Source organism: Glycomyces sp. TRM65418 (assembly GCF_019710475.1).
In the GTDB taxonomy this organism is placed as follows: Bacteria; Actinomycetota; Actinomycetes; order Mycobacteriales; family Micromonosporaceae; genus Glycomyces.
Genome location: NZ_JAJFAX010000002.1, coordinates 113850 through 171520 on the forward strand (window position 1 = coordinate 113850; position 57671 = coordinate 171520).

The following is a 57671-nucleotide window of genomic DNA, read 5'->3' on the forward strand; positions in this document are numbered from 1 at the left end:
TGCGCATCCTCAAGGACATCGACTCGGACGTGGCGGGGAAGCACATCCTCGTGGTCGAGGACATCATCGACTCCGGGCTGACGCTGTCGTGGCTGCTGAAGTACCTCGACGGCCTGCATCCGGCCTCGGTGTCGGTGGTCTCGATGCTGCGCAAGCCGGGCGTGCAGCGGGTGGACATCCCCGTGACGTACCTGGGCTTCGACATCCCGAACGAGTTCGTCGTGGGCTACGGCCTCGACTACGCCGAGCGCTACCGCGAGCTCCCGTTCGTCGGCGTGCTCAAGCCCGAGGTCTACCAGAAGTAAGGCCCCGGCCCTCCCGCCCCCATCGACCCCGACGGCCCGCGCGGTGCGCGGGTCGTCCGCTCTCCCCGGACGCCGCAGGCCGCTCGTCGCTGCTCCCAGAACGCCGCAGGGTCGCTCGTCGCTCGTCGCTCGTCGCTCGTCGCTCGTCGCTCGTCGCTCGTCGCTCGTCGTTCGGCGCCGGCGGCGAGGCGGAGCGCGACGGCCTGTCCTTGTATTTCGCTATAAGCGGAACCGCTGAGGCCCCGCCATCGGATTGTCGGACCCCGGAGGCGCACTTCGACATCGGGGGGGTCGGATCCGGCGGCGCGAGACGCGCCGCGCCGCCCGCATCCCGCCTGCCCGGCAAGGTCGCACCCCGCGGGCACACTGGAAAACCGGGGACCCGGAACCCAGCGGCCCAGCCGTATTCGGGCTGCCCCCAGAACCGCCGCTTCGCTTCGGCCGGGCCGCCGTCAACCGCCGCTCCGCTACAACGTGACCGCGGTCAGCCGCCCGCCTTCGCGGCGCACTTCGATCCCGCCCGGCAGGAACGTCGGTCCCTGCCCGCGCCACCGGGCGACGAGCGCGTCCACCGCGTCGAGATGCCGATGGTTCAACTCGGCGCCGCTCACGCCCGACTCCAGGGCCCAGGCCCGCAGCGCCCGCTGCCGGATCGGCGCGGCCAGCGCCGCCAGCCGCTGGGCGTCCAACCCGCCCGCGACGCGGCACGCCTCCAGCGCCTCCCCGGCGAGCCCGTCCAGATAGTCGGTGTCGGCGGCGATCAGCGCCGCCGTGCGCGCCAGGTTCGCCACCAGGCCCTCGCCGAGCGTCTCGACCAGCACGTCGATCGCCGGCCGCAGCGCCGACCGCAGGTAGCGCGGGTCGGTGTTGTGCGGGTCGGCCCACGGTTTGAGCCCGCGTTCAGCGCAGGCCGCGTGCGTGTCCGTCCGCGCGATCCCCAGCAGCGGCCGCCGGTAGATCCCGCGCACCGCCCGCATCCCGGCCACACCGCGCGGCCCGCCACCGCGCGCGAGCGCGAGCAGCGCGGTCTCCGCCTGGTCGTCTCTGGTGTGCCCCAACAGGATCGCGCTCGCGCCGTACCGTTGCGCGGCCTCGTCCAGCGCCGCGTACCGCGCGGTCCGGGCCGCGGCCTCCGGTCCGCCGTCGAGGCCGACCTCGACCGTGAGCGCCGCCGCGGGTTCGAATCCCGCGCTCGCGGCCCACGACGCGACCTCCGCGGCCCGCTCGGCCGAATCGTCCTGGAGGCCGTGGTCGACGGTGACGAGCCCGGCGCGCAGCCCCATGCGCGGGGCGCAGAACGCGAGCGTGTCGGCGAGCGCGAGCGAGTCGGGCCCGCCCGAGCAGGCGACGAGGACGAGTGCGCCCGGCGGCAGATCGGCGAGGCCGCTCTGGACGGCGACGCGCAGCCGCGCCACCGGAGGCGGCAGCTTAGCCATGCGCGGTGCCGAGGGCCCGCGGTCCGTCCTGCCGCACCACTCGGGCGATCCACTGCTCGGGGTGGTCGATCTCGGTCTCGGTGGGCAGGTTCGCGGGGCGTTCCCACACGCGGTTGAACCCGGTGACGCCGTGCTCGGCGACGACGTGGTCGACGAAGCGGCGTCCGGCGGCGTACTGCCGCATCTTGGCGTCGAGGCCGAGGAGCTGGCGCACGAACTTCTGCAGCGTCGTCGGGTTGGCGCGGCGGCGGTCGAAGCGGCGGCGCAGGAGGGCGACGTGGTTGATGGAGGTGCGGCCGACGCCGTCCATGACGGATTCGGCGTGGCCCTCCAGGAGGGTCATGAGCGCCTGGATCTGGGAGATCGCCTCGCGCTGTTCGGGGCTGGTGACCGCGGCCATGACGTCGGTGCCGGTGTGCTCGGGCGTGTGGTCGCCCGGGCGCTCCTCCTCGCGGGCGGAGGCGAGGGCGCGGCGGACGGCGCGGGCGAGGCCGGCGGCCGAGGACTGGTCGGGTTCGGCGGCGTCGAAGAAGGTGTGGATGAGGCCGTGGAAGTGGCCGCGCATCCAGGGGACGGCGGTGAACTGGGTGAGGTGGGCGGCTTCGTGGACGGCGATCCAGAGGCGGAACTCGCGCGAGGGGAGCCGCAGGCGGCGTTCGACCTCGACGATGTTGGGGGCGACGAAGAGCAGGCGCCCGGACTCGGTCGAGAAGGTCTCGAACTGGCCGAGGACCCGCGAGGAGAGGAACGCGAGGACCGCGCCGGCCTGGACGCCGGTGACCTTGGCGGCGGGGGAGACCGGGAGGCTCGGCCCCGGCTCGTCGGCGCCGAGCTCGTTGAGGAGGCGGCGGAACCCGGCGATGTTGATCTGGCTCCAGCGGACGCGGTCGACGACGTCGACGGGCGCGGTGGTCTCGGGGACGAGTCCGGTGTAGTCCGTGACGAGGTCGATGGCCTTGTGAGCGTGGCGATGGAGGTCGGCGACGACGTCGAGGGCGCCTTCGCGGCTCATGCTCGGGCCGCCGCGGCTGAAGGCCCGGGAGCAGGAGGCGGCGGTCTGCCAGTCGACTGACGGCAGCATCTGGTTTCCGGGCGGCGCCATCGGCCAAGCCTATCCACAGCGCAGTCATCGCGCCACTAACGCGCGCAAGACGCCCTGAACCGGTTGGATCAGGGCCGGCCGGGCGGCGGTGCCTGCGCGCACCCGGCGCCGGCCCTTCGCCGTTTCGCGGTCCGCCGCCGCGGACGTGGCGACGCGGCCCGCGGACCGACGCCTCACCGGGCGCTGCCGCCCGGCTCGGCCGCACCTCCCCTCGGGCCGCGTCGATCCGTCGCCTCCCCGCTCGCCCTGCCCTCACGATCCGTGATCTCACGAATTCAAATATCGAACATCTTGAAACTTCTCGAGCCTCGATGTTAGGTTCTTCTCAAGTCCGCAATATCTTGCACTCTTGCGGGCAGAAATTGCAAAGGGAGCAACGATGCCTCACACCAACCCCGCGCGGCGCACCCTCGCCGCCGCCGGCGCCGCGGTGCTCGCGGTCGCCGCCATCACCGCCGCCGTCGCCCCGACGGCGCCGGCCGCGCCGCCGCCGCTCGACGCCGAGCCCGCCGCCGCCGTCTCCGGCGGCGACTCGATCCTCAACATGTTCGAGTGGACCTGGAACTCCATCGCCGCCGAATGCGCCGGCCCGCTCGCCGACTCCGGCTACACCTACGTCCAGACCTCCCCGCCGCAGGAGCACATCCTCGGCTCCCACGCCTCACCAGGTGAAACGGACGCCTGGTACATCCACTACCAGCCCGTCAGCTACGAGATCGAGTCGCGCCTCGGCACCCGCGCCGAATACGCGAACATGATCGCCGCCTGCGAGGCCAACGGCATCGGCGTCATCGCCGACGTCGTCATCAACCACATGGCCGCCGGCTCGGCCACCGAGACCCGCCGCGGCTGGAACGGCAGCGAATACCGCCAGTTCCACTACCCCGACGCCGGCTACGACGCCTCCGACTTCCACAACACCGGCTCCGCGTACTGCGAGATCCGCGACTACCAGGACCGCGACCAGGTCCAGAACTGCCACCTCGTCGGCCTCAACGACCTCGACACCTCCCAGGCCGACGTCCGCCGGACCATCGCCGGCTACCTGAACGACCTCATGGGCCTCGGCGTCGCCGGCTTCCGCGTCGACGCCGCCAAGCACATGTCCGCCACCGACCTGGGCGCCATCATGGACCTCGTCCACGGCGACCCGTACATCGTCCAGGAGGTCATCGGCGCCGCCGGCGAACCGATCACCGAGGCCGAGTACACCGGCATCGGCGAGGTCCAGGAGTTCGGTTACGCCTACGACCTCAAGAACCACATCAACGGCGGCTCCGAGGCCCGCCACCTCACCACCATGGGCACGAACTGGGGCTACACCTCGCCCGCGGGCGTCTTCGTCGCCAACCACGACACCGAGCGCGGCTCTCTCACCATGAGCTACAAGCACGGTCAGGACTACCTGCTCGGCGAGGCGTTCATGCTCGCCTACCCGTTCGGCACGCCCGCGTCCTACACCGGCTACGCGTTCTCCGGCCACACCGACGGCCCGCCGCTCAACGCGGACGGCTCGGTCGCCGACGTCCGCTGCGGCGCCGACGCCTTCACCTGCATCCACCGTTCGCCGTACCTGAGCGGCATGGCCGGCTTCCGCGCCGCCACCGCCGGCGAAGCGGTCGTCCACACCTGGGGCGCGGGCGACGCGCTCGCCTTCGGCCGCGGCGACGCCGGGCACGTCGTCGTCAACGCCGGCTCCTCCTCGATCACCCGCACCTTCACCACCTCGCTGCCGAACGGCTCGTACGCCGACGTGATCTCCGGGGCCACCGTGACCGTCTCCGGCGGCGCCTTCACCGCCACCGTCGCCGCCAAGACCGCGCTGGCGATCCACGTCGGCGAACCGGGCGGCGGCAACGGCGGCACCACGAAGGACTGCGTCGACGTGAGCGCCACCGTCTCCGGCACGAACGTCGGCGACGAGGTGTACATCGTCGGCTCGATCCCGCAGCTCGGCAACTGGACCCCGGTCAGTTCGGGGCACCTGTCCGGGGCGGCGTACCCGGTCTGGAAGGGCACCGTCGCCATTCCGGCCGGCACCGTGTTCCAGTACAAGTACGTCATCGTCCGCTCCTCGGGCGGCCACACCTGGGAGTCCATCGGCAACCGCACGGCCACCGTGCCGAGCACCGGCTGCCTGGAGCTGAACCAGACCTGGAACATCGCGTAACCCCGAGCACCGCAACGGGCCCGGAAGCCGTGCTTCCGGGCCCTGAAACCTGCGAGTCCGCCGCGGCGGACTCGCAGCGCACGGTCTACGGCGAACCGACGCTCAGCAACCGCACTGCGACACGGCGGCCGAGATCTCGTCCAGCGCCGCCTCGACCGGCTCCTCGCCGCTCGTCGTCCCGTTGCTCATGAGCGAGAAGATCAGCTGCCTGCCGTCCGCCGTCGTCAGCGTCCCGGTCAGGGAGATCACCACCGAGGGCTCGGTGAGCGTGCCGGTCTTGGCCCGCACGACGCCCTGGCCCTCCTCCGCGGAGCCGAACCGGTCGTCCAGCGTCCCCGAGTACCCGGCCACCGGCAGGGATTCGAACACCGACGCCGCCTGCGACGAGGTCGCGCTCAGCAGCAGCTGGGTGAACGCGCTCGCGGTCATGCGGTCGGTCGGCGACAGGCCCGAGCCGTCGTTGAAGACCAGCCCGGTCGTGTCCACGCCCATGTCCTGGAGCGTCGACTGGTGCACCGCGGCCATCGCCGCCCATGTCATCTCGCCCTCGACGACCAGCGCCGTCTGCAGCGCCACCGCGTCCGACAGCAGGTTGTCCGAGGTGAGGATGAACGAGTCCACCAGCGCCGCCATCGGCGCCGAGTGGACCACGGCCAGCTCGGCCGCGTCCGCGGCCGCGGTCCCGGCGGCCACCTCGCTCGCGCCGAGGATCTCGGCGAACTCCCGCGCCGCCGCCATCGCGGGGTCGGTGAGGTGCTCGGAGTACTTCTGATCGTTGTGGATGCGGCCGCCGTCGACCATGATCGGCGCCATCGGGCCCGTCGAGTAGAGCAGTTCGTACATCGTCACGCCCGCGGCGTTGACGCTGTCGGTGAACACGCTCGTGTCCAGGTAGACGGTGGACGGGACCTCGCCGCCGCGCGCCTCCAGCACCAGCGAGGCCAGCTCGGTGAGGCTCGCGCCCGCCGCGTAGTCGGTGTAGTAGCCCTCGCCGTCGATCGTCAGCGTCGGGTCGCCGCCGGCGACGAGCACCACGCTGTCCTCGGTCGGGCCCTCGACCACCGTCGTCGGGATGCGGTACTCCGCGCCGAGGTGCTGGAACGCGGCCACGGCAGTGACCACTTTCATGGACGAGGCCGGCGCGAGGGGCGTCGTGCCCTCCTGCTCGAAGAGGATCTCCCCGGTCAGCGCGTCGGCGAACGACGCCGAGGTGCTGCCGTCGAGCCGCGGGTCGTCGAGGAGCGCGGGCATGATCGACGCGAGGTCGGGGAGGGGCGCGTTCGCGTTGGAGGTGGCCAGCACGGGTTCGGGCTCGGCCGGGGGATAGGCCTCGGGCGGGGTGAACGTGCCCGTCGGGGGGCCGGTGACGGCCGCGATCTGCCACACCAGGCCGCCCGCTGCGGCTACGGTGACCACGACGGCGAGGGCGGCGATGAACGCGGTGAGCGCCCGGCGGCGGCGCGCCCGGCCCTGCTGCGGGGCGGGCGCGGTGGGCGTGGCGTGTGGCGTACTACTCGCGACCTTGGGGTCGGCGTTGTCACTGAGGGACATGCACAGAGACTAGGCCATCAAGAGCACTGTATTTGAGCCTGGAGGAGGTCGGCCGATGGAGTTCGACGTGACCGTGGAGATCCCGAAAGGGAGCTCGAACAAGTACGAGATCGACCACGTGACCGGACGGATCCGCCTGGACCGGACCCTGTTCACCGCGACGGTGTACCCGGCCGACTATGGCTTCATCGACGACACGCTGGGCCAGGACGGCGACCCGTTGGACGCGCTGGTGCTCGTGGAGCCGACGTTCCCCGGTTGTGTGATCCGCGCCCGTGCGATCGGCATGTTCCGGATGCGGGATGAGAAGGGCGTGGACGACAAGGTCTTGTGCGTCCCGGCCGAGGACCCCCGCAAGGACCGGTTCAAGGACATCGCCGACGTCCCCGAGTTCGACCGCCTGGAGATCCAGCACTTCTTCACCGTCTACAAGGACTTGGAGCCGGGCAAGAGCGTCGAGGGCGCGACCTGGACCGGACGGGCCGAGGCCGAAGAAGAGGTCCGCCGCTCCTTCGAGCGCGCCAAGACCGAGGGCTACCACTCGAACCACTGACGCGGACGGTCGGCGCGACGCCGACCGCGCCTACGACGAAGGGGCCGGCCCGGGCGAACGCCCGGGCCGGCCCCTTCGCACTGCTTCGGAGCGGCGGCCTCCCGCCGGCCGGTCGCCTGGTGCCGCCGCTCAGTCGATCACGATGTCGAGCAGCCACGGCTTCGAGCGTGTGGCCGGTTCGTTGAGCTCGATCTTCCAGCCGTGCGCGGCGAGGAAGTCGCCGAGGTCCGCGGCCGACTCGGGCCGGGCGCCGCCGGCGAGGAGCGCGCGGGCGACCTCCCCGCGAGTGGCCTTGGCCATGTGGGTGACCACGGTGCGCTTCCCGGCGAGATCCTCTTTGAACACGCGCACCGTGACGCCGCGGTTCTTCGGGCCCCACACCTGGGCGTACGCGCCCGAGCGCAGGTCCACGATGAGGTCGCCGCGGTCGCCGAGGACTTCCCCGACGGCCGGGCGCCACAGCTTCGCGAGTCCGTCGAGCCCGGTGAACCTGGTGCTCATCGGCATCCGGTACGGCGGCACGCGGTCGGAGGGCCGCAGGAGCCCCCACAGCGGCGACGCGATCAGGACCTGCTCGCCGTCGGGGAGGTCCCCGAGGCCGAGCCGGTCGTAGAGCACGCCGTTGTACAGCTCCCAGGCGGCGAGCGTGGGCGCGGTCCGAAGGGTCCGGTTCGCCTCGACGTAATGGCGGCTGCTCGCGGGGAGCTTGAGCGCCTTCACGGCGGCGTCCTCGTCGGCGCACAGCTCGACCAGGCGGTCGACGAGAAGCTCGCGGACGGGGTTCAGCGCCGGTGAGGAGAGTCGACCGAGGTCCAAGGGAGGACCGTCGCCTTGACCGGCCTTCCCTTCTGACGGCGGCAGCAATATGAGCACAGCAGGCGAGTCTACCTGCTCGTCCACCTGGTGCCGGAGGGGCCGTGCCGCGCGGCGACCGCGTTCCTCAGATCGCTTGGCATTTCACCCGACCGGGGGTTCACGGGCGCGCCGCGATGGTTTATAGTACATATGTTCGATCAAGCGGGAGCGGGTCCGACCCCACCGAGGACCGCGTGTGACGCTGATCGAAAAGGCGCGGCGGCGGTGCTCCGCGACTGCCGCCGCGCCGTCCATTGCGGCGGTGCCGAGCCCACACCGCCCGCCGCAGGCTCCACCGCCACCGGCCCGGCGGTGGAGTCCGGCCCGAAACCGCCTCTCGTCTGAGCCCCCTGACCGGGCGGGCCATACGCGGCCCCCGGCCGCCCCGGGCCAGGGTCCCCGTCGGTCTCGCCCGCAGCGAGGCCGGCCTGCCACCGGAAACAATCGTGCGGGCGCCTCAAAACAGGCGGCGGCATCCCTTGTCGCTTCTGTACAAGACTCGGAGCCGGGAGGTCCATATCTTGGTTTTGACGCGGCGACCAGCGGCGCGATCAGATACCAGAAGGTGAACCGGAAATGTTCGAAGGAACCGCGACTTCGGCCGACGGCACCGCCATCGCGTACACCGCGTGGGGTGAGGGCGAGCCGATCATCATCATCGACGGCGCGACCGCGTACCGCGCCACCACACCCGAGAACGCCCAGGCGGCCGAGCTGCTCGCCGACGAGTTCCAGGTGGTCAACTACGACCGCCGCGGCCGGGGCCAGAGCGGCGACACCGCGCCCTACGCGGTGGAGCGCGAGATCGAGGACCTCGCGGCGATCATCGAGCAGGCCTGCGGCGGCCGCCCGGCGACCGTGTTCGGCTGGTCCTCAGGCGGGCATCTCGCACTCAACGCCGCCGACGGGGGCGTCCGGATGGAGCGGGTCGCCGTATTCGAACCGCCGGTCGTCGTCGACCGCAGCCGTGCGCCGTTCCCCGACGACTACGTCGAACGGCTCGAGGCCGCCCTGGCCGCCGGCAGGCCCGGCGACGCGGTCGAGCTGTTCATGACGGCGGCGGTCGGGCTACCGCCCGAGACGGTCGCGGGCATGCGGGAGAGCGACATGTGGCCGGGTCTCGAGGCGATCGCGCACACCATCTCCTACGACGGCCGCAACTTGAAGGACACGGTCTTCGGCAAGCCCCTCCGCGCCGACCTGTGGAACCGGATCGAGATTCCGGTGCTGGTCATGCACGGCATCGATACCTGGCCGTTCCTGGCCACCGGGGCCGAAGCGGTCGCGGAGCTGCTGCCGACGGCCGCGCTGAAGCCGGTTCCCGGCGAGAACCACTCCACCACACCCGAAGTGCTCGCCGCCGCGCTCCGCGAGTTCATCAAGGAAGGGGCCTGACATGGGACGCATCGTCGTCACGGAGTTCATCTCGCTCGACGGGGTGGTTCAGGCGCCCGGCGGGGAGGACTTCAAGTACCCGAACTGGAGCTTCGAGATCGACCGCGGTCCGGCGGGCGAGAAGTACAAGGAGGACGAAGCGCTCGGCTCCGCCGCCCTCCTGCTCGGCCGCAGGACCTACGACGGCTTCGCCTCGGCCTGGCCGCAGATGGAAGGCGAACTGGCGGACAAGTACAACGGCATGCCGAAGTACGTCGTCTCCCGCACGCTCACCGACCCGGCCTGGAACAACACCACGGTGCTTTCCGGTGACCTGGACAGCGAGGTCGACCGCCTGAAGAGCGAGGTCGACGGCGAGATCTCCGTCCCCGGCAGCATCCAACTCGTACAGGGCCTCCTGGAGCGGGATCTGGTCGACGAGCTCCACCTGATGACCTTCCCGGTGATGCTGGGGACCGGCCGGAAGCTCTTCGCCGAAACGACCGACAAGTCCCGGTGGCACCTCGCCGAGCCCACCGTTTACGGAGACGGCGTCCTCCTCACGGTCTACCGGCGAGCCGCATGACCATCGCAGTTCAAGCACCTCGGACGGCTCGCCTCCGCCTGCATGCGGGTGGAAAGGCGCCCTACAAGAAGTGACGCTTATGCACTTGCGGAGGCTGCATCGCCGAAGTGCTGGTCCTCCTAGCATCCAGCGTGAAGAACTCCCGCAACTACTGGAGCGAACCGGCTTCAGCGCGATCGTCGCCGCCCAACAGGCCACCATGGACGTCGTCGACGTCCTGGCCGGGTATAACGACCCCGTCCACCAGGGCCCGGCCTGCAATGCCGCGCCTAGCGCAACGTCGGATGCGCGCCTCCGGGCCGCAGCCGACGTTGCCTACAGTTGGCCCTCAGTCGGCGGTTACGTCGCCTTCGTCGGATGCCTCGGCTACGGGATGACGCGCCCCGAAGAAGCCGCGGCCCCCGAACTGCCCCGATGCGTCTGCCCGCCACCGGATGGAGACCCGTCACGCTTTCCCAGGCGGCTGTGGGCGGACAACGCGCCTCCCGCGACGTCCGCGGGCTCAGACACCGCTCCGCGAAGGAGGTGCGGCCCCGGCTTGGTCGAGTTCATCGACACCCACGTCAACCGGTACGGCACCGGCCGCGGTGGGACGCTTCCTCCCGGCGACGGGCCGCAAGGTAGGCCCCGGAACGGTCTGGCTGCGCTCCCGCCAGGCCCGAGAGTACGCCTTCGGGCCCGCCGAGCGGCGGTCGAACCTCCGCAAACGCCCCTACCGCCTGCGACACTCGGGGATCTCCCGCGCCTGTACGCGGGCGTCCCGCCGGTGCAGGTCGCCGCCTGAGCCGGGCACTCCGTCGAAGTCCTGCTGTGGATCTACGCCAATGTCATCGGCGGGCACGAAAACCGCCGGTAGGGCGAGATCGACAAATTCCCGGGGGAGCGACCGTGCCGGCCGCCACGAGGACCCGAGTCGAACGGTCCCCGTGGCGGCCATGCCGTACCATCGATGCCGCAGCCGACTGCTCAAGCCCGGCTGCGCGCCGATACGGTATGGTCTCGGCAAGGGCCTCTAGCTCAATGGCAGAGCTGCGGACTTTTAATCCGTAGGTTCAGGCTTACTCGGCCGGAAACCTACACGCCAAGAAGCTGGGAAAACGGCCTCTGACCGGCCGAAATGCCGGTCAGAGGCCGTTTTTTGTTGTGCCGTTGATGGCGGCCGGATGCGGTCATATGCGGCTGTCTGTGGATGGGCTGTGGATGGGCGAGAAGGGCTGTCAATGTGGACAGACACGAGAATCTGCCCGCAGCATCCATGACTTCAGGAACATCGCAAGCTTCTGCTGTCGGGCGCTGCGACCAGATGGTGGACGCCCGTTGGCCTGTCGCAGGTTCGAGCCTTGGGGCGGGATACCAACAAACCAGCGAGCCTCAAGATCATCGGAAAACTCGTCGTAAGCGGCCAGTTCATGACTCGGTCTTCAATATGAATTTGATGGTCGCCTCCCGCGCAGATCGGCGTTGAAGGCGTTCCTGGGTGAGGCAACGCCAGGCCGCCTCGGGCCTGGAAAACGCCCACGGTCTCCCAGCGACCTGAACCCGGCTCGGCCCCGGCGGGGGTGGGGCTGGGCCTGAACAGCCCCTCGCGGCCGGGTGCGCTTCGCCAGACGGTGGCCTGCTGCAGCGGGCGCTCGTTGACCGCAAGCTTTGCTCTGACCAGCGCAAATAAGCTCATCACCTTGGCCCGGAAGGCCGGGGAGTCGGAAAAGAGCGACCGTCATAGTCAGACTATGCTGGAGTCGTATGCTAGGCTCGTCTCCTAGGGCTCGCACAACGAGCCCGCAGGCGCCACAGAACGAAAAAGGTGCCGCATCGCCCTCTCGGTTGGCCCCTTCGGGGCGATGCGGCAACGATGCCCCTCCGCGTGGAGGAGATTTGAAAGGAAAGGTCTCATGACCCCACCAGTTCTCACTTGTACCGTACCGGGCGAACTGCCGTTGCGGCCAGTGGCGATCACGCTCGTGATCCTCGTGGTTTGCGTGGTCTGGTTCTTGGCTCTGGGGCAGGCTCTGCCCTTGTTCATGGCGATTGCGACGACCATTGTCACGACGATCGTGGCGGTGCTGACGGACAAGATCATCCGCAGCGGGCTGCGGTAGTGACTGCATCAAGGTGAGCTACAGGTGGGCTGTGGGCGGCGACCGTGCACAGCCCACCTGGTACACGAGGATCTAGGTGGGGAAGATGGCGATGTTCGAACTTCACGAGTCGACCTCGAACGCGCCGAGTGTCGAACTCGGGACGATCTGCGAGATCACTGCGGGGCCGGCGGGATCGCTGTTGAAGGATCTCCCGGACGTCGGAACCGGCGTGCCGATGGTCTCCCCACGAGATTTCACTGAGTTCAGAACGATCGACCACTCGCGGCTGAGGCGGGTGCCCCAGGCAGAGGCTGAGAAGCTGGAGCGGTTCTCGCTTCGGGAGAACGACATCGTCATGGTCAGGCAGGGCTCGCTCGGCGGGCAGGCATTGGTCTCGATTCGGGAGACCGATTGGTTGTACAGCTCTTCGTGCCTGCGGATCCGGCTCCGAACGACTGAGGTGATTCCCGGGTACCTGTCGGCGTACTTGACGTACTCGCGCTCATGGGTGGCGTTTCTACAGCAACAAACGGTGGGGACTACGGTTCCGCTGCTCACCTCGTCCGCGTTGGGCAAGTTCCCGGTCGTGCTGCCGGACGTGGCGAGGCAGCTGGCCATCACTGAAGCACTGCAGGCACTCGACGGGCAGATCGCTGTCGAACGGGAGATCATTGCCCGGCTCGCATCGCTCCGGCCTTCGATCGTGGAGGTCGCGCTTGAGGAGGCGATGCAGTGATGTCCGACCAACTCGCCGGAAAGCTTTGGGAGGCCCTTGCACTGCTCCGGGGCGAGGTCGATATTCAGACCGGCTTCAACGCCGTGTCGAGCCTTCTGCTGCTCAAGCTCGCCTCTGACCAACCCACGCTCCTGAAGGTCCCACCAGCGGCCAGATGGGACGCGATCGCGGGCTCAACAAGTCCAATCGATTCGATCGCCGAGGCGCTGCGCGCGCTCAGGTCAGCCAACCCCGAGTCGATCGGCACTGCCAATACGGCGCTCGAGCTGCCGACCGGCTTGAAGCCCCAAACCGCCCGGAGCCTGTTCTACCTCTTCAACCAAGTCAACTTGAAGCGCGCCACGCTCAAGCATGGCGCGGTGGTAGGGCAGGATTTCGACGAGATACAGCATCGTTTTGCCGACGACAGCGGGAAGAGCGGGGGGGATTTCGCGCCGCTCCCGGCGTTCCTCTCGAGGCTGATGGTTCGCCTTGCCGATCTTTCACCAGAGCAGACGGTCTACGACCCGTTTGCGAAGAACGGCTCCCTGCTGGTTGCGGCAAGTACGTACGTCACCGACCGGTATGGGCCAGGTGCCGCCGTCGATCTTGTCGGTCAGACGTTCAATATGGCGATATGCGACCGGGACAGAATCAATCTGCTCCTCCACAGCATTCCCGAGTTCTTCCTTCACCACAGCGACGCGCTCTACAACCCTCTTTTGGACGAGGAAGGGCAGTGGAGAAGATTCGACCGAGTGCTCTCGAACCCGCCTTTTTCGATGAAGTACCGCCCTCAGGACATCACGTCCCCGGAGCGAATGCAGTACGGGTGGACGTCGGAACGCGGAAATAACGCTGATCTCATAGTCCTCCAGCATGTACTCGCATCTCTGAAGCCAGACGGGGTCGGTGTTGTCGTTGCTCCCGCAGGCGTGCTTTTCCGCGGTGGGCCGGAGGGAACAATCCGAAAGAACATCGTTGAGGACGGCAGGATCGAGGCGATTATCGGTCTTGGCTCAAACCTATTGTATGCGACTTCAATTCCGATCTGCATTCTGATTGTACGGGGCCCTCGTGAGAGTTCGCTGCAGCAGCCTCTGACGGGGATGGAGAGTATTCTTTTCGTCGATGCAGGCCATGAACTTTCCCGGGCGCGAGGCAAGCGCCATATTGAAGCCGAAGTTGTCGAGAAGATCGTGTCTTCAGTGAGAAGACACGTCTCCATCCCGGGCTTCTCTAGAAACGTCCTAATCGACGAAATAGCCGCGAATCGATTTAGCCTCAACATCTCGCAATACGTGACCACAAGCTCAATCAGTGGGGCAGCACCCGATATTCGCGGGACCTTGTTCGGTGGAATTCCAAGAGCTGAAGTCGATGCAGAAATGCCCCGATTCCTGGCGCTTGGCGTCGAAGTTTCGGATATGTTCGAGCTCAGTGAAGGTGATTATCTAACATTTCTGCCTGAGGATTTCGATACAACTGTAGCCCGCATCGAGGAACGTTCTTCTGAGGCTGAGGACTCATTCGGCGGACACTGTCGATCCGTTTGGGAATCGATCGCTTCCGAATTCGAGCAATGCTTGTTTGACGGCGATCTAATGGAACTTTATGACGACCTGGCAGATTCATTCGTGAGCGAGCTCCGAGTTGCCGGAGTGCTGGAAACTTATGAATCGTTGGGCGTATGGGCATGGTGGCTCTCAGATCACGAGAGCGATCTTAGATACCTCATCGAGCATCTACCTGATGAAGCATTGCGTCCCGGCGAGCTAGACCTGCAGGTTCCTAACGAGAGCAAGCACGCCCCCTCTTCAGTAATAGAGCGCGTGCTTGCTGCTCTGGGAGACGACCTCTGCCACAAAGCCACTTTCCGTGCCTCGATCAAGCGACGAGAACTTCCGAGCATTTTCCGGGCGTGGGCCGCCCGGTATGGAACCTCGTTGAGAGATCTCGAAACCGAGCGCGGCCTACGGTCGGCAGCGCTTGAAGCGAAACTCCGCAGCATGGGGTTCCGCCCGCCTGCACATGGCGGAGCCTGAACCATCCCAGGGGCCTCAGGCCCGCCCTGCGTTTCGCCGGACGTGGGCGCTGATGGAACGTCCAAGTTCGGTGGAGAGCCAAGTGGCGAGACGGGTGCGGATGTCGGCTCGCCAGCGGTCCATCGCGTCGCTGCTGCGGACATGTGCCTTAGCCCAGTCGCAGGCGAGTGGGCCCTCGAGGTAGGTGTCTTGGATCATTACGGACTCCTCCACGGTGATCGCGCTTCGGTCACGGCGCGGGCGAGGACGAGGTCGACGCGGCCCACCAGCTCACGCGGCGGATGGGATATGTAGGCGTCGGACGAGAGCCGCTCCTGGTAGCGGTAGACCTCCTTTGTGTAGCGGGCTTCGGCGTGCGCGGCGTTATGCATTACTCGGCGATGGTCTCCAGCGGCGTGGTGCGCATGGCATGCCTCTCTGGTGACGTTCGAGACCGGTGGTCTCGGCGTTCTCCCAGGTAGCGCGCGCACCCGAGGGTGCGTCCAGCCACCTGCGCACCACACGCCCAGCGTGCGCGCACCCAGGCTGTGATGGTTTCGGTCTGCCTGTGTGGTTTCGCCCTGTCGGGTGCGCGAGTGGTGTGCGCGCACTCCAGGAATCCCCGTGCACCCTGCCATACCCCTGTGAGTCGGCCGAAGGAGTGCCGGCTTGGACTCTCGCCGGTCCGCACCGACCCCCGCCGGACGGGCCGGCTGACCCGGCTCCTGTGCCGGGTAGGCCTCACGGCTTTATCGCGCCAGAGGTGCGGGACGTGGGGCGGGGGCGGGGGTGGGATACCAGCAAACCAGCGCCCCTGAGTGTCGGCAAACTGGTCGTAACCGGACAGTTCCCGGCTCATTCGCCTGAATAGAAGGCACAAGGTTGCCTACGCCCTCGACGACGTTGGCGCGAAAAACGGGCACAGGTTCCGCGGCACCCGCTGCGTTCCAGAGGCTCAGGAAGACTGAAGGCGGGAACAATGGGGCTGCGGAGGAGCGTGGTTCGCCACCACGCCGATTCGCAGCCTCAGGACACGAGAAGTGGACGGTGTCTAGCGTCCTGGTGCTGTTGCCAGGTTTCAGATCCCGAAAAGTCGGTTCGGCGAGCTGTGGTTGTCGGCGCCTTCCGCTAGCGTCGAAACTACGGCTGGTCAAACCAATCAGGAGTGGACCATGAACGTCAGCGAGGCCTTCGGGGAGTTTCAGAAGACCGTCAACGTCGACATCGAGAAGGTCCGCGAGGCGAGAGTGCGGCGGGACCTGTTCAAAAAGGCATTCGTGCCCGAGGACGAGATCGTGGAGGTCATCCCGTCTGGATCGCTCGCGCGCGGCACGCACAAAGACCCTATACACGACGTCGACGTGATCCTGGTCTTTGATGGCGACGCGCGTCCTGGCTGGGGTGAGCCCGGGGCCTCCGCCGCGGAAGCCCTCGACCATACGCGCGAACGTGTCCACCAGCTTCTCGGAACGTCCGAGGGAACCAGCGCTCAGGTTGTTCGATTGGCACGATGGCGAAACCATGCCGTCAAGTGCTTCCTGGACGATCCGGACGATCCGGCCGCCTTCACTGTAGATGCAATGCCGGCTCTTCGCCGAGAAGACAAGCTCCTTGTCCCTGAAGCCCTCTCAGAGGATTGGATCCTCTGTGATCCGGAGTCATTGATCGCCGAGGTAGCCGAGAAGCACGGCGAGTGGAACAAGTTCGCAGGTAGCGTCCGCATGCTCAAGTGGTGGGCCGCGGACCAGAACATCAAAATCAAATCGCTCGTCATGGAGGTGCTCGCGCTCCGCTTCCTTCCCACGGAGGGCTCCCAGGCCGCGGCGATCAAGGACTTCTTCGTGGCCGCCTCGTACTTCATCGAAGGCGGGGGCGAAGTCACCGACCCCGCTGGCCTATGCGGCCCGATCCAGGCTGATCTCGATTACTCGAAGTTCCCCGACCGGCTTGAATCCGCGAGGGATTACGCGGTTCGAGCCGTCATGGCGCAGTCCAGCAACGACGCCGCCTATGCAATCCGGCAGTGGGGCGAGGTTTTCGGCGATGCTTTCCCGCAGCCACCAGTATCCGGCGACCTTGCTATCGGGGCAGCCCTCTCCATCACGCCGAGGCCGGTCAAGGACACGCCGCAGGGATGAATCGCTAGAGACTGGAAAGCTCAGGAAGGCTGGGACACGGATGGAACCGATTCTGTGGACGGAAGCTGAACCCAGAAGACTGAAGCGCGACCTTGATGACGTCGCCGCATTCGCGCCGGGCATCGAATACCAGACCCCCGGCCGGGTCGAGTCGGGGTTCCACCACGGGGCATGGGTTGGTGTGCTTCCGATCTGGCCGTTCGACCGGCCGCAGCCCGAAGGACTTGATCGGCTTGTCGGGAGCACCGGCCTCGCCATGATGGTGCTGTACCCGGCCGCATACCCGATGATCGCGCCGATCATCTACCCGGTCGATCCCGAGCCGTCGCTCTCAGAGCGCACACGATCCGCGTGGCATGTTGCTCCAAACGGGTCGCTGTGCCTCTTGCAGAGCGTGGGTGGCTGGCAACCGGAGACAAGCTTGACAGAGCTACTGGCAAAGGCCGCTGGTTGGCGGATCGAGTACGCACTGATGAAGGTCGGCGCCATCGATTGCATGACCGTCAACGGCATCGTCTCTGACCCCTTGTTGGACGAGCTGATCACTGCAACCGAAGAGATGGCGGACTCGGCCGGAATCGAGAGCCCTGATGACAACTAGTCACGCTGATTTTCACATTGTGCTCACCAAGGATGCTGTCGCGAAGATCCGTAACTCGGATCTGAACGGCGGCGTACTCGTCATGAAGTCCATACCGTCGGAGGAGTTGTTTGTCGTCATATCGGTCGAGACCTCGCGAGACGTCCGAGTCCCGGTCGACATCCCCACTGAGTACAGCAAATTGCGATGGGGCGATATCACGCATCCTGCGCAGTGGATGCGCCCGTCGAGACCGGATCTCCACGTTCGGCATCGGGCGATGATCCGGCGCCCTGGGACCGGGATCAGCTTTGAGGGCTTCCACGAGCTCGTGCCTGGCGTCTCCGATCCCGGTAACGGTCTCGGTCTGATGGTCACGCACGATCCGGGATTGAGTGTGGAAGCTCGTGAATTCGGTGCGAGCGAGTTCGCCGGATGGCTCGTCCAGCGCACCGGCGTCGAACCGATCTCGCTCGTCATCGAGCCTGAGGTCGTGGGTATTGGACAACTTGCTAGCCTATGGCCAATCGAGCAGCTCAAAGCGCACTCGGTCATTTTGGTCGGCTGCGGCAGTATCGGGGGTGCTGCGGCCGAAGCGCTCGCCGGCTACGGCATCGGCCGCATCGAATTGATCGACCCCGATCGGTTCCTCTGGCACAACATGGTCCGCCACGTCCTCGGTGCAGAAAGCGTTGGCCGCCGCAAGGTGGACGCCCTGAAGGATCACCTCAAGGAGCGGTGGCCTAACTTGCATGTGGAGACCCGCCGGCTCGACGTGGTGGCCGATGCCCACCTGGTGCGCCCGCTCGTCGATGGCGTCGACCTCGTCTTGTGTGCCGCCGACGGGATCGCGCCGCGCCGGGTCGTCAGCCATCTCTCTCGCCGAGCAGGCAAACCATCGGTGCTCGCGTGCGTGCTCGACGACGGCGCGATCGGCGAGGTCATCCGGCTCCGCCCCACCCCAAGATTTGGGTGCCTGCTCTGTCACCGACAGCACCTTTCAGACCAAGGCACATTGGACCCTGAGGCCGATCAAGAGCTCGCCTACGGCACCGGTCAAGTCCACAAGCCGATGACCGCCGTACCACCGGACCTCCACTACATCGGGACACTGATGGCAAAGATCGCGATCGCGACACTCTTGGAGTCGCTCCACGGCGACCACACGCAGCGACTTCCCGGAGAGTACGCCCTGCTGGGGCTCAGACCCGCGCGCCTGTACCAAGCACCCTTCGATCTACAGAAGGCCGGGGAGATTCGTTGGTTGTCGATTCCAGCCCCCCGACCAACATGCTTCACCTGTGGTTCCGCATGAGCGACCTTCCAGAGATCCGAACGATATCCGCGAGCGATATCGCATCGGCAATCATCGTTCGCGAGGCCATGCTGTCTCGCGACGGTCTGGAAACCGGGGGGATCCTCCTCGGTACCGAATACGATCAGCGAGTCGAGGTGCTGCACGCAGGCGGGCCGGGGCCGAACGCACGCAGAGGCGTCGACTTCTTCTTCCGGGATCTCGAACATGTGCAGCAGATCTCCGATGCAGCTTGGAGTACCGACCATAGTCAGTGGATCGAGGAATGGCACACCCATCTGATCGGTAGCCTGGTGCCCAGCAGAACCGACTTGTTGTCATACCGGCGCCATCTCGCTGATCCCGAGCTCGGCTTCGTGCACTTCATCGCGATAGTCGTCGGACTGCATCCACGCTCCGGGATCACAGCAGCGGCCTGGGTCGTGGAACCTGACCGCGTCCGGCCCGTAACAATGATGCCTGCTGGCCCCTGTGCGCCAAACGCGGGCGGTGAAACCGACCCCGGCCCCGAATCATGGCAAGAACGAATGCTTCAAGGGGACTGAAATGGACCTTGGCACCGCCGACGTCGATTCGACCGGCCCGATCTTCATCTCTTACCGTCAATCTGACGGAACCGAAATCGTCCAGGAACTGGCCTGGCTCTTGCGCGCCGCCGGACTGCCGGTATGGCGCGATCGCGATGACCTTCCCCCCGGCGACACGAATGAGCGTCTCAAGCAGGCAATCGACGAAGGGATCTCCGGCGGCGTCCTGGTAATCACGCCGGACATCCGACACAGCAAGGTGGTGAAGACTGTCGAGGCCCCGCGGCTCCTACGGCTTCACCAGATGTACCCGGCTTTCGCGCTCGGCATCGCCAATTCCGTCCAACAGGACAGCGGCGGGCTCGACTACCATGCGCCGGACCGCCTCCTGAGCCTCGACTCGGAGACGTTGCGTGGCGTCGACCAGCAACCAACCGACCGGCAAGGACTCCAACAGCTGCTCCAACGACTCCTCTGGAACCGGATTGCTTGCCAGCGAGATCGGGTCGAGACCGACGCTCACACATTCAGCCTCTCGGTGCAGACCCGGAACACGCCGCAGGTCTACGACCGCACTGGTTGCCAGCTCGACATCCGAGTCCGGCCCTCCGAACATGAGCGCCTCCCGGGGGCCGCAGGGCTGACCGACCTGCAGCACACCCTCGGACTGCTCCCAGACGCGGTGACCCGCTCCGGCGCTCAGCGTGTCCGTATACATGGTGGGGCGCATCTCTCCGTCGCATTCGCCGTCGGCACAGCCCTGCCGTCCACACGGATCGGGGCCATTGAAGTGGTCGACCAGCGCGAAGCAATCTGGGCAAGCAGCAGCGAAGCGCAGCACTCCCGCGTGCCATACATCCAAGTCGCCGCCCAGGAGACTTCGCTGAATACCTCAGAACGAGCACGGCCCACGGTAGCGGTGTACCTCGACCTATTGCCGCAGAGAAGCGACGCAGCCTTCGAGCGCTTCCTCGCAGAACACGCTGGCTCAATTCATGCCTGGCGGCACCTCACCAGCACCTGCGGAGAACTCCTCGATCCTGCAGAAGCTGGCGCGATCGCATCCGACGCGGCCGCTCACATCCGCTCGTTCTCGAACAACAACGATAATGCCACAGTGCACCTGTTGCTGCGCTGCCCCTTCCCGCTAGCCCTTTTGCTAGGGAGGCTTACCAACACCATCCGTTTCGTGGCCTACGAGTGGGACGATTCCCAGGCCACCGAGACTGGGGACGACTTTCGACCCCGGTACGTCCCGGCTCTTCGAGTCCGCGCGTCTGCACTCGGCGGTCCCATCCACGAGGTGCTCCTAGATTGAAGTTTGCTTCGCCCGCACCCAGCGCCTCCTACGATGTGGAACGCACCTCGGCCACTCGAGCTACCGGGCGGGATACCAACAAACCAGCGCGCATCAAAATCATCGGAAAACTGGTTGTAACCGGACAATTCCCTGCACGGCCGGGGCAGCGAGAGTAAGGGCCCGCTTCGAACGGGTCGAGCTTCCCTCGGCCGTGACCACCTTGACCCGCCGAGCTGCTCCACGCGATACTGGCGCAAGCCAACGACGATCCCGAGGTCACTGGCCGGGTCGCAGCAAGGGGGTTCGCCAAGCGCCCCGAGGCATAGTCAGCCGCCCGCCGCGACGAGGCCCGTAACTCCGTACTTACGGAGTTGTGGGCCGCTTCCGCTTCTACCTTCGCGTCCGCGTCCTCGTCAGCCCACAGGCCCTCGAGGAACTCCGCACCCGCGGTGAAGCACCGCTCGCAGACCATCGTGTACTCCGAGACCGGTCGGCGCCCGCACTCGACACACACCCACTGGCCGCACCCGGCACAGGTCGCCATGTCGGAGTCCATGTCGTACCGGTTGGAGTCGATCGAGAAGTAGCTGCGGCACCCGTCCTCGCACCGCTCGACCTCGTCGACGACGGCATCCCCGGGAATCGCTTCGCTGTCCACGGTATGCACCCTACGATCCCGGCCGCCCGGGACCGGGGATTCACTGCGCGGTGTCGCCAGGGACCTCGTCCTCGCCGAACTCTTCGATGCGCCAGCCGCCGATGACCAGGATCGCGCCGACGAGCCAGGCGGCCTGGGCGAGGAGGGTGATGAGCGCGAAGCCGATGCCGTTGAGGACCCCGGTCGTTCCGAAGAGTGCCGGGGCGACGGCGGTGCCGGCTACCGTGACCGCCGCAGCAGCGAAGGCAACGCGGGTGCCGTGTGCACTGGTGCCGACAGTCACCATGAACCAGGCGAGGACGAACAGGGCCGTCAGGCAGATAACCCAGGCCGCAATGGCGAGCAGGATCGAGAAGGGACGGTCCGCGCCCGCAGCCCCCCAGACGCCCTCGTGCAGCATCATCAGGAAGATCCCGCCGGGGAACACCGCGATCCCAGCGCCGATACCGAACCCGGTGTTCGCCCAACCCAGCCCGTCTCCGGGCTCGATCCAGCGGGACAGCGGCAGGGAAGGGTGGATGGGGGCAGGGGTTGTCACGACGTCCTCCAAGGCGATTCACGTTGCGAGGCAAGGGTCACGACCACAATACCGATCGTGACTGTCAAGACGGGTTCGCGTCCTGGGGTCCGAGGAACAGCAGGGCGGCGAGTGGCGGTAGTGCCGCATGGAATCACTAGAACCGAAAAGCGCGCGAGCGCGAACCCATGGAAGGAGCTCGGCCGAGCGACCAATGGAAGGCTCGCGGTTAGCTAGCTGGCTTGTTAGCAGTCTTGCTAGCTAGCGCGCTGTCCAGGTGCGTTGCCGTGGCCTGACACGGCGACGGCGGCCGCGTGGCGGCCTGGCCGCAGTCCGCATCGGCCGTCCGAACGCGCGGCGCCCTGTTGACCGACCTCGCTAGCGCTGCTGAGGTGGCGGACACCGAGTCCACTGCGATGGCCGCCGTGGCACACGTCGCCGCTGACGCTGACGCTGGAGCTGACGCCGACACCGCTCGCGTCGCCGAGCTTGCAGTGACCTCCCGTTGACGGCGCTGACGTAGAACTCGAGGAGATGGTGTCGATGTTTGATTTAATTTCATTGGTTTGAGTCGAGGTTTGACAACCAAAAAGAAGAGCGAGGTAAGGACGTCAAGGTCGTCCTAGATCGGCGAGTTACTGGTTCATGATGTAGCATTCTTTGAGCACGAACATTCTGATCTGGAAGTAAGCTGCGATGCAAGATAAGGAACAAGTTGTGCCTAGAGTTATACGGCAGAATCCATTGTACGCCGTTGTTTTCGACAATCGGATCCACGATGAAGATAGTCGATCCTATACGCCATTTGCGCCTGCTCCATTGGTAAACAATTCTGAGTTCACAGTGCCTCACGGATTGTCCAAGCCTGTAAGTGAGGCGCTAACAGGATTGTGGTACTGTTTGCATCTTCCGAACGCCGCCTTCGAAACTGTTGACGTTACGGCGAACGTCCTGCTAAAGCAGCGAGAGTTGCGTCTAAATCATAATATTCTGCTCGTGCCGATTAGCGGGTTTAATCAAGAACTTTGCTCAGCCTATCCTGATCACTTCAAGCCAATGCTAGTAGTGTGTCCCGACTCGCTGCTAACGGAAGCGACTGAGAAATCTAAACAAATCGGGTTTTCGCTTCCGCCAATTTGTTACTCAGCAATCTCAAATGAGAATCTCAAGGCGCATTGGAAGGAAATTCATGACATCCTAATTCCGGATGTTGAATATCTTGGCAATGAGCCTCGGCTTACAAGGAGACTGGACTCTGCCATTGTAGAGCTGCCTAGGCGATGGCTTGCTAGGCAATTTCAGGCGGGTTCGGAACAGAGGGTGGCTGGTTCAACTGACGATCTGGACGCGTTTATCTTCGATGCGTCCCAAGAACGTGCTGTACTTGCGGGAACTGTGCGGCTCGAGAATGAGAATGCAAGCTTCGAGGAAGCGGATCGGCAAATGCCGCAAGTAATTCTCGAAGAAATGAGGAGGGAATCCATTCCTCTGACATTGGCATTCCCTGGAGTTTCAGCAAGCTATGCTCGCAGATCATTTGACGACAATTTGCGCCGAACTATTATGCCCATGCATAGAATCGATACAGACGACACATGGGATTCGTCAATTGCTCATCGATCAGATCAACTGATTGAGCGCGCGGCAATTGAGTTTATAGCAACGCATCGCACACTCGGTACAAGCGGTGCCGGATACTTCATGCCGTCCGTCCCGCCGGATGCTTTTGCAGCACTCGCTACTCTCGAAAAGCATTTCAGTTATGACACTATCAGGGCGTCCAGTGTGTGGACTCTACTTGGAAGGCTTGACAAGGCTGCGCGAAACCTTTGGGGCGATTATCTTGTCGGGATGGTTCGAAGAGCTTCAAGTATCACGGTTTTCTCGGACTTTCCAATTGGTCTATTGAGGTTGCCAGGCGATTCTGCTCCTCTTTCGGCTAGATTGCCTATCTGCTACCGACCTCTTACTCCACTTACAAGGGCAATCCAGCAGGAATTGCAACCCGCGATGCATATTGACCTCGGGAGAAAAATGCGAGTCTTGGTAGCGGAGTGTATTCCGACGGATGACACAGTTGGTCTCCTCTCCCGAATGGCGTGGAGTGCAGTCAAGGGAACCTTTGATGAGTATGCCAACGGCGTATCTATAATTCTTGCAGAGACTTTGAACCGGAAGTCACTTCAGCAGGCGGTTGCTAGACATTCTCCAGATATTCTAATCATTAGTGCACATGGAGCTGTAGTAGGCAACGCTGCAGGCCTGGTAATTGGCAAGAAGGAGTTTTGTCTCGAACTTGGTTTTGATGTTCCACCGCCTCTAGTGATTCTTAGTGCATGCCACGTTGCCCCTCGAGGGGCCGGAGCTATCAGCGTTACCGATCTATTGCTTCGAGAGGGCGTCTTTGCGGTCCTTGGTACACAAATACCAGTTGACGTCCGGCACAACGCCGTGCTCACGTCGAGATTTCTTGTAAACATTGCCGAAGCTCAAGCTGACGCAAATCGGCATCAAAGCCTGTTGGAGATCTGGCATATGACTCAATCGGGGAATGCCGTTAATGATGTACTTTCTCCATCCAATCGATCGCTACATGAGTGGGGGCTCAGTAGAGGGCCCGACGGTCAAACCGTGCTTGCCGACTTCATGATGAATCGATCTGTTGGACGTCTGCGGAACGCTCACATTTATGAAGATACGGAAGCGGTCCTGGGAGAGATGGCGGAAGAGCAAGGAATGGGAGATGCGGTGCGTAATTGGTTCCGAAGGCCGGGTTATGTACCAGAATCATTGTTCTATCTTTTTGCTGGAAATCCTGATCGCATATTTGTTTCAACCCTGCAAGACCGATATAGCCGCGTTACTGAAGGTCAGGCTTTCTGAATCGTGCTGTCAGTAGGACGAGTATGGTGCCAGCGATGACATGGAGTTGAGGGGTTAACCGAGGACAGTACCGCTGAGAATGGCTGCCACGATCGGGCGCAGGTAGACCACGATCTCCCATCGCGATGCCTTCGCGAATCTGGGCGAGATCAATCTCGACGAGGTCCCTGACCTTCGCCGCTACCTCTCCTGGGTGCCCGACCCGCGTGGGCGGTGCGGCCGCTGGTACTCCCTGTCGAGCCTGCTCGCACGGTGCGCGGCAGCGATCGTGGCCGGCGCGGTCACGGCAGAGGCGGTCTGCGAGTCGGCCGTCGACGCCCCGACCGAGGTCCTGGCCGCGCTCGGCATCCGCCGGCATCCGCTGGGCCGCAAAAGATCACCCACGCGCCAGTGCCTGACCTCGCTCCTGGCCCGGATCGACGGCGACGCTCTGGACCGGGCCGTCTGCGCCTGGCTCGCTGCTCCACTGCGGCCTGCGAGAAGCTGCCCCGAAACCCTTACAGGCCACTATCATTCATCGGAATCACACCATAACCAGCACTCGCCCACGCCCTGCAGGGACCGGACGCCGACCCCGTTCCGCAGCCGATCGAGCCCGAGGGCCGGCTCGGCGAGGACTCGACTCAAGTCGGGGCGCTTGCGTTTCTAAAATCAGACACTTCGGGGCGCACGGGTACGCACGAGAACAGCATTCCTGAAACTGCACGCAGTACGGAGTAAATAGGTGGGATGAATTCCAGGAATCTGCGGGACTAATGTGAGGCGATGCAACCGAGTGATTGGATCGCCTGCGGCGCCCTCCTGGTGGCGACCATCGCCTTGGTCTTCAGCGCGATGTCAGCCCGCTCCGCTCAAGCGTCGGCGAACGCCTCCGAGTCGAGCGCCATGGTGGCACAGCAGCAGCACGCCCACGAGCTTGCTCGCGACGGGATTGTCCAGTTTGGCCCCTGGCGAGTGGAGGCATTCAGCAGCGGAGCGCTCGAGCAACCGTACTGGCGCTTCATTAACGTCAGCGGTCATACGCTGCACGATCTTGCCGTGGAGGAATTCGGCCAGCCCTGGAACCTCACGCAAAATAAAGCGGTGGAGCCAGGGCGGTACGCCGTAGGCACCCTCCCAACCGGCTACAACACCTGCAGCTTCCCGGCCCAGGTGGAGGTCAGTTGGCGGGACGAATCCACTACGGCTCCTAAGATCACCACCGTGGAGTGGGTGCACCGTCCCGAACGGCGATGACCGATTACCGATATGGCTCCACTGCTGCGCGCCCGCCATCCCATCGCCGCTGTTGAAGCCGACGCGTAGGGTTGTCAGCCGGCTCTGAGAAGATAGTGGCCTCCGCGCTTCGAACTGCAAGGGAACACTGCATGTCCTCGACGAACCCCACGCCCCGGCACCAGGGTCGACTCGAACTGACCTGGACCGACAAGGACAAGACGCTCCTGTCCACCGGCGATGGCAGGTACGACTACACGTTCGTCGACCCTTCCGACTACCGGGTCTCCGAGGTCCGCCTCCTGCGCGAAGTCGAACGGTTCGAGGCGCCGGTCCCGCCCGGAAGACCCGCAGACCTCCCCGCACCGACCAGCGGCAACCTGCTTGTAACGGGCGATGCGATGCATGTGCTCGACGCGTTGGCGAAGATCCCGGAGTACGCCGAGCAGTACCTGGGGAAGGTGAAGCTGGTCTACATCGATCCACCGTTCAACACAGGCCAGGCGTTCAGCAACTACGAGGACAACATCGAACACTCGATCTGGTTGACGCTCCTCCGCGACCGGATACGCCAGATCAGGCCCCTGCTAGCCGAAGACGGTTCGGTTTGGGTACACCTGGACCACTCAGAGTCGCACCGTTGCCGCGTAGTGCTCGACGAAGAACTGGGCGCAAGTAACTTTGTCGCTGAAGTCGCATGGCAGAAGGCCGACTCACCCCGGAACGACACCAAGGGGCTGTCGACCTCGCAGGACACGATCTTGGTCTATCGAAAAAGCGAGGCGTGGACTCCGAACCGCATGCCCCGGCTCGCATCATCGAACACCAGCCGTTATCAGTCACGTGACGGCGATCCGATCCCGTGGCGCGACGGCGATGCCACCGCCGGCAAGGCGGCGACCAACCATCCGATGGTCTACGCCATTCAGCACCCCGTGACCGGGAAGCTGATGTACCCGACCGCGGGTCGCTGCTGGGGGAAAGCGCAGTCGTGGATGCTCGAGCAGATGTCCGAATACGCACCGTATGAGCTTCGTGATATCGGTGACGAGGCAGAGCGGGCGCGGATCTGCGGCACGACTCCTGAAAAGGTCAAGGCGGGGGTCCCCGCAATCATGCTCTCGGTTCCCTTGGAAGAAGCAGCAGTGGCCGCACAAGCCCGCTACGACGCAGGCCATTGGCCGGACATCGTGATGCTCGGACTCCGCGACAGAATCCAGCGTAAGAAGCACCTGGAGGACAACGGCCGTGTCCCCGAGACGTTGTGGTTGGGCACCGAGGTCGGGGGGAACCTTCGCGGCAAAATCGAGATCAAGGAGCTGTTTCCTGGGGAGCACCCGTTCGCGACGCCGAAGCCTGAGCGACTGTTGGAACGAATTCTTCATATTGGGTCGAAGCCGGGCGACATCGTCCTCGACTGCTTCGCAGGATCCGGAACCACGGCGGCAGTCGCACACAAGATGGGGCGCCGCTGGGTGACTAGTGAGCTGTCAGCCGACACCGTCTCCCGGTACACACTTCCCCGGCTCACGATGGTCGTCAAAGGCGAGGATCAGGGCGGTATTTCCACCACCACGGAGCGGGTCTCCGCGATGGGTGAAAACGGCGAGGACGAGTTTCTCCCAGAGGGCGTGAGCCCTCTGGAAGCCCAGGAGTTCAACCGGCTCTTGACCAAGGTCGCAAGAGCCGTTGCCACAGAAATCGACCCCACAGCCGTCAAAATCCTCAGGGCCGCAACCAAGACCCGGGACGTCACCACCGTCAACTGGCACGGCGGCGGAGGTTTCACCCATCTTGAGACGGGTAAGTCGATGTTCGTCCAGATGCCAGGCATGACCTTGCTCGCGGACTGGGCGGTGCATGGGGATCTGGCAGAGGCAATGTGCGCCCAGCTGTCGGTTCCCTACCTTCCCGACGGCATCTTCGCCGCGAAGCAGGGGCGCACTCGCTATGTGATCATCGATGGCATGGTCGGCACTGGGACGATTGCGGCGATCCTCGACCGGCTCGCTGAAGGCGAGACCGTGGAGGTGTGGGCGACGCAGATCGAAGACGATGCCGCACGGGCATTGAGGGACGCTCGCAGCGGTTCACGGCTTGAACTGATTCCCGATAAAGTGCTTGAGAACTACCGTCGCAAGTCGGCTCGAAGGTCCCCGTTCGGCGCTGGCCGGTCCAGCGCCCCCTCCGATGCCGCAGTCGCGAACGCGACTGGCGCACTGGTAGTCGAGGGTGAAGGGACGACCGCCTGATGGGCGAATTGCAGTTCCAAGCTGACCTCCTCAACGAGGTCGCCCACCGCCTGGACCTCCGTGCGCCGAACCGCGAGGCGGTCCGGTCGGTGCTGCTGCGCACCTCCGATCACTACGACGTGCAGGAGAACACCGAGCCGTACGAGTGCATCGTGGACTCGGCCACGGGTGTGGGCAAGACCTTCGTAATGGCCGGGCTCATGGAGTATCTTGCCGGAGCCGAAGCCCCGGCTCGGAATTTCCTGCTGCTCGCCCCTGGCCGGACGATCCGCGACAAGTCCATCGCGAACTTCTCAGCGGGCACACGTAAGTCGCTGCGCCACATGCTGCGCTCGAACCCGGTCGTGGTCACCGCCGAGAACTTCGACTCCCAAGCGACCCGGATCGCGATGGACGATCCGTCGGTCACGAAGCTGTACATCTTCACCGTCCAGGCACTCACCTCAGCGACCGGTGAGGGACGGGCTACCCACGAAGCCCTGGAGACCCTGGGCGACTCGTTCTTCAACCGCCTTGCGAAACTCGACGACCTCGTGATCCTGGCCGACGAACACCACTGTTACCGCGGCAAAGCCTTTTCGCGCACCATCCAGCAACTCCGACCGGAACTGGTGGTCGGGCTGACCGCCACGCCCGCGAGATCCGATGAGTCGATGGTCGCCTTCCGCTACCCGCTGGCCGCCGCGATCGCCGATCAGCTGGTGAAGACGCCAGTCATGGTCGGACGCCGCGACGACCGGACGGACATCGAGACAAAGCTGCTCGACGGGGTCAACCTCCTGCGCTACAAGGCGCAGCACGCGGACGCCTATTGCGACGAGCATGGCCTCGCCAAGGTGAACCCTGTCATGCTGGTCATCGCGGGCAGTATCGAGGAGGCGAAGGAATTCCAGGAGGTCCTCGACTCTGCCTCGTTCGACGGCGGGTCTTGGGTAGGAAAGACCCTGCTGGTGCACTCGAAGCTGCCTTCGGAGGAGAAGGAACAGGCCCTTGCCGACCTCGCTGCTGTCGAAGACCCCGACTCGCCGGTACGGATCATCATCAGCGTCGGGATGCTCAAGGAAGGCTGGGACGTCAAGAACGTTTACGTGATCGCCTCCATGCGGGCCTCGGTCTCCGAGGTCATGACCGAGCAGACCCTCGGACGCGGCATGCGGCTCCCATTCGGCCGGTATACCGGCGTCGAAATCCTGGACACACTCGAAGTTCTGGCGCACGAAAAGTACAGTGAGCTGCTGGCGAAACGAAAAGTTCTCAACGAGGCGTTCATCAACTACGGCATCTATGCCGAAATCAGGCAGCTCCAGGACGGCCGCTCCGTGGTCCGGGATAAGGCATTCGAAGCCGAAACCGATGTCATCGCCGCGCCAAGCGCACTTGCCTCAGACGAGACCAGTCGCGTCGGCGGCTCCGACCTCGACGGCGGGCAGCCTGCTTCGGAATCCGGGAGTTCGCTCGAGGCAGACTCAAGGCCCGCCTTCATCGGGGGTGTGGTCGACATCGACACCCGTACTCAAGTCGCGGCAGAATCCGCCCGGAAGACGACAGCGAAGATCGCCTACGCGCCGCTTCCCGAACGTGAATCGATCATCATTCCGCTCCTCGAAGCGGTCCCGCAACCTGTGGTGGTCAGCCTCAACCAGATCCACGATTACACGCCGTTCGAGCAGCTCGGACGAGCGCTCACGAACGACATCTCCGATGAATTGCGGCGTACCAAAATCACCGCAACACATGACGGTCGCAAGGTCGAAGTGACCACCGAGACGGCTAACGACACGATCGCCTCTGCCCTCCCACTTGAAATGCCGTTGGAAACCCTGCACCACCAGCTGATGCGCCGAGCGATGGCCGTCAAAGGCGTTGCCAACCGCCCTAATGAACTCGGCGCTGCGAAGCGGATCGTCGATAGCCTGATTGACGCGATGGGCGACAAAGCCGCCGCCCACCTCTCCGCCTTCGGTGAACGGTGCGGACAGCGACTCGCCGCCAAGATCACCGAAGCGCTCAAGGACACTACCCAAGCACAATTCACCTACTCCGATGAGGCGAAGCCCGTATTCCTCGACAAGACTCGGGAAGCGAACAAGCGCCAAGTCGATGGGCACGCGGATGGATCATTTGACAAAGCCGTCGCGTTCGGAGGATGGAGCAAGAATCTCTACAGCCACGCCTGGTTCGATAGCGCTCCCGAATTCTCCGTCGCCAACGCCATCGACGACGACCCGGACGTGATCGTCTGGGCACGCCTCCACGTCAACGATGTGCCGATCAAATGGACCTCCGAAGGCCGGGAGTACAACCCGGACCTCGTAGTTATCGAGGAAATCGACGGCAAACGCGTCGGCTGGCTGGTCGAAATCAAGGCCGACAAGGATCTAAACTCAGCCGAGGTCCTCGCGAAGCGCAATGCCGCAAAACGATGGGCGAATACCGCTAATTCCCTCGAAGGCACGGATGCCACCTGGCGCTATTTGCTGATCGGAGAACAAGACATTGAAGATGCCCAAGGCTTGTGGAGTCAGCTCAAAGAATTCGGGCAGTAGTCCGAGCCGCTCTGATTCGATCCGATCCCGTGCGTGGCTTTTCAGGCTTCGCTTCGCGAATGTGCGGCGGGTGCGGTGGCGATAGTTCCACCGCAGCCGCCGACAAAACCCTTCCGGTTGCTATTCCCTACCTACTGCCCTGGTAGTGCATCGAGACTGCATGTTCTTCTCTCTACGGTGCCTCCCATAGGGCGAAGCCAGGCGACGAGGCGTCGTTCGGCGGCTCGGCGGCGGTGGTCGGCGGCCGGCCGGGTGAGGCCGTGCGCCGTGGCGTAGTCGCCGAGACGCTGGCCGTCGAGCCGTGTGGTGCCGATGAGGTCGGCCTCATCGACGGTGATGATCTCTTCGCGGATGGCGTCGGCGAGGACGAGGTCGACGTGGCCGACCTGCGGCTGCGGCGGGCGGGACGCGAATTCAGCTGAGACCAGGCTCTTGGTGTAGCGGACGAGTTCGCGGGAATAGGCGCGGGCGGCGATGTATCCCTGATGGCACAGGCGGCGGCACACGTGTGCTCGGACGGTGCTGATTTGGGCGATTCCGGCGGCGAAACCGGCGAGCGCGCTGGCTTCGATGTCGGCGCGCTCGGCCCAGGGTGGGGCGATCCAGGTGACGCGTTTGGTGGCGTTGCGCAAGCCGGGGAGGGCGAGGGCGGCGCTGATGGTGACCCACAGCGGCTGCTTCCGGGCCCGGTCGACCAGGTAGGTCCAGACCGGGTCGGTCCAGGTGTCGGCAGCGTCGTCTCGGGCGGTGGGGCCGGTGAGGCGGTCCTGGAGTTCGCGGAGCCCGATCGGGCGGTCGGGCAGGCCCTCGATCGCTGCCCCGGGGACGGTGAGCTCCGGGTTGTCGGCGTGGAGGTCGAACTGCGCTGCGATGCGGTGCAGCGGGGTGGACTCGGGTTGCATGGCGTGCTCCTCAGGTGCTGGAGCGGACGGTGTTGTCCGCTATTGCTCCAGCTAGATCCCCCACCCGAGGGTGTGTCCAGCACCCCGCCCACCCCACGCAGAAGCGCCTCCCACCCTGGCCCCCACCCCCGTCTACCGGGGGTGGGGGCTTTGCCGTGCCCACCCGGTCGGGGTGGGCACGGTCGACTGCTGCCCGCGGGGTCACCTCGGCCGCATAGTCCTGCTGTCGTGTCCGGTTCGCGTCCTGGGGTGGGCGCGGGGTGGGCGCGCACCCTCGCGCATCGGCGCCCACCGCTGGTCTTCCCCACTCGAGTCAGCCGCAGGAGTGCTGGCTTGGGTTCCCGTCGACGCGGGTGCGGTCCAGGCGTTCCTGTTCGCATCCGACCTTGAGGGAGGTGGTGTCTCTCCGGCACCGACCCCGCAGGCGCGGGAGCCCGGTCGGCCCGGCCTTACCCCCGGGCCGACCCCTACGCATCGATTCCGTCACGGGGGTGCGGGACGTGGGAACGGCTCACCGAACTATCAGGGTCCGCCTGGCCCGATGGCTGCCGCCGATCACCGCGGTCGGCGCGGTCGCCGCGGTGCTGGTGCTCACGACACCGGGCATGGCGATGGCCGACACCGACGACATCATCGTGGTGCTCGACAACCTCAGGTTGGTCATCGTTGTGCTGGCTGGCGCTGCGGTCGCGGTCATGTTGACCCTCGGCGGTCTCAGGTATCTCCTCGCCAGCGATCCCGGCGAAACCGAGAAGGCCAAATCCGCTCTCAGGGCGGCCGCGATCGGCTTCGGCATCATCCTGCTCGCGATTCCGTTCGTCGAAATCCTGCAAGGGATTCTGACCTATGAATAACCGTTGCAGCGCACCACTCAAATGGGCACCTCTCGCAATCGTGGACGCTACCTGGGCTCGCTGTTGCACGCCACGTGCAGATCACCGTTCGCGACCAGTTGAATCGCAATCGCCGTACAAGGCGCGCCGCCGCCGTGCGACCTCGCTCCTGCATTTCGAGGCGGTGGACAGCCATGCCTGAGTGGCTCGTTGAGGCGATGGACGGCCTCTTGGAATGGATCCGCAGTCTGCTCGAGGCCATGCGTGATGGACTGCGCGATGTCCTGACGGAGATGGACTGGATTCATCTGTCCTCCCTTTCCTGGGACTCCGGCAAGCCGCTGGCTGAGGAGTTCTTGATCCTGGCCGTCGCCGGCTACACCCTGGTCGTTGTCGTGGGCGGGGTCCTCGTCATGTCGCACGAGACGCTGCAGACTCGCTACACCATTCGTGAAATCGCGCCCCGCCTGGTCGTCGGACTGTTGCTTGCCGGTATTTCGGCGGTGATCGTGCAGCAGGCCATGGCCGCGGCGAATGAGGTCGTCGACGGGTTCAGTGTCGTTGCGACCGACCCTTCTCTGGCCCCCATTACCCAGTTGGAGGAATTTCCGTCCCAACTGACCATGAGCGGTTGGTCGGAAGCGGGCTTCGAGTACGAGGACTGCGTCGCGGACAACGGTGAGGCCGCCTGCGAGAAGCCGAACTTGCTGGCGGAGATCCTCTGGATTCTGGCGACTGCGGCGTGCCTGCTCGTCTTGTTGTTCACCGCGATCGTGCGCAACATAGCGTTCTTCTTTGTCGTCGTGTGCGCGCCGATCGCTTTGGCCTGCCACGGTCTGCCGGTCACCGAATGGGCGTCCCGGCTGTGGTGGCGGATGCTCGGCGCTTGCATGGCCTCGGCTATTGGCCAGGCCGCGCTGGTCTGGGTGTGGGTCAAAATGACCGGCGGCTTCTACTGGGGCCACTTCTTCCACATCCCGGTCACCGAGCTGTATCTGCTCGTCATCGTCTGGATGATGTGGGTCGTCCATAAGCAGTCGTTCCGGATCGTTCGCGGCCGTCCAGTCTCCATTCCGGGTTCGCGGCTGCTGGGGGCTTTCGTGATGTCGAAAGCACTCGGCAATCACGGTCGCTCCCGGAAACGGTCGAAGCCCGATCCCGATAAGCAGCCGGACCGCTCTCCGGGCAAGCGCGATGAGGCGGGCGGGAGCAAGTTCGATCTGCCGCCTGAGCCGCCCGGTTTCAACGAGTGGGCCGACTTCCGCAATACAGCCGACGCCCGCAATCCTCAGCCGCGGCCGCCTACGGGTGGGAATGCATCGGTCTCGCCGCTTGATGATGCGGCCCCGGTCAGTGTCGACGGGAACCCGGTCGTCGGGGGCAGCAGCGCCCCTTACGCGCCCGACGGGGACCGGCCGCCGCGCCCTAATTCCCGGGCCGGTACCCTCGCCTCGCCGCTCGACGACGCCCAGCCCGAAGCAACCGCGGCCGTGGCGACTCCGGTCGCTCCGGCGGGCTCGGGCTCCGATCGGCCCTTGGCGTCGGTCCCGGATGGCGCACTGATCGATCGGCACGAGCCGCCTCCGGTGGTGCGCGTGCGCACCGACCAGGTCGTGCCGCTGGCGCAGCGGCGCGAGGCCGCGACGGCAGCGAACCGCGACCGGACGGCCGCCGAGGCGGCCGAGGCCGCGAAAGCGCAAGCGACGGCACGGGCGAAAGCCGAGCAGGAGCAGGCCGAGCGTCGCCGCGCCGCGAAGGCGGCGATGGCCCGCATGGCCGCCACCGGGCGTCCGGCCACCCACGAGGTCCCGGCAGCCCAGGACCATCACGCGTTCCCGCCGCCCAAACCAGCCGCGAAGCCAAAGCCGGACAGCAAGGGCGGTGAGCGGTCATGAGCGTCTACGTCCCGGCCGATCTGGATCTGCCCGACAAGATCTTGTTCAACCTGACCGCCCGCCAGGTGGCGGTGCTGGCCCCGGCGGCGCTGGGCCTGTGGGGGCTGTGGCAGTCCCTGGCCGGCCTGGTCCATCCGGTGCTGCTGCTGTTGGCTTCGGCGCCGATCGCCGCCGCGGCGCTGGCGCTCGCGCTCGCCCGCCGTGACGGGACGACGCTCGACCGCCTCGTTTGGGCGGCCATCCGGTCCCCGCGGACCCCGCTCGCCGCTGGGGCACCCGCACCGGGAGCCGTCCAGGCCGCCCTGGCGCTGACCGGCATGGAGCGCCTCGCCCGAGTCCGCCCGGTCCCCTCCCCGGTCGACGGCATCGACCCGGCCGGGGTCATCGACCTGGGCGCGGCTGGCTGCGCGGTCGCTGTCGCGGCCGGGTGCGTGAACTTCGACCTCCGTGCCGAGGGGGAGCGCGCTGCGTTGTGCGACGCGTTCGCGCGCCTGCTGCACTCCCTTGAGGGCCATTTGCAGGTGTCGGTGATGCAGCGGCCGGTCGACTTGACCGGCTACCTCACCGGCCTCGACGCCCGCGCGAGCGCCCTCGGGGACGGCGCGCTGCAAGCCGCGGCTCAGGCGCACCGGGCCTGGCTTGCCGGTCTGGTCGCCGGGCGCGGGGTGCTCGCCCGCGAGGTCACCGTCGTCGTCACCGGGCTCGACGCCGAGAGCGCGTCGCGAGCGGCCGCCCAGGTGGAAGCGTTTTTGGCCCAGATCGGGGCGGACGCGCGGCGCTTGGACCGCTCCGAGCTGTCCGAGCGCATCCGGTTCGGGCTCGATCCCTACGGCACGGCGGGGGCCGCGTTCGGGGGCTGGTCGCAATGAGCCGCTTCTGGAACGCCATCGCCGCCCGGCGTGCCCGCCGCGGCAGGGCGCTCGAGGCCGACCTGTGGCCTGACACTGCCACGTTCGAGATGCGCCGGTTCCGCGCCGGCGATTCCTGGGGCGCGGTCCTCTTGGTGACCGGGTACCCCGCGACGCTGCCGTGGGGGTGGGCCGACCAGTTGACCGTCCCCGGCTCGCGCGTGTCCCTCGCCCTGCATCTGGACGGGCTCCCGGCGCAGGTCGCGGCGATGCAGTTGCAGCGCCGCCGCACCCGCCTGGAGTCCCAGCGCCGCTACGAGTCCGCGCGCGGGCATCTGGAGGACCCGGCCGTGGAGGCGGCGGCCGCCGATGCCGCCGACCTCGCCGCGCAAGTCGCCCGCGGCCATGCGCAACTCCACCGCCAGGCGGTCTACCTGACCGTCCACGCCGAGGCGCCCGCCGAGCTCGATCTGGTGTGCGCGCGGGTGCGCTCGCGGGCGGCGGCAACGATGATCGACGTCCGGCCCGCCACCGCCCGCCAGCTCCCTGGGGCGATCAGTGTCGCCCCGTACGGGGTCGACCCGACCGGCGCGCACCGGACCGTCGACACCGCCACCGCGGCCGCCGCGTTCCCGTTCGCCTCACCGGATCTGCCCGACCCGACACCGGCGACCGGTGTCCTCTACGGACTGAACATGTACTCCGGGGCTCCGGTGCTGTGGGACCGGTGGGCGTCGATGGACAACCACAACTCGGTGCTCATCGCCCGCTCGGGCGCCGGGAAGTCGTACTTCACGAAGACCTCGATCCTGCGGGAGCTCTACCAGGGCGTCCGGGTGGTCGTGGTCGACCCCGAGTCGGAGTACCGCGCCCTCGCCGCCCATGTCGGCGGGACCGTGCACCGGCCCGGCTCCGCTGGGGCCCGGTTGCGTCCGCTCACCATGCCCGATGCGGGTGCGGCCGGCGAGGACGAGTTCGCGCGCCGCCGCCTCTTCGTCGGCACCGTGGTGGAGACGCTGCTGGGCGAGCGGCTCTCCGGCTCCGAGGCCGCCGTCCTCCAGCGGGCCGCCGCCGCCTGCTACGAAGCCGCGGGGATCAGCGACGACCCCGGCACTTGGGGCCGCCGGGCCCCGTCCATGGCCGACGTCGCCGACGCCCTCACCGCCGACCCGGCCGGGGTCGACCTCGCCGCCCGCCTCGCTCCATGGGTGGGGCCGGGCACCGTGTTCGACACCGGCACCGCCGATGCCGGCCCCCAGACGCCCGGTTCACCGCTGGAGGTGTGGGACCTCGCGTCAGTGGCTCCCGAGCTCGCGTCGGTCGTCACGCTCCTGGTCCTGGACCAGATCTGGCGGCGCCTGCGCCCGGGCGGGCCCCGAACGCTCGTGGTGGTGGACGAGGCGTGGCTGATGCTGCGCACCGGCCAAGGCGCGGCCTGGCTCTCCCGTCTGGCGAAAAGCGCCCGGAAGCGCAACACCGGGCTCGCGGTGGTCACTCAAGACGCCGAGGACGTGACCGGCTCCGAGCTGGGGCGCACCGTCATCCACAACTCAGCCACCCAGATCCTCATGCGCCAAGCCGCGCAAGCGATCGACTCGATCGCCGCGGCGTTCAAGCTCACCGCGGCCGAGACCGCGCTGATCGGCTCGGCGCGGCTGGGCGAGGGCCTGCTGCTGGGCGGCGGCAACCACGTCGCCTTCCGCGCGATCGCCTCCCCCGAAGAGCACCAGCTCGCCCTCACGGGCCTGTCCGCCGGGAGCCGGTCATGAAGCGGCTCCTGGCGATCGGCGCCGTCCTGCTCGTGCTCGCCGGCGGATGCGCAGTCCTCGTGCTCGGCGCAGCCCAGCAGGCACACCGCTTCCCGATCGGGATCGGCGGCTGCGCCGCCAGCGCGGCCGACCTCGAGGCGGTCGCCGCAGCGCTCGGCGACGGGTACGGGGAAGCGCAGGCGCGCCATGCGATCACGATCTGGCAGACCGCCGCCGAGCGCGACCTGCCCGAGCAGGCAGTGGTGGTGGCGCTGGCAACCGCCATGCAGGAATCGCGGATCAGGGTGCTGTCCAACCCGGCGGTGCCCGAGAGCGAGAACTTCCCCCACGACGGTGAAGGCTTCGACCACGACAGCATCGGGATTTTCCAGCAGCGCCCGCATTGGGGCGACGTCGCGGTCCTCATGGATCCCGCAGGGAGCGCCGGTCTCTTCTTCGACGCGCTGGAGCGGATCGACGGCTGGGAGGACCTGCCGGTCACGGTCGCCGCCCAACGGGTCCAGGTCTCGGCCTACCCCGACGCCTACGCGAAGCACGAAGACGGCGCTCGGGCCGCCGTGGCGGCGATCGGCGGCGGCGCGGACTGCTCGGGCGAGTGGATGCATCCCGTGGCCGGCTTTGGGGTCGTCTCGGGCTGGCGCAGCGCCGAGCGTCCCACCCACAACGGTGTGGACCTCGGCGCGCCCAGAGGCACCGCGATCCTGGCCGCCGCAGCCGGGGACGTGGTGAAGGTCGTGTGTAACGCCCACACGCCCGCCGGACGCCAGCTCTCCTGCGACGTCGATGGTTCTCCCAATGTCATGGGCTGCGGCTGGTATGTCGAGATCGCTCACGCCGAAGGACTCCTGACCCGCTACTGCCACCTGAGGGAGCGCCCCGAAGTGAACATCGGCGACACCGTTGCCGCCGGCGATCTCCTCGGCTACGTCGGGTCCTCAGGGCGATCCAGCGGTCCCCATCTGCACCTCGAGGTGCACCGGTCACACGCACCGACCTTCGACACCGCTTTGTCCCCTGTGGAGCTCTTTTCGTCGAAAGGTGTGGCACTGTGATCTCGTGGCTTGCTGATCCCTTTGCAGGGCTTGACGTAAGCCTGCCGATGCTGCTCGGGGCTGGAGGCTTCGTAGCGGCATTGGCGCTGTCGGTGGGGATCCCACGTGCGGCTGCCCGCCGTGCCGCGGCCGCAAGGTGGCGCGTGGGATGCAAGTACATCGCGATCGAGGCCCCGCCCGAGGTCGATGCGAAGGCCGCGGTGCTGGCCTGGCGGCAGCTGTTGGCGATCACGCATGGGCGGTGGCGGCGCTGGTGGTCGGGTCAGGAGCACTTGATCTGGGAGTACCGCTTCACCGGGGCGGCGTTGTCGGTGCGGGTCTGGGTGCCCGGCACGATCGCGGTCAGCCAGGTCACGCACGCGCTCGACGCCGCCTGGCCGGGCGCGGCCTACACCGTCACCGACGCGGAACCGCCCCTGCCCACCGGGGAAGCGGTGACGATCGAGGGTGGCGTGTTCATCCCCGCGAGGCACGCACTCGGCCTGCCGCTGGTCGCCGATGCCGCCGCAGGGGAGGTCCTGCGCGGCCTGGTCGCCGCCGGAGCCGCAGGGCGGCAAACCGAACGCGCCGTCGTCCAGATCGTCGCGCGCCCCGCCTCGAGCCGCGCCGTGCGGCGGGCCGCGAAGGTCGCAGCCGGGCCCAGGACGGGTGGGTCCTTCATCGGCGAGGTCCTCGACCTGGTCACCCCCGGGGCCGGCCACCATCCGACCGGGAACCGCAAGCCGGTCGAGTCGAACCGGGTTACCTTGCATCGCAAGGCCGTCGCCGAGCGCCTCGCCACCGGATCGCTCTGGACAATGCAAGTCCGATACGCCGCCGCGGTCACCGGCCCGAAGGAGGTCGCCATCGCCCGGGCGCGCGACCTCGCCGCCGGGACCGCGGCGGTCTTGGGCGGCGCGTGGCGACGTCGCCCCTCCCGCCGCATCGCCGAGGCCGTGAACGCCTGGGCCGCAGGCTCGGGGCTCCTGGTCTCCGCCGATGAACTCGCCGTTGCCGCGCACGTCCCATCCGACACCGTGATGCCTGCGCTCGCCCGGGCCGGAGCTCGCCCGGTCGCGCCCGTGGCGGCGCTGCTGGGCGGGGGGCGCGGCGTCAAAACCCTCGGCCAAGCCCTGGGAGGACAGCGGATCGGCTTGGCCGCGCGCGATGCCCGCCAGCACGTGCACGTCATCGGCTCCACCGGGTCGGGCAAGTCCACGCTGCTGCTCAACATGATGCTGGCCGACATCCGCGACAAGCGGGCCGTCGTCTTGATCGATCCGAAGGGCGACTTGGTGAACGACCTGCTCGACCGGCTCGACCCCGCCGAGACCACCGGGCGCCTGGTCCTCATCGACCCCGACCGCACCGGCGGTACGCACCCGCGACCCGGGCTCCCGCCGATCGCGCCCGGCACCGACCCCGAAGTCGCCATCGATCACCTCGTCGGCATCTGCCGCCGACTCTGGGAGCGGCACTGGGGGCCCAGGGCGAACGATATTTTGCAGCAGTCCCTGCGCACTCAGGTGTACTTGAGCGCCAAGGCGTCCGAGGCCCGAACTACTGACGAGGCGAAGGACATGGCCGACCTGGCCGGACTCACCGCGCTGCCGATCCTGCTCACGAACAAGCACTTGCGCCAGCGCTACACCGCTGCCATGGACGACGACAACCTGCGCGAGTTCTGGACCTGGTTCGACTCGCTCCCGCCCTCGACGTCCGCTCCCGCGGTCGGCCCGGTCCTCGCGCGGCTCCGCTCGGTGCTGGGGCGGTCATTCGTGCGCGAGACCATCGGCGCTCCGCCGGCCGCAGCCAGCATCGACCTCGGCGCCGCACTCGACAACGGCGGCATCGTGCTCGCCCGCCTGCCCAAAGGAACATTGGGCGAGGACACCGCGAAGCTCGTCGGATCCATCCTGTTCGCCCGGGTCTGGCAGTCCGTCCTAGCTCGCCAAGGCATCCCGGAGGAACGCCGGCGGGACTGCGTCATGTACGTCGACGAGTGCCAGAACTTCATGAACCTGCCCGACACCGTCGGCGACGTCCTCGCCGAAGCCCGCGCACTGCGCCTGAGCACCGTCCTGGCCCATCAGCACCTCGGCCAGCTCGACCGCGAACTCGAATCAGCGATCTCCTCCAACTGCCGCAATAAGGTCTTCTTCACCATCTCGCCCGAGGACGCGCGCCGCCTCTCCGCTCACACTGCGCCGAACCTGACCGAGCACGACCTGGCCCACCTCGGCGGCTATACGGCCGCCGCCCGCCTGGTGTCCGGAGGCGTCGAGCAGCCCGCATGCACCCTCACCACGTTCGGACCACCCGATCCACGAGGCGACGCGGCGTCCGTTGCCGCGCAGGCCGACCGGTTCCCGGCCTTCCGCTATCGGAGCGGCACGTGAGCGCCCAGCCCCGTCCCACGGTGGCCTCGGCCGCACTGGCCCCGCTCGCGGGCCGGCTGACCGACCGGGACTTCGCGATCATCGACGCGCTCGGCCGCTTCGGGGTGATGACCACCGCTCAGATCGGCGCGGTCTGGTTCCCCTCCGCTCGAGTCGCGAACGTTCGCTTGGGAACCTTGATCGAGCTCGGCGTCCTGACCCGCACCCGCCTGCCGCGTTCGGGCGCCTGGCGCTACGCCCTCGCCTGGACCGGGCAGGTCGTGCATGCCCTTCGCAGAGGCGAAAGGCCCCCATCGAGGGCCGAAGCCGAATGGACGGTTCAGCGTCGCTTCCTGTCCCCGACTCGATCCCACGACGACGGCGCGGTCGAAGCCGTCGCCGCGCTGCACTTGGCCTGCCGCTTGCACGGGGGAGTCCGCGTCACCGAGTGGCTCTCCGAGGCCGAGGCCAGCGTTGAGTTCCAGGGCCTGCGCCCCGACGCCGCGTTCACGCTTGAAACCGGCCACGGCCGCCGTCTGACCGCCTGGTATGAGCACGACACGGGCACCGAGACCCTCGACCGGCTGGCCGCGAAGATCACCGCCTACCCGCGCCGCCGCTCGCCCCTGCTGCCCTACAACCGGAAAGTCCTCATCGCGGTCGCTGCCCCCGCCCGGATCCGCGCCCTCGCGGGCCGTATCACCGACACCGGCGACCTCACCGTCGCTGTCGGCCTCCACCCACGGCTGCCGCCGTGGCGGACCGACCTCGCCCCGGTGGTGCGCTTGTTGAGTGAGCCGGCCTGGCACCTTCTCGGCAACGGCAGGGGTAGCCGCAGCCTGCTCGATCTGACCGCACCGATTTCCGGCTACTGAGGCTGATAACGGTGCGTTTGACCCATCACCATGGGCCCATCACCATCAACCCCTCCATTGGCCCGTGACTGGACCCATCACCATCCGCACCCCTGAACGGCAGCATTCACGCAGCGTACGGCCCTCATCCTGCTCCCACCCTGAACCCGACGACATAGTCATGTCTCCAGCGGCTCGCGAAAAATCAGAACCCCAACCGGCCTGGCCTCCCGTTCCCCAGCCTTTCCGTCCGACTCTTCCCCTTCGTCTCTTCCGGTCTCCTGCAACTGACCCGATGGCCGCATCCGGGTCCCAGCTCACGTCCCGCTCACCAGTCGACGGTGGCCGCACTCCGCTCGCATCACCATCGGCACCTGCACCCCACCGAACCGCACGCCAGGCACCGGCGCGAGTCGTAGCCTCACTGCCCGAGCGGTGCCATGACTGCGACTGGAGGAGGGGAGCAGGGTGGGCCCCACCCTCCACAACCCGCCGCGCATTCCGCTCCTGCCTGCCCCGACCGACCAGTGCCACTTCGACCCGTAACGTCTCCTGCCCCAGTCGACAGTGTTCCCGACCGGAGTCTCAGCGACGGCGTTCATACTCGCGCCATAGTTCTCCTGCCGCAGCGCACACTCGAGCGGGACCAGCCCCCTCCTTCTCTCGATTCTTTTGTATCCAGCGGGCACCTCTGGCGTCCCACGGTCGCAGCTTCGGACGGCGCGATGCGAGCCCGACCACGGTCCCGAGCACCTCACCGGTCTTGACGTCCACCACCCGGACCCTGGGCAGACGTACTACCGCCCTGAATTCCAATTCATGGCCATCGACCATGCTGCGGCCCAGGGACTTGGTCGGCGCCGGATCGAGGACGCTGCCGGTGGCGAACGCGAAGATCGCCATCACCGTCGCGGTCAGGATGAGGACCGGGTGGACCCAAATCCGCGGGTCGAGTCCTTCGTGCGCTCCCACCGCTATGCCTCGGGCCCAGAGGGATCCAATGCCGATCGCCGATGCGAGCCCCAGGGTGATGAGCGCTGGGAGGTGGGGTCTGGGCAGGAGGAAGTCCGCTGCGGATTGCACTGCCGTTCGGTGCTGCAGCCGCCGAATCGCTTTGCGGAGCCGTTGGGCTCGTTGGAGCGCCGGGACCGTCAGCAGTAGTCCGCCGAGCACGAACGCGACGAGGAGTCCGAAACTCCACCACCGCGGTGACATCCATTGAGGGCAGGCGCCGTTGCATCCCTGCTGCCAGGCGCTGTCGAGCAGGTCGGCCAACATGCCGACGACCACTGCCGGCCCCGCTGCGGCGACCACCCACCGGGTGGCCTCCGCGCTCGACCGGGTGGTCGGATGCGTGACCATCACCAGGTTCAGAGCGTAGAAGAGGGAGAGCACGGCGGGGCCGAGGACCATGCCATACAGGGACAGGCCGAGTAGCACGCGACTGGAGAGCTCCGTTTCCCCGGCGAGCCTCGAGTAGAGGAAGGCGCACACGGTCAGGGCACACATCGCATAGAACAAGGTCTTGACGATCGAGGCGGCATTGATGTGGGCGTATTTTGCTGAGGGACCGAGTTCTGGCTTGCGGCGGCCGGGGCCGTCCTGGCGTTCGAGGTAGAGGATCAGGGCCGTGAAGGCGAAACCGGCGAGGACCGCAGCGAGCGACCCGTACATCTGCGCGGGCGGTCCCAGGTTGACCACTTGAGCCATCGGCTGGACGGGTTCGTTGACCATGGGGGTTGAACCTTTGCACTGAGGGTTTACGGATTCGGCAGCGCTGGGGGAGCGGCCAGGAAAGCAGTGCCGCACTGAGAAACGACGACAGCTGAATGCGGGCAGTCTCGCGGTCGTCATCCCAAAACGGTCACAGCGGCCACCGTTCGGACTTGTGACGGGTTCATGAATCTGCCGCAGTCAAGTCTCGGTCCGTCCTCGATGGCGGTCGGCAGCGGGGTGAATCGCCGCCCACCGGCACGTGCACCACATTGAGCTACACGCGGAGCACCCTCGTGAGCCGCAGCGTCACTGCCCGGCTGGCGACATGATCGCGACGAAGGCGCGCGCAGGGTGGGTCCCACCCTCTCACCGTTGGCCGCGCATCCGCGCCCACTGCCGGTAATACCTGTGTACTCACTTCATCAACCACATATCGAGCCGCAGGCCCCGCCTGACCGCTCCGGACCGCTCCCGGACCTCCCACCAGATCGCTGGTCGGAACCAGAAGCACCGCAGCGAGGCGGACCACCGCGACTCGAACCCGCGACCCGCGACACCCACTTCTGGGGGTCGCGGCACTGCCGTGCCCTGAATAAGGGCACCACACCACTGCTCCCCGCCCGCGCACTCGCTGGTGCGCGGGTTTCGCCATACCCACTATCAACCGCCCTAAGAGAAAGGGATCGCGCCATGGCGCATGACTGGAACCCCGGCGACCGCTGCAAGGTCCGCCCCGTCTATACCCTGCCCGCCTCGACCAGGTCCCACTACAAGATCCGGTCCCCCTACTACTGCATGGCCACCGTGAAGTTCCTCCAGCACTCGATCGGACACACCACGGTGTTCGTCGAACTCGACAGACACGAGCAGCTGCCGCTCGCCGGTTGCGACCGCCTCCAGGCCGCCAGCCTGTTCGAACTCCACGGCGCAGCCTGCCAGTGCCGGCGGTGCCGTAAGACGCCGTCGAACTGGCGGGCCGAGCCCTGGCCCACCCGTGCCAAGCGGGTCGCGCGAGCGCTCCTTCGATGGACCGGCCGCGCCCTCGCTTGGTGCTGGCGAGCTCTCTGGGAGCCCTGCCCGCCCGCCAAGGCGACCGGCAAATAGCCCCCGCTCGGGCTCTCCTCCAGGGGCGCCCGCTGCGCCCGTGCGCCATTCGAACGCGCAGCGGCACCGGCCGGTGCCGCTGCTTCAGCGCCCGCATTGGGGGCACGAATGAAAGGATCACCAAACATGGGATACGAAGCCAGCTACGAGGGCCGGATCGACCTCGACCCCCCGATGGACGCGGAGGTGTGGGAGCGCCTGCTCGACCCGCACCCCAACTATGGAGCCATCAAGCCCAGCGTCCGCAAGATCGTCGACCCGATCCTCATGCCGGTCCTCTCGGAGGACCGCCGGCACGTGGTCGCGGTCGAACCGAGCGAGTACGGGAACAAGCCTTCGGCGATGCACGGGGCGCTGCGTCACTTCGTGTGGTGCGCTTCCCTGTTCGCTTCCGAGGAAGGCCGCTTCCAACGATTCGCCGGCGGCTTCGACGCCTGCGGCGAAGACGGCGACCGGTTCCGAGTAACCGTGGGGGAGACCGACCCGATCCACACCGAGGACCTCGGCGAGAGCGAGTAACCGCCGACCACTTGCTCCCACAAAGGGGGGCGCAACCGCTGGTTGCGCCCCCTTTCTCTATGCCCAGCTGCACTTCGACTCGATGAAAGGAACTGAAGACATGCATTCCGACGACCTCCCCACCGCGCTGCGGGCCTGGTTCGCAGCGACCGCCGACCACCTCCACCGCGGCCGCTGGATCATCGCCTGCTGGCAGACCCCGCAAGGCCGCCTGACCGTCGCCGAACTCCCCGAGGCCACCGCCTGTCTCGACGACCTCGACGGATGCATCATTGCGCCAGATGAGCCGCTCCCGGCGGCCTGGCTCACCGAAGCGCTCGACTTCCACCTCCGCATGTGCGACCACGTGCCCGCACGGCCCACCGGTCCCTTCGGCCTGGTCGGCGTCGGCCTGGCCGTAACCAAGCCCGCGTTCAAACCCGAACCCGAACTCGAACCGGACGCGTGGGAAGCGGCGACCGAGCACGCCTGGATCGTCTCCGACGACGGCGCATTCACCGTCGAGCTCTACCTCCACGCTGCCGCGGTCGGGCGCTGCGAGGTCGGCGACCCGCTGTGGTGGGACCGGCAAGAGCTCTTCGAACCCCTGGAGCGCTACCGCGCCGCCATCACCGGATGGCCGCCGATCCTGCCCGCCACCACGAATCCGGCGCTCCCGGTCCCCGCATCGAGCCCGGCTGACTGGCTCGGCCCTCGATGACCCACCGGCCACCTCCTCCGCTTGCGGCGCACCCGAGAGGGTGCGCCGCTTCCCGTTTCCGCACCAGTGAAAGGAACACGACCATGACCGCCTACACCACCATCGAGCAGGCCGCCTGGACCCACGCGGCCCGCATGGCCGCGACGATCTGCGAAACCGACTGGGACACCATCCTGGAACGCCTGCCCCGACTCGACGGCTACCTGCCCGGTGAACTCATGGCCGCCGCCGCCCGCCTGCACCTGGCCGACGACGTCGCCGCCGCGACGCTCCAGCCCTACCGGGCGGCCACGTCGCTCTTCGAACTGCTCGGGGAGGAGCAGCGCCGCCAGCTGACCGACGCCGAAGCAGCGCTCCGCGTCCAGGGCTACCTCCACCCCTCCCGGGTGCGCCTCCTGGTCGAACCCGTCCAGCGAGCCGTGGCCGACCGGCACGAGGTCCGCGGGGCTTTGGCCGACCTCCTGTACACCGCCCGCACCGTCCTCGAGGACATGTGAAGGCAACCGACCACAGCAGGGGCCGCGCAGTAGCGGCCCCTGCTGCCATACCCGGCACTACACCGGGCGGTATCGAGCAGGAGCAGCAGACCACGGCAGCTCATCCACCGATACCACCACCGGCCCGCGAGCCGACTGCGCCTGCGCGCCGGCATTCCCCGACGGCCGCGACCACCTGGTCGCGGCCGTCGCCGTATCCACCAACGCCACGAGAAGGAGCACCACGAGCATGCCCGACCACACCAACCCTGCCCGCGAATCCGGTCCAGGCCAGCGCAGCTGCGCAGCAGCCGACTGCGCCAGCGGCCAGAGGCCGCCGGACAGTTACGACACCTGCGAGGACTGCGCCGCCACCGCACTCGTCGAACACGAACAGCAGCGCCTGCACGCACAGGTCGCGGAACGCGAAGCGCGCCTGGCGAACCGCACCCAGCCCCGGCACCGGCCTCTTCTGGCGGCCCTGCTGGAGCGGTTCGGCCCCGGTGCCCGGCTCGGCATGGCCGCAGTCCACGGCCTGCGGCCCGGGGATGTATTCGCCTGGCCCTGCGCCCAGATCCGGTCCGTGACCGAGGCTGACCGGCGCGGCTACGGCCAGCGGACCTTCGAGGTCGTCTACACCCACGACGCCGACGAGCCCCTGCCTGCCTATGAGGTTCACCTGGTCTTGCGCCCGGGCGACACGCAGGTCCCGTGCGGCGGATGCGGACGGACGTTCATCGACGGCTGTGTCGATGCCTGCCACGACCGGTTCATCACCGAGGACGAGGTCCGCGCCGTCTTCGCTGAAGCGGGCATGGCCGCACTGACCGAGCCCGACGGCGCGTAGCCCTCGGCCGCAGCCGGTGCCCCTACCAAGAGGACCCGGATCGGTGCCCAGCGCCCGTGCTCTACCGAGTCCCATTGCGCCGGACTGCCGCCCGGCTTGGTGCCGCCCGGCAGTTGCGGTGTCCTTCGTCCCGGCCCCGCTGGGGCCGGACGCCGCCATGGGCCCGCAACGGCCCGGCGGCCCGCACGCCCGCACACGGCGGGCCCAACCCGCAATTTCCGACGGAACACGACACGAAAGGAGGGTGTCCATGAACGACACCCACACGCAAGCCGACACCGACACCGACGAGTTCGAATCGAGCGAGCACCAGCGCGTCCGCAACCTCCTGCAGGCGTTCCGCGCCGGACTGGAAGCGCTCGAGGCGGCCCGGGACACCGAGGGGTCCTTCCTCTACACCGAAGTCCTCGCCGCACTCATCGAGGGCCACCAGGTGCTCGCCCGCAACATCAGCGGCTTCGCGTACTTCGTCGAGGACCTGTGGCCCGAGAACGTCGGCCGCCACGCCACGGTGACCGCCGCGCAGATCAGCGCCGCCACCTTCCCGCTGGCCTCGCTGTACGGGCAGATCACCTGCCTGCCCATGGAGGAGGCGAAGACCCGCCCGCTCCCGGCCCGCGCCGCCGCGTAGGCCAGTCCAGCCGCCACCGAGGGGAGCCCGTACGGGCTCCCCCTCGCCCGTCCCTGAAAGGAACGACCGACCGACACCTGATCGATGCGTCCTGGCGGTGCGAACGCACTGGTCCAGGCCACTGAACTTGGCTCGACATCCCCTGGGAGTCGAGCCATGGTCATGCACGCCAAATCAATCCTGAAAGGACAGACCGTCATGGCTGCGAAGAAGAACGAACCGGCGATCGTCAAGATCGCCACCTTCCTGTCCGAGCACGGCGATTTCCACGACCTGGAGGCGATCTGCGCCGACTCGCGCGTCGCGAAGTCCACGGCCGAGCGCACCCTCGCCAAACTCGTCGACTCCGGCGCGGTCGTCACCCAAGACCGGGAGGGCACCGCCGTGTGGCGGTGGGCCAACCCGGTCCCGACCGCTGAAGTGGCCCCGACCGAGGAATCCCCGCACGCCGAGGACACCCGTCCCGACGAAGGCGACACCACCAGCACGGACCGCGCCATGAGCGAACCCGGCCCTGAGGCCGGGGACGCCCACGCGGTCCAGGCGGCCGAAGCCGAGACGGACCCGGCTGTCGAAGAACGGGCCGATGTGTCCGAGGCCGACCCGTCGGCAAGTGAATCAGTGAGCACCGAGCCCGACGAAGGCGAGGCTGACGGCCCTGCGGCCGGCAGCGGCACGGAGGAAGCCAGAGGAGGCGCCGCTGACGGTCACGCGGACGCCGAGCTCGACGGTGCCGCCGCGGAGGAATCGGAAGCGGCGGGGGTAGCGTCGACCGACGCCGCCGGGGTGAGTCTCCAGCCGGTGCTGCTGGAGCACGATCCGATGGTCATGCTCATGGCCCGCGTCTTGGCCGAGGCCACAAAGCCGTTGAGCACCAGGCAGGTCGCTGAGGCCGCGTACATGCCCATGGGCACCCGCGAGGTGCTCACCGCACTCCGGGCCTTGACCGCCAGTGGCTTGGCCGTCTGCTCGAAGCCGTTCGCGCCGACCGACGAGGACTGCAGCTGGCAGCGGAACGCGGGTCTGGAGCCGGACGCGTTCATGCGCTCGGCTCGGGGTGTTCCCATGGCCGCCGCGCCGGACAGGGTCACCTGCCCCATCTGCGGCCATTCGGCCGTCATCCCCGGCGTCACGAGGCCCCGCAAGCGGGGCGGCGACTTGCGCTCGGACGGGTCGCGGAAGCTCCCCGCCGGGGGCCTCAAGCGCCTGGCCAGGGAGTGGTTGATCCGGGAGGAGAACGCGGGCGACCTGATCACCCCCGGGCAGCTCAAGCGCGAACTGCGCGCCGAGCATGGCGACCAGGTCTCCCGCAATTGCGATGGTGCGCTGCGCCAGTTGATGGCCGACCAGTTCACCAAGGCCGACCCGGCCGACGCCGACAAGCGGCCCCTGCTGGTCGAAGAGGAGGGCATCACGCCGCTCACCTACCGCATCCGCGACCTGGCCTAAGGCCCGCTCGCGGTGCCTCAACCCGATTCCCAAGCGGTGCCGCCGCGCCCTGCCCGGAAACTTCCGGGCGCGCGGCGGCACCGCACCCAACTGACCGAACGAAAGGAACCATCCTGATGGAAATGGAAGCGACGCACGGCGTCGGCGAGGGCTTCATCGCCCTTCCCGAGGCCGAGCGCCACTCTGGTCGCTGGGGGACGGTCTGCCTCACTGATGCCGAGGGCATCCCGCTGCCGCTGCACGGCATCACGTCGGGACGGGCCGTCGCCCTGACAGCGACACCGCTGCCCGACACCGACAGCATCACGTTGCCGATCAAGCGGGAACTGCTGGGCACCGGCGCGCTCTTCACCGAACCCGTGGGGCTCAAAGGACGCAGCGCGACCGGCGTCGGAGTCCGCCCAGCGAACGGAAGGCTGACCGACTGGCTCTTCCCCGCCACCGTCGCCCGCCTGCTCGAGCGGCGCGTGTTGCTGGAAGCGCACCTCGCCTGGCCGGCATGCACGTGCGGCCTCCTCGCCACACCAGGCGACCCGACACAAAGGGGCTCGCGTGAGTGAAGCGATCACGATCCTGCTCGGCGAGGGCATCCTCCGGCGCCTGCAAGTCCGGACGGTCCACGGACCGGTCCTGGCCGTCCAGCTCCTGGTCGAAGGCGGGCCCGTGGCGCTGCGCGCCACCGGCCTCCCGGACGAGCCGGTCGTCTTGGTCGCCGTCCACCTGCGCCACCGGACCGGCAGGCCCCGGCAGCGCCGCGGTCATGTGCTGGTGCGCCGCACCACCGTCGAGACCGATCACGCACTCGCCGCTGGCCGCCTCCTGCTCTTCCCGAGCTCCGGCGACGCGCCGATCGACGCCGTCACCGTCCAGCCCGAGGATCCCGGCCGCGGTACCTGGCTGGACAAGGGCGCGCTCGAGGTCCTGGCGGGCAAGCCGGTCCGGCTCGAAGTCCGACACCTGCCGTCGAGTCTGGCGGCTGACCGATCAATCGATTCTGCAATGGAGTGAACGCTATGGCTGTAGCGAACTGCGTTCTCGCTGAAGGACGCCTTATCCAGTACGAGCCCTACCTGCCGGGAACCGACGACCACCTCAGGGGCATGGTCGGCGTCCTCTCCCCGATCACCGGGAGACGACGTGTCCTTCACGCGGTTCCTGTCGGGCAGACCGGGCTGATCATCGCGACCCTGACCGGACCGAGCAACCTCGAGGGCACGGTCCCGCTGGCCGCCTGCGCCGCCGACCGGCCGTCACTGGTGCTGGCCGCAGGGAGCATCGGGGCGAACACGCCGATCCCGGGCCGCAGCGGACCGGCCGACCTCGTCGGCTGCGCCCCAGGCGAGGGGACCGGTCCATGCGAGCTGCGCCCCGAGACTGAAGCCGTGCTGGGCCGCCTGGTGCGGCTCGAAGTCCACGCCCCCGGCTGCGCCTGCAAGCAGGGCCTGACCACCGTCACCGGGCCGGGCTCGCGAACGGAGGTCGGCGATGGCTGAACTCACTGCGCCGTTCGACCTCGGCGAAGGGGTCTTGACCTGGCCGCCGGAGGAGCGGCTGCTCGGGCGTTTCGGTTCCGTCGGCCTCAACCTCGGCGGCGACGCGTACGCGACCTTCCCCGATGCGCCGATCGGGGCACTGGCGCGCATGAGCGCCACGGTCCTGGAAGTCCGGCAGGCGCTGCTCAGGCCCGATCCGGTCCGCCAGCTCGCGCCGACGACACCGGAAGCGGGCGAGGAGATCGACCTGGGCATCGGCTGGGTGTTCCGGCCCGACCTCGCCGGGCAAGGACATGTCGCCATCGGCCTCGCCCCGCTCGCCCAGTACTGGCGCGGGAACGAATGGCTCTCGCCCACGGCCCTCTATAGGGCGCACAACCACTACGTCCGCCTCACGCTCCACCCCTACCGGGGGTTCACCACGGACGTGACGCAAACGGCGGACACCGCTTAAGCGGCGCCCGCCTACTCCGAAGAGCACGGTGCGGCCAAGTCCCGACTGGAATCTGGCTTGGCCGCACCCACCACACGAAAGGAACCAGTGCAGTGAACCTGCCAGTTTACAAGTCCGTGGGCGCTTTCGCCTCCCTCGAACCGGGGACCGTCACCGCCCTCATCCCGACCCTGCTGGGTCGCTTCCTGTCCGAAGAAGTCATCGCCATCGCGACCGGCCCGAAAGGCCCGGTCCACACCTCGGTCTGGCCGCTGGCCGACCTCTACGACGAGGCCGGTTGTGACCGGCTCGAGACCGAACTCGACCCGGTCCCGGCCACCTGGCTGTGGCTGATCGGCTCCAGCGCCGACCTGACGAACGTCGCCGCCGCGGCCGCCGGGCTCCTCGACTTCCGCGACACCCCTAAGTGGAGCGCGGGCTGGGGCATGCTCGCCGTCACCGCAGACGGCGGACGCTGGGGCTACGTCGATGACCACGTTGACCAGACCGACCACCACCTCCTGCGCCCCGTCCCTGCGCTCGACCCGCTCTGGGCGCACCTGACCGCACTCGCGGTGAAAGCCAAGTGCGCCACCGCGCTCGAGGCCGCCGCGCTCGGTCTCGGGCCGGTCGAGGACGACGACGAAACCCTGGCTCTTGAGGGCATCCTCGCACGTCTGCGCGGCCACGCCGCCGAGGTCGACGCCCGGCGTTTGGCCGTTGAGGATCGGGCGAGCCTGCTCGCCTGCCTCGATCGCCGCGGGCCGGCCACCGTGGCCGAGGCGGTCAACCTCGGTCGGGCCCTGGAGGCCTCACTCCCCTTGAGGGAGCAGGCGATCGAGTGGATCCTCGCCGCGCCGCCCGCCCGAACCCGGACTGGACTGTGGTGCCAGATCGCCCGGCACACCTCCGGGTCGGCGCGCACCCTCGCAGCCACCCTGGCCGGGCTCGCCGCCTGGCGAACGGGCGACCTCACCACCGTGTGCGCCGCCGTGAACGTGGCCTACGAAGGGCGGCGGGAGCAGCCCGCCGCGCAGGTCCTGGCCGAACTGGTGTGGACCGGCATCGGCGCCTACGCGCTCATGCCATCCCGTCACGAAGGGGAAGCCATGCGCCCACCGTTCGGTTCCCGCGAGCCGCACCGCCAGGACGACGAGCAGAAAGGGCTGGCCTGACATGCTCGATGCCGACACGCACCAGCAGATCAACGCCGCCCTGCGGCAAACACTCGCCAACTCCATGCCCACCTGCCGGGGCGGCATCGTCGCCGTGTGGGACCTCCCCAGGCGGTACCAGGTCGCCCTCATGGACGACCTGGCGGCCACGTTCGTCGAACACCGCATGGCCGGACTCGACATCTTCGCCGCGTTCGACGCGCTGGTCACCGAGCTCCGCACCGACGACCACACCCAGATTGAGGAGCACCTGATCGGCCTCGGCCTGATCGGACACGCCCACATGGGATCGCGGGGCCGCGTCGCTTCACTGCTCGCCCTGGTCGACGGGTGGTCGCACGAAATCCTGTGGCCGCACGCTCAGGCGATGCCGGTCTGGGAGGTCAAACCGGTCGCCGACGTCGACGATGAGGACTGCGCCGTCTACCTCGCCGCGCTCGCCGACCTGTTCAACGCCCTCACCGGCCGGGCCGAGGGAGGTGCACGATGAGCCGAGCCTTCCACGAAGCGTGCAGCACCGCGCTGCGCACGGCCATGGCCGACCTGATCGGTAAGCCTCACGGCGGCTGGGCGCTGCTGGGCTGCATCACCACGAGTGAGGGGCGGACGGGTTGGGCGCACCTTCCCGGCCTCACCCGGGCGCTCCAGGCCGCCTTCGACGCCCGCGCCGCGATCACCGAGGTCTCCTACGGGTCGATCTTCGACGCCGCCGCCGACCTCGCCAGGGCCCTCCCTCCCGATGGCGCTCCCGGCGGCGGGGCACTGCGCGGGATCGCGCTGGTGTGCAACATCGACGACGCCGACCACGGCAGGGTGTGCATCGCTGACGCGGTCTTCGACGACGCCTGGATCCACACCGTCACCTGGAACGCCAAGGCAGCGGCGCCGACTTGGGAGGTGCTCGCCCCGCCAGAGCAGACCGCACCCGAATCCCGCCAGCACCAGGCGCTGTCCGCACTGCTGGCGGCGGTCTTGGTCCAAGCCGGGCAGGGCGCACGGCTGGTCGGCGACGACCAGGTGGCGCTGAGCGTGTGCCTGGCCGACCGGCTCGATGCGTGCATGGCCGCAGGGCTCCACATGGTGTTCGTCATCGTGCGCACCAGTAGCGGTTGGGAGGCCCTGCCCGCCACCGACCTGGCCAAGCGCGTCGGCGCGAAGGTCAGGGCCGGGGCGGGGCCGCTGGCGGCACTCCGGTCGGTGATCGCCGAGATCACGGCGAACCCGCCCGTGCCGGTCATTGACCTGGCCGGCATCGGCACAGTCATCCACCACGACCCAGACGACGGCTCCGTCGCCACCGTCGCGGTCGACGACCGACCGATCACCGCGCACCTGGTCGCCCTCACCGACGCCGCACTCCACTCCGGAGCCTGGATCCACGGTGAGGCCCGACCCGACTGGCAGATCCACCCGCGGACGGTGCTCGACACCGAATTCGCGCCGGTCGACGCCACCTACGCCGCGCTCCTCGAAGCGCTGCGAGGGACCCGCCACTGAACCAACCCGATCCACCCGGGGCAGGCGCCTTGCCTGCCCCGGGCTTTCACGCTGCGCCCGGTCACCAGACCGAGCGCCGCAGCACCCGAGGCCCCGGGCCTGTTTCGACGCCTGGGCGGACAACACCACGCCGATCGCCTGATCGGACCGATTCTGAAAGGACTCCGCGATGAACGAGGACAACCTGGTCATCTGCGACCAGGCCACCATCATCCGCGACTGGGGCTGCGTCTTTGCACGCCTCCGCTACCCGATCGCACTGGTGGCGGACGTGGACGACAACGACTACTTCGACGCCAAAGGCGCACCGACCTACTGGGCCACCCTCACCTACTGGCGGCACGACTGCATTGAAGGGCCCAGCCGGGAGATCTGGCTTGACAGCGGCGACTGGGGCATGTCGCTGACCGGCGACCCCGCCAAGCGTCACCTCGACCTGCTCAACCTCGAACGGTTCCTGCTCGAACGCAATATGCCCTGGGCCGAGCCGGTCGACCCGCTGCACGAAATCATCCGCGCCGCCCGCCTCCTACCGCTGTGCGAGGCCGCCTACACCCGCAACGACCAGGCTGTGGTCTTCCATGCCTGGCTCTCCCGAATCCGGGACCTGGCGATCGCCCTGTTCGAGGACGATGTCGAAGCCGTCGAGTTCACTGACGTCTTCGACGCCGCCACCGCCCGCCTTGGCGACCGGGCCGCCGCCCTCACCACCATGAGCCACTGGTCTACGCCGACACTGGGCGCCCCGACCCCGCCCGGCTTCGACGACGCCAGCACCTGGAGCCCGAACGACCAGCCGACCGACACCAACACCGAAGAGGAGGATGACCGGTGAGTACCTGCGCCACCTGCGGTCGGGCCATGCCTGCGGCCAGCTCCAGCCTGTACTTCTGCGCCATCGAGTGTCAGGAGCGCTTCCAGGAAGACGTCCCGCTCATCGGCGACCCGCGCGTTACCGGGCCGACCACGATCACCGATCCGTGGACCGACCTCACCGGTACGCTCGCCAATGCACTTCAGGAGCGGCTGCGTCCCTACCTGAACCGGACCGCCCCGATCTGGCCCCACGGTCTCGACGCCCGCACTCGGGCCAACGTCGTCCAGATCCGCGACGCCGCCGCGGCGTTCGACGACGGACTCGAGGGCGAGGGCCTGGAAGAGATCGCCACTGGCCTGGCTGCACTCGTCCACGAGGTCGGCGGCGTCAATTTCGCCGGCCACCACTGGTGCTTCACCCGCGGGCACAACGGCGTACCTGTCATCGATCCGCCAGCGCCCGGGCAGATCGCTTACCTCTCGCACCTCTCGGCCCGACCCGGCCGAGCCGGGACTGCCAGTGACTCCGGCCCGGCCGTCGCGGTCACCGCCCACCAACCCTGCTGCCCCAGGACCAGCACCGTCACCGCGGCCGCTCCCTGCACCGCCGCGCCTGGCGACTTCGCCGACGCCATGGACGAACACACCGACTACCTCCGGCAGGATGCGGCTATGGCTTTGCCATGGCAGCTCTGCTCATGCCTGGCCGGACGACTCCCTGGAAACCGGGACCTGCCCGAAGCCCCGGTGGACATCGTCTTCATCTCCGGGGACGACCTCGTGCGCGAATACTGGGAGGTGTTCCGAGCGCACCACTTCCAAGTCCGAGTCATGAACCCGCTCGACTGGATCCCCGGGCCCGAGGACACGGTCGCCAGCCACATCGACCTGTGGACGCTCCGCCGCTCCCACCGAAACCACCAGATCGAATTCGCCGTCGCCGAGCACGACCCGGCCAGCCTCGGACCCGACCGCGACACGAACCGTAAAGCGGTACTCGTCGAACTGATCGCCACTTGGCGACGCTGACCAGCGCACAGGCGTGTGCGGGACCGGGGCTCCGGTCCCGCACACGTCGCCCTTGCTCTTTACCTGAATAGTCCACTAGGGAGTGACTTGGGTCCGCTACCCAGTGCTGTGCTCGATGCGGCACCAACGCCGCAGAAGCGGCGACGGGGCGGCGGACATGGGCGCGGAACCGATCTTGAGCAGTGTCCCACCACACCGGCATGAGCGCTCTCGCGAGTGCTCAACGCGATCACCCCCCACCAGCGGCCGCCAGCGCCGTCGCCACCCACCACCCGGCCAGGATCGGCGGCCCCATCGGCACCAGGGACGCTTTCGGCTCGCGCCCGATTCGCGAAAGCAAGAGCGACATCGAGGCGAGCAGGCACGCGATCACGAGGCCCGCCCAGACCGCTGTTATCGAGAACCATCCCAAATAGAGCGCGACGACGCCCAACAGCGCGACGTCTCCAAGACCTACCGTGTCACCGGCCGCCTTCCACCACATCCACCCAAGCACGGCGACGACCAGCCCAGAGAGAACCGCCTGCCCCAGACGTCCGGCGCTGCCTGACCACCAAGCGTCAATGCTGAACTGCGCGAGAGCTGCGACAGCTAGGACCGCAAGGATCGGGAACGGCAACAGCATCGAACGCACATCGATCGATGCCAGACCCGGAGCAGCAGCCGCGAGCAGCACGAAAGCGACAGACGCAGGCCGAAGCGGCGCCACGTGCGCCATCGCTACCGCGCTGACCAACGAAGCCATCGACACACCTGTCAAGGCCCACCATTGCATCCGTCGCGACTTCCCAGCCGCCAATGCATTCGCAGGCTCGAGAACATCGGCGATCCGCCACAGGACGATCGCGATCGCAAGGCCGCTGAGTCCCACTCCCACCTGCCCCATGCTGCGAGAGTATGCGTCTCAACAGGAACTGTCAGTAGGTTGGCTCGGCAGTCTCACAACAGCTGCCCTACCTCGGGTCGTCGAGTCGCACCCGTACGAGCCGCGGGGTGCTCAGTGCCCCTGGAAGGCGCCGGCTGCCATGGCGGGCCATGGCCTTTCTCGAGCAAGCACACGACCGAGGCATCCTGCGACGCGTCGGAGCGACGTACGAGTTTCGGCACGAGGCACTCCAGACCTACCTCAGCGGGCCGCGGGAGGCCCGTCTTCATTCCGAAAAGCCTAGTAGCAGCGTGGATGGTCCTCCGAGGCGCCGGTTAGTGCTCCTCGGCCTTGACCCAGGTCACGTTGTCGGGAAGTGATCCGGTGGCGACGTACCGCTCGGCTGCGGTGCATGCGGTCTCATAGGAGACGCGTGCGATCGAGGTCGGGACCCACACCAGCGGTTCGGTAGAGGCTTCGCTCACGATGACCACCTGCGGGGTGTACCCCTCCTCGACTCCGACCAGGTCGTCGGGAAGCCAACGGAGCGCGCCTGCGCCGGTCTCGGGGTCGAGGTCGACGCGGAGCACCGGTTCGCGCATCGGCTGGTCCTCGTCAGCGGAGTCCTGGACGCCGACGAGGTAGCTCATGCCATGTGTGCCTTGAGGATTCGGCACCTCGGCGTCCTCATTGAAGAGCCCGGAGAGGTCGTCAGGGTCGGCTATCGGCTCGTAATTGATGTCGTGCTGGACTACGAATACAGCATCGAACTGGCTGGCGCCGGGGACCGGGGCGCTCAAGTTCCAACCGGACCCAGTCTCGTCGCGGTCGTCGTCCGGGTCGGTCTCGCCCAGATCAAGCGCCCACACCGGTGTCCCCGGTCCCTCGAAGTCTGAACCGGGCGGCCACTGCATGACAATCGAGGGCACACTGCCGTCGCTGCGACGCCGTGGCGGCTCGATTCCCAACTCCTCGACCGCGAACCGACCGAGCTCCCGCGAGTCGACTCCGGCCTCATCACGGGCGCGGAGCGCCTCGAGCAGGGTCGGGTCGTCTGTGACCTGGTGCTCGGTCATTTCAAGGCCTCCCCAGTGCCGCGGTAAATGAAGCGCTCCGTATAGCCATTTTGCCGTGCCGCCCAGATGCGGAGGGTGCTGCCCTGCGGGAGAATTTTCGCGATATTCGCATCGCACCGCCACTGGTCCTGGTCTTCCGATCCGCACGGCGGGATGTTGATGCACAGGACGGTTTCCTTCACTTGATGTTGGCGCATGATCGCGGCGGCGTGGCCTTCGATGTGCCAGCGGGTGGTCATTCGCTCGTCGCTCGCCCATGGCTCACGGAGGTCGCGCGCATGGTCGGCTGGTCCTGTCCCTGCTTGGACGGTGCCGGTGATCGGACGGCCGTCACGGTCGTAGAGTCTGCCGCGGGCCGAGACTCTGCCGTTGCGGTTGATCGGCCAGCCGACGCGGCGGGTCTCCTCGATACAGGTTGGGTTCGGCCGGTCGGGTCGGAAGTTCGGAACGGGCGAATTCCGCGACCACGGCCGATCTGGCTCCGGCGATGGGGTCGGGGTTGCCGGTATTGCCTTGTTGCTGCCCGCGGTCCCGGTGCCACCCTGGCCGCGTGCGCCTTCAACAGCGGCCAGCGCCGCTTCAAGCCGCTCGCCAACTCCAACTGCCTGTGCTTGACTTTCCCCCATACGGTCGCTCAATGTGTCGAGGAGAG

53 protein-coding genes (2 of these 53 cut by a window edge) are annotated in these 57671 nt (G+C 67.2%); 42 read left to right on the plus strand and 11 right to left on the minus strand.

Annotation, left to right across the window (positions count from 1 at the left end; translation table 11 throughout):
* Positions 1-305 carry the 3' portion of a hypoxanthine phosphoribosyltransferase gene (gene hpt, locus K3N28_RS05565; protein WP_228091494.1) on the plus strand. The gene continues 331 nt to the left of window position 1, outside the view, so 305 of the gene's 636 nt are visible here — the last part of the coding sequence; its start codon lies off the left edge, out of view; the stop codon is at positions 303-305.
* Between the two features lie 467 nt (positions 306-772).
* Here hpt and tilS read toward each other — a convergent pair whose 3' ends face one another.
* Positions 773-1741: a tRNA lysidine(34) synthetase TilS gene (gene tilS, locus K3N28_RS05570; protein WP_228091495.1), complete on the minus strand. Its 969-nt coding sequence runs from the start codon at positions 1739-1741 to the stop codon at positions 773-775.
* Positions 1734-2843: a zinc-dependent metalloprotease gene (locus K3N28_RS05575; protein WP_228091496.1), complete on the minus strand. Its 1110-nt coding sequence runs from the start codon at positions 2841-2843 to the stop codon at positions 1734-1736. The genes tilS and K3N28_RS05575 overlap by 8 nt, the downstream gene beginning before the upstream one ends.
* A gap of 379 nt (positions 2844-3222) precedes the next feature.
* On the opposite strand from K3N28_RS05575, the gene K3N28_RS05580 reads away from it, so the two are divergent.
* Positions 3223-5013 (plus strand): carbohydrate-binding module family 20 domain-containing protein, encoded by a 1791-nt coding sequence (locus tag K3N28_RS05580; protein ID WP_228091497.1) that lies wholly within the window; start codon positions 3223-3225, stop codon positions 5011-5013.
* A gap of 102 nt (positions 5014-5115) precedes the next feature.
* Here the strand turns inward: K3N28_RS05580 and dacB are convergent, their stop codons facing one another.
* Positions 5116-6564, minus strand: coding sequence for a D-alanyl-D-alanine carboxypeptidase/D-alanyl-D-alanine-endopeptidase (gene dacB / locus K3N28_RS05585; protein ID WP_228091498.1), 1449 nt, complete (start codon positions 6562-6564; stop codon positions 5116-5118).
* Positions 6565-6619: 55 nt separating this feature from the next.
* Here dacB and K3N28_RS05590 point away from each other — a divergent pair, with 55 nt between their 5' ends.
* On the plus strand, positions 6620-7117 hold the full coding sequence (locus tag K3N28_RS05590) for an inorganic diphosphatase (protein ID WP_228091499.1): 498 nt from the start codon (positions 6620-6622) through the stop codon (positions 7115-7117).
* Positions 7118-7246: 129 nt separating this feature from the next.
* On the opposite strand, the gene K3N28_RS05595 is transcribed toward K3N28_RS05590, so the two are convergent.
* The gene (locus K3N28_RS05595) at positions 7247-8017 is read right to left on the minus strand and encodes a peroxide stress protein YaaA (protein ID WP_308062107.1); all 771 of its coding nucleotides are present in this window, start codon (positions 8015-8017) and stop codon (positions 7247-7249) included.
* Between the two features lie 531 nt (positions 8018-8548).
* Between K3N28_RS05595 and K3N28_RS05600 the strand changes: the two genes are divergently transcribed.
* The 5 genes from K3N28_RS05600 (at position 8549) to K3N28_RS05620 (ending at position 14773) form a co-directional block, all read left to right on the plus strand.
* Complete coding sequence (locus tag K3N28_RS05600) at positions 8549-9367, plus strand: alpha/beta fold hydrolase (RefSeq protein WP_228091501.1); 819 nt, start codon at positions 8549-8551, stop codon at positions 9365-9367.
* Between the two features lies 1 nt (position 9368).
* On the plus strand, positions 9369-9932 hold the full coding sequence (locus K3N28_RS05605; RefSeq protein WP_228091502.1) for a dihydrofolate reductase family protein: 564 nt from the start codon (positions 9369-9371) through the stop codon (positions 9930-9932).
* Between the two features lie 1892 nt (positions 9933-11824).
* Complete coding sequence (locus K3N28_RS05610) at positions 11825-12031, plus strand: hypothetical protein (protein WP_228091503.1); 207 nt, start codon at positions 11825-11827, stop codon at positions 12029-12031.
* Positions 12032-12116: 85 nt separating this feature from the next.
* On the plus strand, positions 12117-12749 hold the full coding sequence (locus K3N28_RS05615) for a restriction endonuclease subunit S (protein WP_228091504.1): 633 nt from the start codon (positions 12117-12119) through the stop codon (positions 12747-12749).
* On the plus strand, positions 12749-14773 hold the full coding sequence (locus tag K3N28_RS05620; protein WP_228091505.1) for an N-6 DNA methylase: 2025 nt from the start codon (positions 12749-12751) through the stop codon (positions 14771-14773). The genes K3N28_RS05615 and K3N28_RS05620 overlap by 1 nt, the downstream gene beginning before the upstream one ends.
* Before the next feature lie 197 nt (positions 14774-14970).
* On the opposite strand, the gene K3N28_RS05625 is transcribed toward K3N28_RS05620, so the two are convergent.
* Complete coding sequence (locus K3N28_RS05625; RefSeq protein WP_228091506.1) at positions 14971-15144, minus strand: hypothetical protein; 174 nt, start codon at positions 15142-15144, stop codon at positions 14971-14973.
* Positions 15145-15924: 780 nt separating this feature from the next.
* Between K3N28_RS05625 and K3N28_RS05630 the strand changes: the two genes are divergently transcribed.
* From K3N28_RS05630 to K3N28_RS05655, 6 genes are all read left to right on the plus strand, one after another.
* Positions 15925-16890 carry a hypothetical protein gene (locus K3N28_RS05630; protein WP_228091507.1) on the plus strand — a complete coding sequence of 322 codons (966 nt, stop codon included), beginning with the start codon at positions 15925-15927 and terminating at the stop codon, positions 16888-16890.
* Between the two features lie 40 nt (positions 16891-16930).
* A complete protein-coding gene (locus K3N28_RS05635; protein ID WP_228091508.1) occupies positions 16931-17491 on the plus strand; it encodes a hypothetical protein in 561 nt (186 codons plus the stop codon).
* Positions 17492-17510: 19 nt separating this feature from the next.
* Positions 17511-18785 carry a ThiF family adenylyltransferase gene (locus K3N28_RS05640; protein WP_228091509.1) on the plus strand — a complete coding sequence of 425 codons (1275 nt, stop codon included), beginning with the start codon at positions 17511-17513 and terminating at the stop codon, positions 18783-18785.
* Complete coding sequence (locus K3N28_RS05645; RefSeq protein WP_228091510.1) at positions 18782-19330, plus strand: Mov34/MPN/PAD-1 family protein; 549 nt, start codon at positions 18782-18784, stop codon at positions 19328-19330. Before K3N28_RS05640 ends, K3N28_RS05645 begins: the two co-directional genes overlap by 4 nt.
* A 1-nt stretch (position 19331) precedes the next feature.
* Positions 19332-20630, plus strand: a complete 1299-nt coding sequence (locus tag K3N28_RS05650) for an SAVED domain-containing protein (protein ID WP_228091511.1) — start codon at positions 19332-19334, stop codon at positions 20628-20630.
* Positions 20631-21061: 431 nt separating this feature from the next.
* On the plus strand, positions 21062-21199 hold the full coding sequence (locus K3N28_RS05655) for a hypothetical protein (RefSeq protein WP_228091512.1): 138 nt from the start codon (positions 21062-21064) through the stop codon (positions 21197-21199).
* A gap of 111 nt (positions 21200-21310) precedes the next feature.
* On the opposite strand, the gene K3N28_RS05660 is transcribed toward K3N28_RS05655, so the two are convergent.
* Entirely contained in the window at positions 21311-21820 is a 510-nt protein-coding gene (locus K3N28_RS05660; protein ID WP_228091513.1) for a hypothetical protein, read from the minus strand.
* Positions 21821-22483: 663 nt separating this feature from the next.
* Between K3N28_RS05660 and K3N28_RS05665 the strand changes: the two genes are divergently transcribed.
* From K3N28_RS05665 to K3N28_RS05680, 5 genes are all read left to right on the plus strand, one after another.
* On the plus strand, positions 22484-24670 hold the full coding sequence (locus K3N28_RS05665; protein ID WP_228091514.1) for a CHAT domain-containing protein: 2187 nt from the start codon (positions 22484-22486) through the stop codon (positions 24668-24670).
* Between the two features lie 193 nt (positions 24671-24863).
* The gene (locus K3N28_RS23490) at positions 24864-25319 is read left to right on the plus strand and encodes a transposase family protein (protein WP_374209703.1); all 456 of its coding nucleotides are present in this window, start codon (positions 24864-24866) and stop codon (positions 25317-25319) included.
* A 116-nt stretch (positions 25320-25435) separates the two neighbouring features.
* The gene (locus K3N28_RS05670) at positions 25436-25906 is read left to right on the plus strand and encodes a hypothetical protein (protein WP_228091515.1); all 471 of its coding nucleotides are present in this window, start codon (positions 25436-25438) and stop codon (positions 25904-25906) included.
* 131 nt (positions 25907-26037) lie between these two features.
* Positions 26038-28137 carry a site-specific DNA-methyltransferase gene (locus tag K3N28_RS05675; protein WP_228091516.1) on the plus strand — a complete coding sequence of 700 codons (2100 nt, stop codon included), beginning with the start codon at positions 26038-26040 and terminating at the stop codon, positions 28135-28137.
* Positions 28137-30683, plus strand: coding sequence for a DEAD/DEAH box helicase (locus tag K3N28_RS05680; protein ID WP_228091517.1), 2547 nt, complete (start codon positions 28137-28139; stop codon positions 30681-30683). Before K3N28_RS05675 ends, K3N28_RS05680 begins: the two co-directional genes overlap by 1 nt.
* A 131-nt stretch (positions 30684-30814) precedes the next feature.
* Here the strand turns inward: K3N28_RS05680 and K3N28_RS05685 are convergent, their stop codons facing one another.
* Complete coding sequence (locus K3N28_RS05685) at positions 30815-31585, minus strand: hypothetical protein (RefSeq protein WP_228091518.1); 771 nt, start codon at positions 31583-31585, stop codon at positions 30815-30817.
* Positions 31586-32085: 500 nt separating this feature from the next.
* On the opposite strand from K3N28_RS05685, the gene K3N28_RS05690 reads away from it, so the two are divergent.
* The 7 genes from K3N28_RS05690 (at position 32086) to K3N28_RS05720 (ending at position 41214) form a co-directional block, all read left to right on the plus strand.
* Complete coding sequence (locus tag K3N28_RS05690) at positions 32086-32439, plus strand: pilin (protein ID WP_228091519.1); 354 nt, start codon at positions 32086-32088, stop codon at positions 32437-32439.
* A 173-nt stretch (positions 32440-32612) separates the two neighbouring features.
* Positions 32613-34313 (plus strand): hypothetical protein, encoded by a 1701-nt coding sequence (locus K3N28_RS05695; RefSeq protein WP_228091520.1) that lies wholly within the window; start codon positions 32613-32615, stop codon positions 34311-34313.
* A complete protein-coding gene (locus K3N28_RS05700; protein WP_228091521.1) occupies positions 34310-35182 on the plus strand; it encodes a PrgI family protein in 873 nt (290 codons plus the stop codon). Before K3N28_RS05695 ends, K3N28_RS05700 begins: the two co-directional genes overlap by 4 nt.
* Complete coding sequence (locus tag K3N28_RS05705; protein ID WP_228091522.1) at positions 35179-36930, plus strand: VirB4 family type IV secretion system protein; 1752 nt, start codon at positions 35179-35181, stop codon at positions 36928-36930. Before K3N28_RS05700 ends, K3N28_RS05705 begins: the two co-directional genes overlap by 4 nt.
* Complete coding sequence (locus tag K3N28_RS05710) at positions 36927-37982, plus strand: M23 family metallopeptidase (RefSeq protein ID WP_228091523.1); 1056 nt, start codon at positions 36927-36929, stop codon at positions 37980-37982. Before K3N28_RS05705 ends, K3N28_RS05710 begins: the two co-directional genes overlap by 4 nt.
* 143 nt (positions 37983-38125) lie before the next feature.
* Positions 38126-40360: a type IV secretory system conjugative DNA transfer family protein gene (locus tag K3N28_RS05715; RefSeq protein ID WP_228091524.1), complete on the plus strand. Its 2235-nt coding sequence runs from the start codon at positions 38126-38128 to the stop codon at positions 40358-40360.
* On the plus strand, positions 40357-41214 hold the full coding sequence (locus K3N28_RS05720; RefSeq protein ID WP_228091525.1) for a replication-relaxation family protein: 858 nt from the start codon (positions 40357-40359) through the stop codon (positions 41212-41214). The genes K3N28_RS05715 and K3N28_RS05720 overlap by 4 nt, the downstream gene beginning before the upstream one ends.
* Positions 41215-41778: 564 nt before the next feature.
* Here K3N28_RS05720 and K3N28_RS05725 read toward each other — a convergent pair.
* Complete coding sequence (locus K3N28_RS05725) at positions 41779-42927, minus strand: hypothetical protein (RefSeq protein WP_228091526.1); 1149 nt, start codon at positions 42925-42927, stop codon at positions 41779-41781.
* Positions 42928-43599: 672 nt separating this feature from the next.
* Here K3N28_RS05725 and K3N28_RS05730 point away from each other — a divergent pair.
* From K3N28_RS05730 to K3N28_RS05805, 16 genes are all read left to right on the plus strand, one after another.
* Positions 43600-44013: a hypothetical protein gene (locus K3N28_RS05730; protein WP_228091527.1), complete on the plus strand. Its 414-nt coding sequence runs from the start codon at positions 43600-43602 to the stop codon at positions 44011-44013.
* Positions 44014-44139: 126 nt separating this feature from the next.
* Entirely contained in the window at positions 44140-44532 is a 393-nt protein-coding gene (locus K3N28_RS05735) for a hypothetical protein (protein ID WP_228091528.1), read from the plus strand.
* A 100-nt stretch (positions 44533-44632) separates the two neighbouring features.
* Positions 44633-45232, plus strand: coding sequence for a hypothetical protein (locus tag K3N28_RS05740; protein ID WP_228091529.1), 600 nt, complete (start codon positions 44633-44635; stop codon positions 45230-45232).
* Positions 45233-45315: 83 nt separating this feature from the next.
* Positions 45316-45729 (plus strand): hypothetical protein, encoded by a 414-nt coding sequence (locus K3N28_RS05745; protein ID WP_228091530.1) that lies wholly within the window; start codon positions 45316-45318, stop codon positions 45727-45729.
* A 229-nt stretch (positions 45730-45958) separates the two neighbouring features.
* A complete protein-coding gene (locus K3N28_RS05750) occupies positions 45959-46555 on the plus strand; it encodes a hypothetical protein (protein ID WP_228091531.1) in 597 nt (198 codons plus the stop codon).
* Positions 46556-46805: 250 nt separating this feature from the next.
* The gene (locus K3N28_RS05755) at positions 46806-47186 is read left to right on the plus strand and encodes a hypothetical protein (protein ID WP_228091532.1); all 381 of its coding nucleotides are present in this window, start codon (positions 46806-46808) and stop codon (positions 47184-47186) included.
* A gap of 198 nt (positions 47187-47384) precedes the next feature.
* A complete protein-coding gene (locus K3N28_RS05760) occupies positions 47385-48635 on the plus strand; it encodes a hypothetical protein (RefSeq protein ID WP_228091533.1) in 1251 nt (416 codons plus the stop codon).
* Between the two features lie 116 nt (positions 48636-48751).
* On the plus strand, positions 48752-49195 hold the full coding sequence (locus K3N28_RS05765) for a hypothetical protein (RefSeq protein ID WP_228091534.1): 444 nt from the start codon (positions 48752-48754) through the stop codon (positions 49193-49195).
* Positions 49188-49643, plus strand: coding sequence for a hypothetical protein (locus K3N28_RS05770; protein WP_228091535.1), 456 nt, complete (start codon positions 49188-49190; stop codon positions 49641-49643). Before K3N28_RS05765 ends, K3N28_RS05770 begins: the two co-directional genes overlap by 8 nt.
* Positions 49644-49648: 5 nt before the next feature.
* The gene (locus tag K3N28_RS05775) at positions 49649-50128 is read left to right on the plus strand and encodes a hypothetical protein (RefSeq protein ID WP_228091536.1); all 480 of its coding nucleotides are present in this window, start codon (positions 49649-49651) and stop codon (positions 50126-50128) included.
* Entirely contained in the window at positions 50121-50582 is a 462-nt protein-coding gene (locus K3N28_RS05780) for a hypothetical protein (protein WP_228091537.1), read from the plus strand. Before K3N28_RS05775 ends, K3N28_RS05780 begins: the two co-directional genes overlap by 8 nt.
* Before the next feature lie 92 nt (positions 50583-50674).
* Complete coding sequence (locus tag K3N28_RS05785) at positions 50675-51736, plus strand: DUF4192 family protein (protein WP_228091538.1); 1062 nt, start codon at positions 50675-50677, stop codon at positions 51734-51736.
* Position 51737: 1 nt separating this feature from the next.
* Positions 51738-52226 carry a hypothetical protein gene (locus K3N28_RS05790; protein WP_228091539.1) on the plus strand — a complete coding sequence of 163 codons (489 nt, stop codon included), beginning with the start codon at positions 51738-51740 and terminating at the stop codon, positions 52224-52226.
* Entirely contained in the window at positions 52223-53233 is a 1011-nt protein-coding gene (locus K3N28_RS05795) for a hypothetical protein (RefSeq protein WP_228091540.1), read from the plus strand. The genes K3N28_RS05790 and K3N28_RS05795 overlap by 4 nt, the downstream gene beginning before the upstream one ends.
* A 169-nt stretch (positions 53234-53402) precedes the next feature.
* Complete coding sequence (locus K3N28_RS05800; protein ID WP_228091541.1) at positions 53403-54068, plus strand: hypothetical protein; 666 nt, start codon at positions 53403-53405, stop codon at positions 54066-54068.
* A gap of 26 nt (positions 54069-54094) precedes the next feature.
* Complete coding sequence (locus tag K3N28_RS05805) at positions 54095-55078, plus strand: hypothetical protein (RefSeq protein ID WP_228091542.1); 984 nt, start codon at positions 54095-54097, stop codon at positions 55076-55078.
* Between the two features lie 229 nt (positions 55079-55307).
* Here the strand turns inward: K3N28_RS05805 and K3N28_RS05810 are convergent, their stop codons facing one another.
* The 3 genes from K3N28_RS05810 to K3N28_RS05820 form a co-directional block, all read right to left on the minus strand.
* Positions 55308-55964: a hypothetical protein gene (locus tag K3N28_RS05810; protein ID WP_228091543.1), complete on the minus strand. Its 657-nt coding sequence runs from the start codon at positions 55962-55964 to the stop codon at positions 55308-55310.
* Positions 55965-56278: 314 nt separating this feature from the next.
* The gene (locus K3N28_RS05815; RefSeq protein WP_228091544.1) at positions 56279-57019 is read right to left on the minus strand and encodes an Imm1 family immunity protein; all 741 of its coding nucleotides are present in this window, start codon (positions 57017-57019) and stop codon (positions 56279-56281) included.
* Positions 57016-57671, minus strand: partial view of a DddA-like double-stranded DNA deaminase toxin gene (locus K3N28_RS05820; protein WP_228091545.1) — the 3' portion only. The gene runs 145 nt beyond the window's last position; the window shows 656 of its 801 coding nt (coding positions 146-801); its start codon lies off the right edge, out of view; the stop codon is at positions 57016-57018. Before K3N28_RS05820 ends, K3N28_RS05815 begins: the two co-directional genes overlap by 4 nt.

What these genes read in the sequence shown, in the direction of transcription:
- K3N28_RS05695 (WP_228091520.1), top strand. Translation starts at nt 32,613, where the DNA reads ATGCCTGAGTGGCTCGTTGAGGCGATGGACGGCCTCTTGGAATGGATC.
- K3N28_RS05745 (WP_228091530.1), top strand. Translation starts at nt 45,316, where the DNA reads ATGACCGCCTACACCACCATCGAGCAGGCCGCCTGGACCCACGCGGCC.
- K3N28_RS05650 (WP_228091511.1), top strand. Translation starts at nt 19,332, where the DNA reads ATGGACCTTGGCACCGCCGACGTCGATTCGACCGGCCCGATCTTCATC.
- K3N28_RS05590 (WP_228091499.1), top strand. Translation starts at nt 6,620, where the DNA reads ATGGAGTTCGACGTGACCGTGGAGATCCCGAAAGGGAGCTCGAACAAG.
- K3N28_RS05625 (WP_228091506.1), bottom strand. Translation starts at nt 15,144, where the DNA reads ATGCATAACGCCGCGCACGCCGAAGCCCGCTACACAAAGGAGGTCTAC.
- K3N28_RS05790 (WP_228091539.1), top strand. Translation starts at nt 51,738, where the DNA reads ATGCTCGATGCCGACACGCACCAGCAGATCAACGCCGCCCTGCGGCAA.
- K3N28_RS05710 (WP_228091523.1), top strand. Translation starts at nt 36,927, where the DNA reads ATGAAGCGGCTCCTGGCGATCGGCGCCGTCCTGCTCGTGCTCGCCGGC.
- K3N28_RS05630 (WP_228091507.1), top strand. Translation starts at nt 15,925, where the DNA reads ATGAACGTCAGCGAGGCCTTCGGGGAGTTTCAGAAGACCGTCAACGTC.
- K3N28_RS05740 (WP_228091529.1), top strand. Translation starts at nt 44,633, where the DNA reads ATGCATTCCGACGACCTCCCCACCGCGCTGCGGGCCTGGTTCGCAGCG.
- K3N28_RS05810 (WP_228091543.1), bottom strand. Translation starts at nt 55,964, where the DNA reads ATGGGGCAGGTGGGAGTGGGACTCAGCGGCCTTGCGATCGCGATCGTC.
- K3N28_RS05675 (WP_228091516.1), top strand. Translation starts at nt 26,038, where the DNA reads ATGTCCTCGACGAACCCCACGCCCCGGCACCAGGGTCGACTCGAACTG.
- K3N28_RS05670 (WP_228091515.1), top strand. Translation starts at nt 25,436, where the DNA reads ATGCAACCGAGTGATTGGATCGCCTGCGGCGCCCTCCTGGTGGCGACC.
- K3N28_RS05620 (WP_228091505.1), top strand. Translation starts at nt 12,749, where the DNA reads ATGTCCGACCAACTCGCCGGAAAGCTTTGGGAGGCCCTTGCACTGCTC.
- K3N28_RS05645 (WP_228091510.1), top strand. Translation starts at nt 18,782, where the DNA reads ATGAGCGACCTTCCAGAGATCCGAACGATATCCGCGAGCGATATCGCA.
- K3N28_RS05730 (WP_228091527.1), top strand. Translation starts at nt 43,600, where the DNA reads ATGGCGCATGACTGGAACCCCGGCGACCGCTGCAAGGTCCGCCCCGTC.
- K3N28_RS05795 (WP_228091540.1), top strand. Translation starts at nt 52,223, where the DNA reads ATGAGCCGAGCCTTCCACGAAGCGTGCAGCACCGCGCTGCGCACGGCC.
- K3N28_RS05775 (WP_228091536.1), top strand. Translation starts at nt 49,649, where the DNA reads ATGGCTGTAGCGAACTGCGTTCTCGCTGAAGGACGCCTTATCCAGTAC.
- K3N28_RS05765 (WP_228091534.1), top strand. Translation starts at nt 48,752, where the DNA reads ATGGAAATGGAAGCGACGCACGGCGTCGGCGAGGGCTTCATCGCCCTT.
- K3N28_RS05760 (WP_228091533.1), top strand. Translation starts at nt 47,385, where the DNA reads ATGGCTGCGAAGAAGAACGAACCGGCGATCGTCAAGATCGCCACCTTC.
- K3N28_RS05705 (WP_228091522.1), top strand. Translation starts at nt 35,179, where the DNA reads ATGAGCCGCTTCTGGAACGCCATCGCCGCCCGGCGTGCCCGCCGCGGC.
- K3N28_RS05780 (WP_228091537.1), top strand. Translation starts at nt 50,121, where the DNA reads ATGGCTGAACTCACTGCGCCGTTCGACCTCGGCGAAGGGGTCTTGACC.
- K3N28_RS05680 (WP_228091517.1), top strand. Translation starts at nt 28,137, where the DNA reads ATGGGCGAATTGCAGTTCCAAGCTGACCTCCTCAACGAGGTCGCCCAC.
- K3N28_RS05815 (WP_228091544.1), bottom strand. Translation starts at nt 57,019, where the DNA reads ATGACCGAGCACCAGGTCACAGACGACCCGACCCTGCTCGAGGCGCTC.
- K3N28_RS05600 (WP_228091501.1), top strand. Translation starts at nt 8,549, where the DNA reads ATGTTCGAAGGAACCGCGACTTCGGCCGACGGCACCGCCATCGCGTAC.
- K3N28_RS05700 (WP_228091521.1), top strand. Translation starts at nt 34,310, where the DNA reads ATGAGCGTCTACGTCCCGGCCGATCTGGATCTGCCCGACAAGATCTTG.
- K3N28_RS05615 (WP_228091504.1), top strand. Translation starts at nt 12,117, where the DNA reads ATGGCGATGTTCGAACTTCACGAGTCGACCTCGAACGCGCCGAGTGTC.
- K3N28_RS05685 (WP_228091518.1), bottom strand. Translation starts at nt 31,585, where the DNA reads ATGCAACCCGAGTCCACCCCGCTGCACCGCATCGCAGCGCAGTTCGAC.
- K3N28_RS05605 (WP_228091502.1), top strand. Translation starts at nt 9,369, where the DNA reads ATGGGACGCATCGTCGTCACGGAGTTCATCTCGCTCGACGGGGTGGTT.
- K3N28_RS05575 (WP_228091496.1), bottom strand. Translation starts at nt 2,843, where the DNA reads ATGGCGCCGCCCGGAAACCAGATGCTGCCGTCAGTCGACTGGCAGACC.
- K3N28_RS05750 (WP_228091531.1), top strand. Translation starts at nt 45,959, where the DNA reads ATGCCCGACCACACCAACCCTGCCCGCGAATCCGGTCCAGGCCAGCGC.
- K3N28_RS05610 (WP_228091503.1), top strand. Translation starts at nt 11,825, where the DNA reads ATGACCCCACCAGTTCTCACTTGTACCGTACCGGGCGAACTGCCGTTG.
- K3N28_RS05800 (WP_228091541.1), top strand. Translation starts at nt 53,403, where the DNA reads ATGAACGAGGACAACCTGGTCATCTGCGACCAGGCCACCATCATCCGC.
- K3N28_RS05635 (WP_228091508.1), top strand. Translation starts at nt 16,931, where the DNA reads ATGGAACCGATTCTGTGGACGGAAGCTGAACCCAGAAGACTGAAGCGC.
- K3N28_RS05580 (WP_228091497.1), top strand. Translation starts at nt 3,223, where the DNA reads ATGCCTCACACCAACCCCGCGCGGCGCACCCTCGCCGCCGCCGGCGCC.
- dacB (WP_228091498.1), bottom strand. Translation starts at nt 6,564, where the DNA reads ATGTCCCTCAGTGACAACGCCGACCCCAAGGTCGCGAGTAGTACGCCA.
- K3N28_RS05755 (WP_228091532.1), top strand. Translation starts at nt 46,806, where the DNA reads ATGAACGACACCCACACGCAAGCCGACACCGACACCGACGAGTTCGAA.
- K3N28_RS05805 (WP_228091542.1), top strand. Translation starts at nt 54,095, where the DNA reads ATGCCTGCGGCCAGCTCCAGCCTGTACTTCTGCGCCATCGAGTGTCAG.
- K3N28_RS05735 (WP_228091528.1), top strand. Translation starts at nt 44,140, where the DNA reads ATGGGATACGAAGCCAGCTACGAGGGCCGGATCGACCTCGACCCCCCG.
- K3N28_RS05725 (WP_228091526.1), bottom strand. Translation starts at nt 42,927, where the DNA reads ATGGTCAACGAACCCGTCCAGCCGATGGCTCAAGTGGTCAACCTGGGA.
- K3N28_RS05665 (WP_228091514.1), top strand. Translation starts at nt 22,484, where the DNA reads ATGCAAGATAAGGAACAAGTTGTGCCTAGAGTTATACGGCAGAATCCA.
- tilS (WP_228091495.1), bottom strand. Translation starts at nt 1,741, where the DNA reads ATGGCTAAGCTGCCGCCTCCGGTGGCGCGGCTGCGCGTCGCCGTCCAG.